Origin of the sequence: Halobacteriovorax sp. JY17 (assembly GCF_002753895.1) — a bacterium.
Taxonomy (GTDB): Bacteria; Bdellovibrionota; Bacteriovoracia; order Bacteriovoracales; family Bacteriovoracaceae; genus Halobacteriovorax.
In genome coordinates this window covers 519,043-576,713 of the sequence record NZ_NJER01000001.1, presented here as the reverse complement: position 1 = coordinate 576,713, position 57,671 = coordinate 519,043, and the positions used below count along the sequence as shown (strand labels likewise).

Here is a 57,671-nt window from a genome sequence, read left to right as displayed (position 1 = left end):
GAAAATGCTCTGGAGAAAGCTGTTGAGAGTAAGCTATTAGAAGAGATCAACTACCAAGGCCTAAGTGATTTAGAGAAGGCCCTTGCGGAGCTTTCAATCTTTTCAATTAAGTTTCAAATCAAGAAACACTCATTCGAAAGCACTATGCCTGTAAGAATTAGTTATAACAAGTACACAGATTTTAAGACTAACGACGCTCTAAGAAACCTACTTAAGTATAATTGGATGAAAGACCAGTTTAAGAGCTATGTAGAAAAAGAGATGATTTGGTCAACTGAATATATGACAATCAGAACAGGCGAGAACGAGTACCTCACTCCAGAAGATAAAAGAAGCCTTATCTTTGGAAGTGATTTTCAATAAAGTAGCGGACGAAAGAAGAGCAATTATTTGCTCTTTTTTGTTTTCTCTTTGAGAAAATTCACTATAATAATCTTATGATAGTAGATATTGATATTGATAAATTCTCCCAGTCTTACCTTTTAAAATTTCAGGTTGAAAACTTTAAAACGGCTGACGACTACAAAATGGCCGTGGCAACAGTAACCTGCTTCTCCAACGACTATGATCTAGACCCTGAGCTTGACCACGAAGATATGAAAGAAATCGTGGAAAAGACAATAGAGCTAGAGAAAGAATTCTTCACTTTTGAAATTAATGATGATGGGATCGAAGTCGATATCTAAGCAGCATCCTTCTTCATTTTATTAAGCCAATCAGGCGAGATAAAATTACTCTTTGGAAATGGAAGCTTATTCACTACGATATCTTCAAAGAAAGTTGGAACATAATTACAAGCAACCATCTCTCCAATATACTTTCCTGTCTCAGGATCTTTCCCCGTTTGAACCCAACGAAAGATATCTCTACTAATATAATTACCGTGATTATCGAGGCCGATAATTTCCGAAATATGTGAAGTTCGTCTACCACCATCGTGGTAACGACTACATTGAACAACGATTTGCATGGCCGAGCCCACCATTTTTCTTACAGCATCTGGTGGAATCTTCGTATCACCCATTAAGCATAGAGTTTCCAGTCTAGTACAGGCATCTTCAGGATTATTAGCATGGACAGTCCCCATTGAGCCATCATGACCTGTGTTCATCACTTGAATGAGATCGAGGGCCTCTTCCCCTCTAACTTCCCCTACAATAATTCTATCCGGCCTAAGTCTCATAGAACTAATCACTAGATCTCTAATGGTAACTTCATTAACACCTTTACTTGGGTCAGCTTTTCTTGTTTCAAAATTTACGACGTGTTCAGCATCGACTTGAAGTTCCGCTGCATCTTCAATAATAATCAAGCGCTGAGTTTTTGGAATTCTTGAGCCCAGAACATTTAGCATTGTCGTCTTACCAGAACCTGTCCCACCTGAGACAATTAAGTTCTTTCCAAGATAAATACAAATATCTAAGAATCTGGCCGCATCTTTTGATAAAGAACCAAATTTTATTAAATCATTAATAGTTAAACTTTCTTTAGAAAATTTTCTTATGGCAACAGTCGTTCCATTCTTGGACATTGGAGGAAGAACTGCGTGAATACGAGAGCCATCAGGAAGTCTCGCATCGAGCCTTGGGTTATCGTCGTCAAAGACTCTTCCCACTGATTGAGCAATTGCTCTCATGGCAGATATCAATGCGTCTTCGCTATGAAATGTATTTGGAACTTTAAAGACAAGACCTTTCTTTTCTACAAAGATTTCACTAGGTCCATTGATCATTACTTCAGAAACGCCTTCATCTTCAAGAAGATCTACAATCGGTGCAAGAAAAGATGATATAGCATCACTAAATACTGATGACATTCTAACCCTCTGTTAAAAGTCTATTCTACACCTACTATTCGTCTCTTGGACGCCAAATCTTTACTCTTTTTTCAGAGGCGATCTCTCTTCTAATACGCTCACGACGAACCAGAGGATGCTCTTGAACGACTATTTTTCCCTTAATTCCACCAACTGGGCAGTTGACTTCATAGACTCCTGGGCGGGGGAAAACGACTGTACTTTCAGTCACTTGACCTTTATTTGCCGAGAGAAAGATACTTTTTTGTGGAATAGTTAAACAACTAGGTTTATTGGTTGTTGAGGTGACAAAGAGCCTCAATGTCTCACCACTGAAGAGCTGAATAACTTTAGGATAAAAGCCCTCATGAGTTACAATCACCGACTGCAATCTCTCAGGATTATCAAACTTTTCGCCTTGTAAATAGGTATCCTCTAAAGAATAACTATTGAAGGCCATCATGAATGTGAGTAATAATGCTATTTTCTTAATAACCTACTCCTTTTCTAAGTTATCGGAGGAGTAGGTTAAATACTTTAGCTTTTTGGTTTACTATTAAAATTCTTAAGAATTCAAGAGTCTTAGGATATCTGCCTTAAGTCTCTCATCACCTGCAACTACATCAGGAAAGTATCTAGCCACAACTTTACCAGAAGAATCGACAAGAAATTTTTCAAAATTCCACTTAATATCATGGGCAGCACCTGAGATAAGACCTTTTTCAGTAAGAAGGTTTTCAAAATTACCCTCTTCGTTCTTTGTATAATCTACACCTGAATTTGTGAGCTCATGAAAAAGTTTATGTTGTCCCTCACCTTTTACAACGATCTTCTCGTTAACAGGAAAAGTGACATTGTAAGTGAGCGAGCAGAAGCTTTGAATCTCTTCATTTGTTCCCGGCTCTTGAGCTAGAAATTCATTAGCAGGAAAACCTAAGATTTCTAATCCCTTTTCTTTATAATCTGTATATAAATTCTGTAGGCCCTCATACTGAGGTGTAAGTCCGCACTTAGAAGCGACATTTACAATGAGATAGGCCTTCGCTTTAAAATCTTTTAAACTTACACTCTCACCATTTTTATTTTTAAAATTTACTTCTAATAAGTTTTCCATAAAAACCTCCATTTAGTTTGCATACAAAGTATATATTAATATCCTCATCCTTGCAAATACTTTGTACACAAAGTATAATATTCACAGGAGCATTTATGAATTACGATAACTTAAAGCTAGACAACCAACTCTGCCATCGTCTCTATACAGTCTCAAATGCCATGACCAGGGCCTATCGCCCTATGCTACAAGAATTAGATATTACCTATCCCCAGTACATTGTTCTAATGGCCCTATGGGAAGAAGATAAGATTTCCGTTCTCTCTCTTGTGGAGAAAACCTCTCTAGATGCTGGCTCATTGAGCCTTATGCTCACTAAAATGCTGGAAAAGAACTTAATCTCTATAGCAAAGAACAAGCTGGATAGGAGACAGAAAATAATTTCACTCTCAGCTAAAGGACTTAAATTAAAAGAGAAGGCCATCACAATTCCAGAGAGAATGTGGTGCTCACTAGAGTCCCTTAGCTATGAAGATGCACTTAAACTAGTGGAACTCTTGGATAAAATGAGCTGTGATTTCAAGAAAGAATAGGTCAATAGACTTTACAAAATCCCCAGTTCTTCGTGACAAAATCCTAATAAAATCTTAATCTCTTCCAAACAATAGCATTTATTAAGGTGGCATCTTTGGAAGCATTTAAAATCATCTATACCGTTCTAGGCGGACTTGGAATATTCTTCTACGGAATGAAGAATATGTCAGAAGGCCTTCAATCTGTAGCTGGCGACGTCGTAAAAAGTGCGATAAATACGATTACTAAAAATAGAATTTCGGCCATCTTAGTTGGAACAATTGTCACCATAGTCGTTCAAAGTTCATCGGTAACAACTGTTATGGTTGTTGGCTTTGTAAATGCTGGACTCATGAATTTAACTCAGGCCATAGGAGTTATATTCGGAGCTAATATTGGAACAACTATCACAGGCTGGATTATCTCCATTAAAATTGGAAAGTATGGCCTGCTCTTAATTGGTATGGGAATTTTTCCACTACTCTTTGGAAAATCAACAAAAGTAAGACAAATTGGAAGAATTCTTTTTAGTGTAGGGATGATCTTCTTTGGACTTGATATAATGTCAGATGCTTTCAAGCCACTCAGAGCTATGCCAGAATTTCTAGACATGATTAGCTACTTCTCGGCGCAAAATTACTTCTCTTACTTTGCTTGTATAGTTGTAGGTTGCATACTTACAATCGTTATTCAGTCCTCATCGGCCATGCTCGGAATAACTATGGCCATGGCCACCAGTGGCGTCATTGAGTTTCATACAGCGGCGGCCCTTGTTCTCGGTGAAAATATTGGAACAACCATTACTGCTCTGCTAGCAAGTGTCGGAGCAAACGTTACCGCAAAGAGAGCAGCTAGGGCCCACGCCATCTTTAACGCTCTCGGTGTCCTTGCGGTATTCTCTTTCTTTCCATACTACGTTGAATTCATAGACTGGGTCGTTCCTGGCAGTGCAAACTTTAGAAGTACTACTGGAGAATTTGACAATATTGCCGTACACATTGCCACTGGGCACACGATATTTAACGTAACAGCAACAATTCTCTTTATTCCTTTTCTTGGAACTCTAGCAAAACTTGTGACAAAGATCACTCCTGACTACGGTAGAAAAGAGCAACACCATCTCGTCATGCTCTCAGACCCAAGCACAATGGTTCCAGCAACAGCTCTCGCTCAGGCCGATCTAGAAATTAATAAAATGAAAGATATTCTAAGAAGACTCTATGCTCTCGCTGATGAGCTCTTCATAACTGGAAGTAAGAAGTCCCAAGCAGATATTATCATTAAAGCAAAAGACTACGAATCGATTACCGACAATATTCAAAAAGAAGTAACAGTCTATACTGTAAAATTAATGGAGAGCCCTCTTAGCGCAAAAGAGTCTATTCACGCTCGTGGAATTCTTAAAGAAGTCGATGAATTAGAGAGTATCGCAGATTATATTGAAAAGCTTATCTGCTATAGTGAAAGAACTTCGATTGATAAAATGCTAAAGGGCGATACTAGAGAAGACTTCACTAACTTCTATCAAGCTGTCAAAAGCTTCTATGAAACAACAATTAAAGAGATAGACACATCATCAATAGATCTAAGTGTCACGCTTAGAAAGTCCGAGCAACTAAGACTTTCTGCAGAGAATATGCGCTCGAAGCATTTGGAGAGAATTTCAAATGGTGAGTTTGACGCATTAACAGCACTCACCTATTCAGATATGATTGTGGCCCTTAGAAAAATTAGAAGTCACACTCAAAATGTTGCCCAGGCCTATAGCTAGGAATAGAATTCAATAAGAAAGACAAAGAAAGAAACTAGGGTTGTAACAATCGTTGCAGTCCTAATTCTCTTATTCTTTAACCCAAGCCAAATTCCACTCGCGACAGTAATCATCAGACAAAGACCAAAGAAGCTATTTATCCATCTGGAAAACTTTCTCCCATGTCCCTTGTGAAACTCGAAGAGACGCTTTCTAAGAGATGGCTCCATTTTGATAACCGTAATTCCACCCTCAGTATTATCTTCAAACTTATAATAATCTCTCGTCGTAGGTCTCGTTATAGAGTAGCCCTTATAAGACTTAATATATTCATAATGATAGGCCTTATCTTTCTCTTTTAGATAATTCGCAATATTTTCATCGACCACTTCTTTCTTAAGAAAATCATTTTCTACAAGTGTCTCTACGACGATAGAGGTCTCTAATTCTTTAAAATTTAAAAGATGCATTCCACCTGAAAAAGCAAAGACCACCAGAATAATCGCGCTAAAGCTTGCGCAGTAAAGGTGAATATTTAATAAGCTACTTCTCTTCATCATCACTTCCTTTCTCTTCTTCAATAACTTTATATACAGCAATTTTTGCAAGGTCTTCATTCAACTGCTCTCTGGCATGTTCGACGGCATTTCCCGCCATATCAATGGGCTTTACAGGAGTGTAGTCCTCAGCTGAGCCTACTCTTGTAAAATCATTGTGATACTCGCCTTCTTGCCATTCTCTCTCTTTAATATTTTTCATTTCCTTTCTTCTATTCTTTGCACCAAATGATGGTGCCACAATAATAGTGACCACAGCAATGATAATAAGAAAGGAAAGCAAGGCCTCTCTCTCTGAAGTCGAATAGAATTGATAAGACATCATGTAGAAGAGAAGAAGAAATGAATAGATAGAGACAATGACTTTAAACATTATAGAATAGGCCTTAGCTTCACTTCATCTAAAACATCACTTACTTTCTTTACAATAGCGTCTTGATTTAAAGAGCTACCATAAATGAGATACTCTTTTGGAGATAGTATTGTCTGAAAAGACTTTGCTTCATCTTTAGTCGATGTCACTCCACCTTCAAAGCAAACCTTCTTAATCTTAAAGTCATAATCAAGAAGAAGATCATCTACATTTTTCTTTAAATTTAATTTAAAACTAGAAATAGATGTGAACTCTTTTATTGTTGGAAGAGTTATGACCGCTTCCAGAGAATCCTTCTTAGGCTTTAAGCTCTTTACTTTAAAGCGCATGAAATTCTCTAATACTTCTAAAATATTTGAGACTAATTCACTTGGTCCAACTTGAAGTGCTAGGTGATGACCTTCTAATAAGTCCTCTTTCTTTCCAACGATGAGATAAGGGCCAGAAGACTTTTGAGTAATTTGACAATTTTCATCTAAAGAGAAATTAAACTCGACTTCACTCTTATGAAGAAGACACTCATCAAGAATAGTTATTCCTCTATTATCTTTTTTTTGAATTTTCTTTAAATCTCCAATACAGAGAAAAATTCCAAACTCAGAGAGATCACTATTTTCACCTGAGTGATCTGAAACACTAACCTTTCCAGAGATACTATCGCCTTGCTTCCAGCTCTCACCGTTAACTTCTATTGAAAACTCTAGGGGTTTTCTAAAGTAAGTGGATTTCATAAATGTCCTAAGAGAAAAAAGGCCCACAATGAAGTGGGCCCAAATTGAAATTAAAGATTTGAGTTAACAAAATTCCAGTTAACTAGCTTCCAGAAGGCAGTGATGTAATCTGGACGAGCATTTCTGTAGTCTACATAGTAAGCATGTTCCCAAACATCAATTGTCATAAGAGCTTTCTTACCGTGCTTCATTGGAGTGTCAGCGTTTGCTGTATTGAAAATCTCAATTTCTCCACCGTCTTCAACAAGCCAAGTCCAACCTGAACCAAAGTTTGTTGCAGCAGCATTTGTGAAGTCTTCTTGAAATTTTTCAAAAGATCCCCACTTTGCATTGATCTTATCAGCGATCGCACCAGTAGCAGCGCCACCAGCATTTGGAGCTAAACAATTCCAGTAAAAAGTGTGGTTCCAAACTTGAGCGGCATTATTAAAAAGTCCACCTTCAGACTTCATAATTGTATCTTCTAAAGACATTGACTCGTATTCAGTTCCAGGAATTGCTGCATTCAATTTAGTAACGTAAGCATTGTGGTGCTTACCATAGTGAAAGCTAAGTGTTTCAGCACTAATGTGTGGTTCTAGTGCGTTGTCTGCCCAAGGCAGTTTTGGTAGTTCGTGTGCCATAAAGACTCCTTTCTTATTATTTATCAGTTAAATAACTATAGCTTCAAGGTCTCTCATAATACAAATAAATAACATAAGAATGTCCATATATTGACATTATGCCCATTTAATAGCCATTATAACCTAGACAAAATGTCAAGATATAGACACAAAGGCCTGATATGTTATCAAATGAACTAGATTTAAATTCGTTTAATTCGAATATCTCACAGAACTTGAAGTTTCTAAGAGCAAAGAGAAACTATACCCAAAAGCAGCTCTCTGAAGTTTCGAAAATTCCAAGAACGACTCTAACCAATATAGAAAGTGGTGAAGGAAACCCTTCCCTTTCTAATATTATAAAACTCGCCCACGCCCTTGATGTGAGCATTGACCTCCTTGTCTCGGCCCCAAGACCTGAAACAATTCTTCTTAGAGAGTCAGAACTTCCTCTTGAAATAAAAGGCGGAGCCAATATAACCAAACTCTTGCCAGAAAAGACAAAGGGACTAGATATAGACCGTGTAAGACTTGATCAAAATCAAACTTTTAGAGGAACTCCTCATCTTGGAGGAACGAGAGAGTATATGACTGTTATTTCTGGGGAAGTTATTGTGCGCTTTAACGGAGAAGAGTTTCATCTAAGAAAGAATGACCTCTTGGCCTTCCCTGGAGACGTTCACCACTCTTACCAAAATCCTCTTGGTACTGAATCTGTCTATATGAGTATTGTGATTCCAAGCTAGATTGTTATATCAGAATTATTCTTCTTTATTGGAGAACGAATCTTTTTAGGCGGTGAGACTTTCTTGGTAATATTCTTTTTAGGAAAAATCACTTTAAATGAATTCTCTAAATTTTCGTATCTAACTTTAGATTGATCAATATCACCTGGAAGAGAAATTTTCACCGACTGAATAGATTTTGAGATTGATTTATTCCCATTGATATTGGTTTCTTTTTTAAATGTTCCCTTAATCTCAAAGAAGTCATTCTTTATTTCAATTTTAGGGTTTTCCTCTTCTATTAGACGTCCTTCAAAGGAGAGGATTCGCTCACTAGAGCTCTCTGTCCATTTATATGTTCTTCTTACTCCGCCAAATATTTGTAATTGCCTCATAATACTTTGATCAAAGAGTTTATTATATTCTTCAAATTGTGATTTATCTAAGGCCTCTAATTCAGTGGCCATATCCTCAAACATTTTCTCATACTGCTCAAAGGCCTTGCCATTTAGCATGTCTCGTAGATCATTCACAGTTTGACCAAAGATAGAAGATGAAACGAGAAAAAATAATATAAACTTCATTTTACAAAATTTACCTTTTCAATAATTTGATCGACTTTTGAAGCGAAAATAAAATCGCTTTCAACTAGATTATCTATTTTATGCGTCCAGATTTCTATGTCAAGATGTCCAAAACCTATGACAAGTTCTGGATGATGCCACTCTTCTTCTGCTAGAGCTCCTATAAGGTTTGCAAGCTCTAAAGCTTCGGAGAAATTACTTAATTTTAACTCCCTACGAAGTCTTGTTTCATTGTGGGTGAACTTCCATTCAAGATGGATCTCGTCCTTAAGCTTTCTCTTTAAAACGATATCTAGTGGCGGAACTTCGCCACTACAAGGGATACACTTCATTTCTCTTAGATTGCTCATACTCTAATTATACCATAAATATACTTTACAAGTTAATGCTCAAAGAAAGTGTCTAAACTTTATACGGTCTTAGTAATTACTTCTCTCGCCCTACTAAAGCATCTCAAAATGAATTAAATTTAGCCATGGATTTTCTATTGGAGAAAGTAAAGATGAAGAGTCTATTTACATTTTTAGTTCTATCGTTAAGTATCAATGCCTCAGCAGCTAGAATGAATTATAGTTCAGTTCAAAAAGAGGCAAAAATCATTATTCAAGATGAGTTTAGCTCACTTGCTGATTACAATATTAGCGATATAAAGAATGTGTGCCCTAGCTATGATTCCTTCAGTCAAGACGAGAGAGAAACTTTCTTCTCACACTTAGTGGCAAGTATTACAAATTTTGAATCTTCTTATAATCCAAACACTACCTTTGGTGAAAATAATGGAAATACAAGTACAGGTCTCTTACAGATTTCTCCAAAATCCATTTCAAAGCTTTACAAGAATAACGGTTGTAAAGGGGCAACATCAGTAGAGGCCCTTAAAGACTCAAAAACAAATATAAGATGCGGTCTTGCTATTATGAAAACTTGGATTGCAAAAGACCAAGTTCTCTCAAGTGGAAATAAGGGCGCGGCAAGATATTGGTCAACACTTAGAACTCCATATAAAGTCTATATCGCAAGTGTAAAAAAGACAGTAACAGTAGGTAAGCTCAAGCAAGTATCAAGTTTACTACAAAAGAACTTTCCAAGCTGTAAGTAATATAAGAAGGGAATTTAATGAAGAAAATATTTGCTCTAATATTTATTATTTTAAGTACATCAATCTTTGCTGAAGACATCACTCATATTGTTGTCTTCAAAAAGAAGAGAGAGATGCAGCTTTGGAGTGGCAAAGAACTTTATAAGACTTATAATATCAAACTCTCCATCTCTTATAATAACCCTCTCTTCATAGCGAGGGCCAAGCAAAGAGAAGGAGATAATCAAACTCCCGTAGGATTTTATAAAATTTCAAAGAAGAGAAAGAATACAAGATTTCCAAAGTCTCTTTTAATTGATTATCCAAATTGGAAAGATAAGCACAATGCGAGAGTTAGAGGAATCCCAGAAGACCAACTAGGAGGAATGATTCTCATTCACGGCAACCCATATAAGGTTAATAAATCAGTTAGAGACTTCGCCGCGAAACTTGGAATAGAGGCCGACACCGTTGAAAACTGGGCGAGAGATTACTTCTACCCGTTCTTTGATTGGACCAACGGATGTGTTGCTGTCACAGATAGTGAAATGGATGAGATCTTCGAACTCGTTAAGAAAGGAACACCGATTAATATGTATCCATAATTTATAAAGGAAGAAGACCCATTATCACGACATTTATTTACGATCCTTTTTAGTTCTAAGTATTCAAGATCAGGAAGTCCAAATTCTGATTTACGCTTGTCTCTAGATGCGCTATAACTACCTAAAAACATAAAAGGATTAGACATGTCTCTACCAATTAACGAGAAACCTCGTTGCACATTCGCCATTATCTCTCACCCGGATGCGGGGAAGACAACTATGACCGAGAAGCTTCTCTGGTTTGGTCGTGTTGTACGCGACATGGGAATGGTAAAGTCTAAGCAAGGAAATTACGCAAAGTCTGACTGGATGGAAATGGAAAAAGAGAGAGGGATCTCGATTACCTCATCTGTAATGTCCTTTCCTTATAATAAGAGAGCAATGCACTTATTAGATACTCCTGGGCACAAGGACTTCTCTGAAGATACTTATAGAACACTCACGGCCGTTGAATCAGTTCTTATGATGATCGACTCTGCTAAGGGTGTGGAAGAACAAACGAAGAAACTTATGGAAGTTTGTCGCCTAAGAGATACTCCTATTGTTACATTTATGAATAAATTTGACCGTGATGCCATGGACCCATTTGAGCTTATTGATAACGTAGAGGAGATTTGCTCTATTCAATGCGTGCCAATGACTTGGCCAGTAGGAAGTGGAGTTGACTTTAAAGGAGTCTATGACATTGCCTCTAAGACAATTAGAAGCTTTGATGAAGGAAATGATCCAGACAGTGCAACGATTTTAGATGCAAGCGATCTAAGAGCGGAAAAAGTTCTCAGTTATGTAGGCCTTCCACTTGTAGAAAAGTTAGAAGAAGATCTCGAAATGATAAAAGAGATGATGCCTGAATTTATTGAGGAAGAATTTCTGGCAGGGATTATGACTCCGGTCTTCTTTGGGACAGCACTTCACAATTTTGGAGTCAAAGAAACTCTCGATATGATTTCAGGAAGTGGCCCCGGACCTGCTCCTAGAGAAGTGAGATTAGCCCCTTTTGATGAGAAATCTGATGTGAGAGAAGTTCTTCCAACAGAGAAGAATTTTACTGGTTTTATTTTTAAAATTCAGGCCAATATGGATAAGAAGCATAGAGACAGAGTCGCCTTTATGAGAGTTTGTTCAGGTGTCTTTGAAAGAAATACTAAAATTCACCATGTGAGAACTGGCAAAGATATTAAGATTGCCACTCCTCTCATTTTTCAAGCACAAGATAGAGAGATAACTGAGAGAGCTTATCCTGGAGACATCATTGGCCTTCACGATACAGGAAAATTTCAAATTGGTGATACATTCACTAATGGAGAGAAAATAGAATTTACAGGTATCCCAAATTTTGCTCCTGAAATTTTTAGAAAAGTTCTTCTAAGAGATCCAATGAAAGCAAAGCAGTTAGACAAAGGGCTGCAGCAACTCTCAGAAGAAGGAACTGTTCAGCTCTTTAGAAGACATACAAGTCCAGAAAAAATTCTTGGAGCTGTTGGTGTTCTTCAATTTGAAGTCGTCAAACATAGACTTGAAGATGAATATAATGTACGCGGTGAATATGAAACTTACGGCTTCGTAGGTGTTCGCTGGCTTAAGTTTAAAAATGATATTCAAAGAGATAAGTTTATTCAAAAAAATGGATCAAATATTGTCTATGACAATAAGTCTCGTCCTTGCTTCGCCGTTAGAAGCGAGTGGGACCTAAAGCTTGTTATGGAGAAGAATGAGGAAGTTGAGTTCTATTCAACATCAGACTTCAAGAAATCCCACTAAGTAGCTTAAATTACAAATAACCTTAAGAAAAGTGCCATCTTTTTGGTGTACTATGAATCCTTGCGGCTTTTTCTACCTCTCATAACCTACTGAAAACAGATAAAACTTAAGATTTCTTTAGAATAATTGTAAAATTGACGAAAGGAACTCTATGACGTCAATTGTTAAGAAATCAATATTTACAATAACTTTTCTCTCCATCCTGGTTGTAGGGAAACTTACATTCAAAAATACATCAGAGAGCGAACAATTAAGAGACCAAACTAAACCTTCAAAGAAGTTTCAAAGAAAGTATAAGTTAATAAAGAGATCAACAAGTAAGTTGGAAGCTAAGAAGACTCAACTAGGAAGACTTCCTGCTTCTGCACTCCCTGTGGATGAAGAGTACACACAATTAAGTTCTCCAAAAAATATAAAGAAGAAGAAAAAACTAAATACTAAGAGACTGGCAACTGCTGATAAAATAAACTCAATTCTTGAAGCAGATAATACTTCTCTCTATATTCCAGATGATTCTTTCACATTAGTCAAAGATAAAGAAGTTACTCGCAAGGCTCCTGCGGATACGAGCTATGGGATAGCAACAAAAGACGTTCAAAAGGCTGATGAGCCGACTCCTACAAAAGAGAGTTCTAAGAAAGTAGAAAGCACTTCAAAGAATTCAACAAAAACAAAGCAGATTAAAGGTAGAATTCCTGCACTACTAGGATCAATAGTCAGAGCGAATTCCAATCCTTTTATGAACTCTGCTTATTCTGCAACTTGTTTAAATCCAAAGATTGAACTCTTTGATATTGAGTCTATGTCAGTTATTGCGGATAACCCAATCAATCAAGAAGACCTTAATGCAGATACCGAATTCTTCTTTGATCCAAATGAACTTAACTTAAATACAGAAACACCAACCAAATATATGTTAAGAACATCAGGCTGTACAAAGAATTATCAGAGGATTGTGACTGATTTCTTCGAAGAGCAAGACCTAGGTCCAGCAACAACTCTGATCTCAAAAGTGATTAGAACAAGTTTAGATATTGAGATAGACAAAATAGATAATAATATTCTTCATCAAGTCACTGAAGAATTAGAACTGAACACTGAAGCGACTAACTCAGAGGAAGAAGTCTATATAAAATTAAAAGATACGATAGGATTAAACTCTACTTTTCAAGAAACTTTTCAAGGAAATAGTCCAGAGCTTCTCTTAACTTCTGCCCCCGATATAAATTCGTTAGATGTTCAAGAGTCTTTAAACGAAAAGTCTCCATATACATTCACGGTCAATACAGCTCACTGGAGTAGCGACTACGAAATTGGATATGAGTGGTCACTAAATGGCGCTAAGGTTTCTAATGCAGCTTCATGGAGCTTCACTCCTAGTGCTAATTCAGTCTCTACTTACAACGTTGTTTTAAAGGTTGGAAAGAAGAATTCTGGAGACCTAGATATAGATACAAGTCTTCCATTCAATCAATTAGAATATACTATCCCAGTAGCAGATACTTATGTTGTCGTTGCACCAAACTTCTCTCTCAACGTGGCAAATACGAATCCAACTTCGACTAGAAATATAACTCTAGATATCATGACTGGAAACGAAACAACACCGGGAGTTTTTGATAATTGTGAAACGTTTTCAAATCTTGCAATCACAGAAGATGGCACTAACCCAAGCAATAGTGATTTCAACATTGCTTGCTCGAATGCATCAATTCAAAACCTCTCTTACCTAGTTCAAAAAAATGTGGATGGTAATGTTGATCTTAACTTATGGGCAATGGATGTAAATGGAAATATTAGTTCCGCAAAAATATTAACACTTGAAATTGATACTACTGAACCAAGCCTTGCCTTTAATTCTATGGCCTCAAATTACCGAGCAGATAGAACTATTGATATAAAGTGGGATGCAACAGAGAAGAATAACGATGGAACAAAGAGTTTCATCGTCGACTTCTTTGATGGATCAAGTTGGAGCAATATTGGAAATATTGCAACAGTAGCAGGTGAAATTAATAATCAAACCTATACTCTCTCCTACGCACTTCCAAATATACTAGTGAGTAATGCTCGCTTTAGAGTAAGCTTTGAAGACTCTCTTGGAAACTCACGTGTTTTAGAAACATCTGATACAGCAATCAGTAAGCCAATTCTTTCAATATCTCCAACGACATATAATTTTGCCAATACTGCTAATCAATCTAATGGAGCAAATCATACTTTTACGGTTTCAAACACTGGTCAAGCAAGTTCAGACTTCTGTACTCTTCCAACACTTAGTGGAACCAACAGTGCTGAATTTGAAATTACAACAGATAATTGTTCTACTAATGACCTAGCTGTCTCTTCTAGCTGTGATATTATGGTTAGACCTACACCTGCTTCTAAAGGCGCTAAATCGGCGACCTTAAATTGGTCATGTGGTAGTGATAATGTTTCTTCAACACTAAATTATAATTCTCTTAATAATGCTCCTACGTCAGGAGCAGATATGGCCTCTTCTACTAATGAAGATACGCCATTTTCTTTCAATGTTACGACAGGTTCTGATATTGATGGTGATACGATTACTTACTCAATTGTATCAACAACTAGTAATGGATCACTAACAGGGTGTATGGCCGCTGACGCTGATATAAACTGTACCTACACTCCTAATGCAAACTTCAACGGTAGCGACAGTTTTACTTACAGAGTTAATGATGGAGCTGAAAATTCGGCAAATATAACAACAGTAACTTTAACTATTAATCCAGTAAACGATGCTCCTGTAATAGGAATAGATCAAAGTATAAGTACAAATGAAGATATCTCTTCAAACTTTACCTTAAGTACAGGTACTGACATTGATGTTCCTGCGCAAACACTCTCTTATAAATTAATAAGCGCTCCTTCAAATGGAGTACTCTCCTCTTGCATCGATGCGTCTTCTTACTCAACAGATAGAGATTGTACTTACACACCAAATGCAAATTATAATGGTAGTGATACATTTACTTACCAAGTCTATGATGGTGTTACAAACTCAGTATCCAATGCCACGGTAACTCTTACTATAAATAGTGTTAACGATTCTCCTACACTCGCCTCTGGGCAGACAGAGACAATAGCAGAAGACAATGTCTTAAATTTCTCTCTAAATGCTGGCGTAGATATCGACCTTGATACTCTTAGCTATTTAATTGTCTCTTCAACGAGTAATGGAACTTTAAACTGTGCAGGAGCTGATGGGAGTACATGTACATACACACCAAATTCAAATTATAACGGAGTCGACAGCTTTACCTATAAGGCCAACGACGGGCAGGCCGACTCTAATACAGTAACAGTTAATTTAACAATTACTCCTGTTAATGATGCTCCTACTCTAGCTGCAACGCAGACAGTTTCAACCAATGAGGATACTGTTTTAAATTTCTCTCTAAATGCTGGTGCAGATATTGAAAATGATACTCTGACTTATACTATAATTTCTCAGCCAATTGCAGGGACTCTTAATTGCGCCGAAGGTACCTCCAGAGCATGTATTTACACGCCAGATGGAGACGACAATGGCTCTGAAACCTTTACTTATAGAGTAAATGATGGAAGCTTGAATTCATCTACTGCCACTGTCACAATTAATATTTCAGCGCAAAATGATCCACCAGTCATTGCCTCATCACAGAGTTTTTCAACAAATGAAGATACTGCTCTTAATTTTACTATAACAAATGCTACTGATATTGATCTTCCGAGCCAGACAATCACTTATAGAGTTATTTCTGCTCCCACCAATGGAGTTCTCTCTAATTGTATAACCACTTCACCAGGGACAGACTTAACTTGTACTTATACTCCAAATTCAAATTTTAATGGATCAGACTCTTTTACTTATAGAGCAAATGATGGATTAACAGATTCTTCAAGTGATGCCACAATCTCTTTTACAATTAATGCAATAAACGATGCTCCTACTTTAGCTGCGACTCAATCAATTTCAACAAATGAAGATACAACTCTAAACTTTAATTTAACTAGTGGTGCTGATATTGATTCGGCCTCATTGACATACTCAGTAGTTGCAAATCCATCTTCTGGGACTCTCTCTTGTACGGGAGGAACTTCTACTGCTTGTACATATACCCCTGCTCCAAATGAGAATGGAACAAGAACCTTTACATATAAAGTGAACGACGGTGCCCTTGATTCTACAACGGCTACAGTTACAATAACAATCAATGCTATTAATGATGCTCCAGTAATGTTGGCCGACCAATCTTTTACGACTAATGAAGACACTCTCTACGCTGTCACTCTAAGTGGAGCAACTGACCTAGAAACTGCGACAGGATCAATTCAATATAAAATCACATCAGCGCCAAGTAATGGAACGCTTTCAAATTGTATAAATACATCAACTTGGAATACAGATATTATTTGTGACTATACACCTGCAAGTAACTTCAATGGATCTGATTCATTTAGCTACAAGGCCTATGACGGAAGTTTAGAGTCAGGAACTTCATCAACAGTTTCTATCACAGTTAATGCTGTTAATGACGCTCCAACGTTAGCTGCGACACAGATAATTGCGACAACAGAGGATACCGCCCTAAACTTCAATTTAACAGCAGGTGCTGACGTTGACCTAGATACACTAAGTTATATTATTGTGGCGAATCCTTCTTCAGGAAATTTATCTTGTACAGGAGGAACTTCTAGAGCCTGTACTTACACTCCTGCGACAAATTTCAATGGTTCTACTACTTTTACCTATAAAGTGAACGATGGAAGTCTTGATTCAACAGTTAATACTGTGACTGTTAATATAAGCGCAGTAAATGATGCTCCTACTCTTGCCGCAACTCAATCGCTTTCAACAAATGAAGATACACTTTTAAATTTTAGCCTCACAGCAGGAAGTGATATAGAAAGTGATCCTCTTTCATACATAGTAGTTTCATCTACTGCTAGTGGAACTCTCTCTTGTACAGGAGGAGCTTCAAGAAGTTGTAGTTATACACCATCATTAAACTTTAACGGAACTGATACTTTCACTTATAAAGTCAATGATGGGAATCTTGATTCGACAATTAATACTGTGACTATCACTGTAACTCCTGTAAACGACGCTCCTGTAAAAGCAGCAAATCAATCGATCGCAACAAATGAAGATACTGCGATTAACTTCACTCTAAACTTTGGAAGTGATGTAGAGGGAGACACTCTAACTTATATTATAGTAGGAAATCCAAGTAATGGAGTTCTAAACTGTACAGCCCAGGCCTGTACTTATACTCCAAATGGAAATTACAACGGTAGTGGCTCATTTACTTATAAAGTGAATGATGGAGCACTTGACTCAATTGCAAATACAACTGTATCAATAACAGTTAATGCCGTTAATGATCGCCCAGTAATGGCCGCTGATCAAAATTATAATACAGATGACAATGTCACTTTATCTATTACTCTTTCAAATGCAACAGATATTGACGGAGACACCCTAAACTATAAAGTAATGACTGCTCCATCAAATGGAACGCTTTCAAATTGTATTACAACAGGAAGTTATGGTTCAGACCTCACTTGTAACTATGATGCCAACGCTAATTTCCATGGTACTGATTCATTCACTTTTATTGCAAATGATGGAACAATAGACGCGCTATCAGTTGCGACTGTAACCATAGCTGTTACTGACAAAACGGCCCCTGCACCACCAGCAGTTGCTCTTTCATCGTCAATTTTTACAAATTCAACAGCGACAACTTTTACAGCTTCTACTTGTGCAGACACACCTCAGATCTACATTAATGAAGGATCTAAACCTTCTGCGGGAGCAGCAGGGTGGCAAACTTGCTCAACGACAGCTTCAGCGCTCTCATTTACTTTGGCGACAACAAATCAAGGAATTCACTCTGTAAAATTATGGTCAAAAGATAGTCATGCAAATGTTTCTAATACCGCGACAAGTATTGATGTCACTTACGATACTGTTCTTCCATCATTATCGACAATAGACCCAGTTGCCCTAAAAGGTGGAGCCTCCAACACTCTCAATTGGACAACAACGGAGCTTAACTCAAGCACGTCTCTAAATTACACGGTCTCATTCTACAATGGTTCATCTTGGTCAACACTTGGAACGACGACTTCTTCCAACGGTCCTCTGTCAAACGCTCCTTTTAATTATTCTTGGACAACGCCAAGTTTAGATATAAGTAATGCAAAATTTAGAGTCGACTTTACTGACTTAGCAGGTAATTCAAGAAGCGTTTCTTCTATCGACTTTGATGTAGACTCTACGCCTCCGGGGCTTACGATTACTTCTCCGGCCAATGGAAGTTACCACACCTCTAGTGCAACAATAGCAGGGGTCTGCGAAACAGGAATTAATGTTAATTTCAGTGGAGATATTCAAACAAGCTTTGATATTACTTGTCCTGCTGGAACTTATAGTCAATTAATTAACTTCTCTAATGGAGATGGAACAAAGAATATCACAGTTAAACAAACTGATGTTGCAGGAAATATCACTTCTCTATCAAGAAGCTTGATAAGAGATGAAGTTGCTCCAATTCTAACAAAGACTGGTGGCGTTTCACCTGATTTCACAAAGAATAATACTCCTAATCAATGGAGTGGTACTTGTGAAGGAACTTACACTATTTCAGTTTCTGGTGATGAAACAACAACTTTTCCGTGTTCTTCAGGAAGTTGGTCGTGGACACCATCAGCAAAGACAGTAGATGGAAATTATTCTTATTCTCTCTTACAAACTGATGGCGCAGGAAATACATCTACTTCCCTATCTCTTTCATGGGATAGAGATGCGACACCTCCAAGCTTTACTGCAACTTCTCCGTATATAGCGAGCGCGGGAGGAACTATTACAGAGACAACCAACCACGACGCGCTTACATTTTCAGGATCTTGTGAAGGATCAAATAGTGTCGCTATAACAGGAGATACAACTGATACGATTGGTTGCTCATCTACAAACTGGAATTGGACAACGCCAACTTACTCAACTGATGGGGCGAGAAGCTTTATTCTCACTCAAAGCGATCCTGCAGGAAATACATCGACCATAACAATTAATTGGACAAGAGATACAACTGGTCCAGCATTAACAATTGCAAGTAATTCAGCTAAATCTAATGAAGACACGACGACCTTCGAAGGAAGTTGTGAGGCAGGACTCACTATTGATATTACAGGAAGTGAAAGTACAACGACTTCTTGTGCTGCTGGATCATGGACTTGGGTCACAAGTTCTGAAACAACTGATGCCACAAGAACTTATAATTTCTCTCAGACAAATGCCGTTTTAAATACAACGACAGTTTCTGGAACTTGGATTAGAGAAACAGATGCTCCAACGATTAGCGCATTCTCATCAAATTCACCTAATCCGACAAAGAATGCGAATATAACAATTAATATGACGGCAACAAGTCAGAACACCAACGTTGGAATCTCACATCTCTGTATAAAAACAGAGGATACAAATAAACCTATTGTTACTGATGCATGCTGGGTAGGAGTGAATGATCCTTCCGTTGGTCTGGCCATTGCTCAGACTCTAAATTTAAACGGAGAATACTTTCACCTTCTTGGCTGGACTCCAAATAGTACTCTCAACGTCTATGCTTGGGTAAAAGATGAAGCTTCAAATATCTCAGACCTAACCAATGCTGGTACAGGGACGGCGACAGTAGATACTTTTGACAGAGTCTATGATCCAGGAGAGCCTCCAAAAGCCTCTGACGTTATTGCGGCCAATACTCCGAACTCTCCTAACCCTCCAACAAGGGCGCAGTCAGCTGTGCCTGCGGGCTCAGACGTTTATATTAGATATACCATTACAGATAACGCTGCTCTGCCGGCCGGAGCAATTTCACTCTACTATAGTCCAAATGAAATAGACTTTACTCTCATCGCTGGAGCAGAAACTCTTGATGTAAATACAAATTATGGTTGCTCAGGTTATACTCTTGAGGCCAACGAAGGTTGTTTTAAGTGGACCGGTGGTTCACCTTACAATACTTCATATAAAATTAGAGCAAAAGTAACTGATGGAACTTCTATTAGTGCGCAGTCTATTTCTAATCCGTTGAACTCGGATACAATTAAAATTATCGCCGGTAATACAGAATCAGGTCTTGGTGGCTCTGCAGTCTCTGCAATGTTCTTTACTAGAAAAGAAGGATCTGAATCTGACCCTGGAACATTAGTTGTGACAGAGAATGGAACGGTCTACTTTAGTGACTATAAGAGAGGAATTCTTATTATTGACCCTGAAGATGGAAAGCAGAAAATTTTCATTAGAAGTACGGGAACAAGTACAGGTGACGGTGGTGCAGCGACAAATGCAACGCTTAGATATGCAACTAAGATAGCACTAGACTTTCAAAATAGACTGCTTATTCTCGATACGAATAGAATTAGAAGAGTAAATTTAAATGAGGCCACTCCAACAATAGAAACAATTATTGGAGGAGGAGCTGACACAACTGATACCATTGCTAATCCACTAGATCTAGCGATGACGACCCACTCTTCAAACTCATGGGCATCACGAAATATCCCATTCTTTGCGACACCAAATGGAGACATATACTTTATGTCTGACTATGGAATTAAGAATTGGAATTCTCCAAGTTATAGACTCCGTATTTTTAAAGCGGCCTCTGGAAGTATTACTTCCAAATATGTCACGGGAACTGGAGACGCTCTCAATCACTCTCAAAATATTTTAGAGTGTCGCCTCTCTCACTTAGGGATGGCCTACAACCCTACAACCTCAGCTCTTACTGGAGCATGGGTTCAAACTTATCACGAAGATAGTTATGGAACTTGTAATGACTTTAACGATAGATACACTAAGGCATTCTTAGACCCAGAAACTTTTGTTGCAAGAAATGACTTCTATAATGATAGTTATAGATACTATAGATATTTTCCAATTACAGGAATGAATGGAAAGCAATATCAAATCATAGATAGAAATTATATTATGAGAAATAATTGGGATGGCTCTTATACAAAGGTTCTAGGAAGTGGAACGAGAGGTCATTGCAGTGATGGAACTGCGGCCCTCTCATGTAATATGGATATTCAAGACTTCTTTGTAACAGCAACAGGTAAGTTCTACTTCACTGATGCTGGACAAATAAGGACTCTTGATTCAAATGGAAACGTTGTGACACTCTTTGGTCAACATCCAGCTTACGGGGATAATATCAACGCCTTAAATGCAAGATTCTCTTATATAGATACTGTCGCTCGTCTAGATAACGGAAAAATTATCACTTCAGATCCAAGGACCTATTACTTTAAAGAGTTTGCCATAGAGGGAAATATAAATACCCTTGCTGGTAATGGAAATAGTGGTTATCAAAATTTTTCAACAGACCCAAAGCAACAGGGATTTTACACTGGATCATACTGGGTAGCAGATAAGGCCACCGGAGATATAATGGTTCGAAGAGGAAGTAATGGTGATATTACTCGTCTTAACCGTTCAACAAACCTATGGGAGAGAATTATTGGAGGAAGTAGTACAAACTTCTGGAGTGGTGACGGACAACCAGGTTTAAGTCTCTATGGCTCAACTTCTGGTAACCAAGACCACGCATTGCCAATTGGTTATGGAGGAGGAAAGCTTCTAATGACTAGAATGCGCTATAAATCAGCAGATATTCACTGGCAAGACTTTGCTTTAAAAACTTATGATGCCACTAATAGCTTCACTCAAGCTCATCTTGCAGGAACAAATGATCCGGCGGAAACTTATGTCGGCGGTTATTCTGGAATCTGTGCCTCAGGTTCAACAGCGGCAACTTGTAAAGTCCCTTACTATGATACGTGGGGATCTAATGCTTGGTGGGACGCTACTAATAATCGCTGGATTCTTGCAGGTCGATACCGAATTGAAGGGCAAGTATGGTCAATGACTCCAGGGGGAAATGCTGTTAAGCTTGCTCGAACTGCTAGAAATATAGATGATAGTGCTATTTGGATAAACTCTGCAGGTAATGACTACCTCTACTACTGCTATGGTGGTAGAATTTATCAGCATAATATTACGACCGATTCTGATATGGGAGGATTAAGTTGGCCTATTACCAATCTCTATTGTCGAGGATTAAGTATGGATTATAATCCAACCAATAACTCTATTATTTTCCCATTTGAGCAAAATGGTCTCTACGGAATTGGGGAATACTTTCTTCCATAATGATTGATCTAATTGAAAAAGAAGTTGAATTTAGTTTTTCTAGGGCCTCCGGCAAAGGAGGTCAAAATGTGAACAAGGTCAATACTAAGGCCAATCTCACTTGGAATATCTATAAGACAGATCTTCTCAGCTACAGAGAAAAAGAAAACTTCAAATTAAAATTTCCCAATATGATTAAAGATGGTGGTAGCGTTTTAATTACTTCGTCTGAACATAGAACCCAAAAGCTCAATAGAGAAGGCGCTTTAAGAAAATTAGAGAAGCTCATCTTAAAAGCAAAGGAATTTAAGAAAGTAAGAGTTAAGACAAAGCCTACCAGGTCCTCTAAAGAAAAGCGCATCAAGAATAAGAAACTTCAAGGACTCACTAAGAAACTCAGACAAGAGAAATTCTAGTTTTTGGGTATGGTATAAAAAGATCCAAACTCGTGAAGATACTTCTGTGAAATCATTCCATAGCCAGGATAGCTAACTCCATCAAGAGAGAAGTCTCTGCCAGAACCTCTGACGCCCCATGAGTTCTTAAAGTAGTACACACCTTTATAAGAAAATTCTTTCCAAGTACCATCTTCCATTAGCATTTTAGAAGTTATAACTCTTTCATCATCGTAGCCAACGAGAATAAGTGAGTGTCCCCCACCTTCTTTTCCTGAAATTCTTCGGTCCACACTCCCCATCTCAGGATATGTCACAATCCCCTCATACCACTTACGCTTATCTCTTTTTTGAATTGAGAGCTTATCCGTCTTACTATGATTCCACGATCCGTAGTAGAGCTTCATTCCAACGATAACGGATCTTCCTTCCTTTAAGTCTCTTTTAACTTCAGAGAGTTTTCTAATCTTATAAGATTTCTTTAATGGTAGAATCCCTTCTACTATCTCATCTTTTAAAAGACGTGACTCATTTCTAATCTCAATAAAATTCAAATCTCCTGTTTCCAAAATTTCTTCATCACTCATTGAAAGTAAGTAAGGGTCTCTATGACCAAGGAGACAGCTCTCTAGTCTCATTCCACTGAACTCTCCACATCTTTTCACCGCTAGTGGTGAATCCACAAGAGCGCGCCATCTCTCACCAATATAAGGAAGAGTAGCTTCATAGACTACACCATAATTAAAAATGGCCTTCAGGTTTCTGGATGTGGACGACCCCTCACTGGTCTTACTTGTCATGATTAAGTACTCCAGCCATTCTTCAGATAGATCAAGCTCTTTATCATATCCTCTCTCTCTAATGAGTAGGTGCTCTAAGAGTCCAATGGAAGTAAACATTGTGCACGTCCCTCTCGATTTCTGAGACTTAACACTTGTTTGTAATTTAATGAGAGAGTGAGTGTTGGATGAAGATAAGAGACTCTTTACGCTATGAAGATCATCTAAAGCTTTTGAATCTTCTATATAAGGAGACTCGTAGGCCACTTCTCCAGCGTTTAAATTTGTTAAAGAAAGTAGAAGAATAAGTATTGAAATGAATTTCACTAAGAGTTCCCAATAAAAAAAAGGAAATTGTTCTATCTTAGAAAATCTTTGTCAAATTTAAGAAGAAAGAAGCCCCTCTTATTGAGGGGTCGATTCTATTATCAAACTGTTAGAGCAAAGGACCTATAGCATCAATACAACTATCGGTTCTCTTAAATTGCCCCGGAACATAGCGATCAGGAACAATCCCCGCTCGTCTCTGCTCAGCGGCTTCGGCGGCTTCGATTCTAAATTGATGAGTCATAGTATTTAGCTCATCGGCTGCACCAGGCTCCCACGCTCGCCCTGCTGAATTTAAAGGGGTTTCTCTAGGAGCAACCGCTTCTCCCCAACCAACTTGCTTAGGGTGCATTTTCATCTTCTGATCAAAAGGCTCAAAGAAAATAGACCTAGTGGCCAAATCTGTCTCAGAAAGTCCCTCTGCGACCGCTGGTTTAAAGTCATCAGCATTTAACCCAAGTTGAGCACATAACTTCTCAAGGTCTGCATAGGCCTTGTCAGGCGTCTTTAGATAATCAGTATGAGATACATTCTGAACTGTACCGCTTAGAGCGTCCTCTTCATTAAGGGCCTTAGAGAGCATTGCTCTTACAAGTCTAATCTGAAGAGCGGATTCAGCCGTGTCTCTAGGCGCATTAAACATTCTAAATTCTGCTTTTCTAATTCTAGGATCAACTCTAAATTGTCTTCTCCAAGGAACTGTAGGATTTGCAATATCAAAATCATCAGATAAGAACTGCTCAGGAATCACATCTTGAAAGTACGCTGACATATCAAGTTGTAGATACCTAGACTTTCTTCCAAATCTTGTATTGAAGTACTCTTCATTGTAGAGAAGCTTCTTAAGGTCCTCTTCACTACCTTGAAAGTTCTTAAGTTGATTTCTAAGATTATCAGAAATCGCTATTGGCTCAGATGTCTTCACACGATTTACGTGCTGAAACATAAGAGACATCACAGATCTATTCTCATGGAATATTGTTAGAAATCTTGCAAGCTCCTTTGGCTTTCCATCAAAGGCAGCGAGGTCAATATTAACGTGTCCACCACCAGAGAGAATATTAGGAAGAATATTATTCTTTTCAAAGGCCTCATAGACTGCCGATATATCCGCAATCTCAGGAGTAAACTTTGGTGTTACCAGCTCGATCGACCCTGCTCTCGCTGATCCTTCGATTACATCCCCATTAGGAGTATAAGTTCTTCCGATACCATCCCATTCTACAATCCACTTTCTATTCTTTGGATCTCGAATCTCATAAGAGAGCTCAAGACCGTGCCCATGGCCACCACCATCTTCTATCTTGGTTGCCACACCTTCTCCGCCTAGAGACTTATGAAGATCTTGCGCCACATTTCTAATGATGGCCTCTCTTTCATCTTCTGATAAATCACCGTATGTTTGAAGCCATGCCTTCTTATTATCCACCATTTTATCTGGAGTGAAATCAGCATTGACCATCATCGGCATCTTACCTGAGTATTCAATACCAAGGTCGATATTATTCACATCTGTCACTGCTCTAACAAAAGGTCTACCATCTTCTGGCAAATTAAATTGGAGAAGATCCTGCGCCATATTAAGGCCACGTCTTGGCTGTAAGTATCTTCTAAACTCATCAGAGAGTCTTGTCATTTTAGTCCAAGACCTTAGAAGGCTTCGCACTTCGGTTTCAATGGTATTACTTTCTGGATCAAGTGCTGCCACTTGCTCAAAGAAGTCTTTTGAAAGAGAATTTATTATCGCTCTCTTATTCTTTTTAATAATTGGATTATTAGCATCAGTCCAATCCCAAAGAGGAAGAGTAAACTCTTTCTTCAAGCTACCTGCACTAATATTGTGTAAAGCCTTTTGTGCGACCTCTTCACTTATTCCGTGCCTCTGGGCCAGTGTTGCAGCACTTGGAACATTTCCATCCCATAGACTCCAATCTCCAATATCGCTTAGCCCACTAAAGTCATTGGCCGACACTCTCGAGGCAAGAACTGTTTGATAGAATCTTGCAAGCTTTAAGTCCTTAGTTCCTGCACGGAATTCAACCCCGTGCGTTCCCTCTTTCCATCTAGCTCCCTCTAATCTAATCACACCTCTGGCCGTTCTTAGACTCGCAAGCATATTATCTGTCTGCACTCCCTTATAATTAGCCTTCTCAATTCCAGTGCCACCTTTAATTCCATCGATGACAATTAGCGCCTGAATACCACGGTACAATTCGGCGAGTTTTCCTTCTGGTAAATCTGCGTGAGCTTTAAACACCATTCTCTGGTGTCCTGGAGACTGAAATATTTGTCCCGCATTCTTTAAAGACTTTCTAAACCAGGCAACCATCTCTTCAAATTCAGCGTAACTATTTTGAGGAGTAAAACCTAATTCCCATCCTCCGCCTACACCACCATAGTGCCCGTGAGCATCTTCAATATATTTTTGAGGGAGACCGAAGTTTGTAATATAGTTACTATAACTCTTTGGAAAATTTGTTCCCTCTAGACCGGGCATATTTGCTTTAAAGAATTTCATTTTCACAGAAGGCTTAATGAAAGACATTGGCCTATCTTCTGTCATCTCGACAAATTTAGCGAATTTCGCATCTAAAACTTCTAAGTCAGCTGTAGCGTAATCAACACCTCTTAGTTGTTCAAGGTCAATCACCTTTGCGACTCCATCAACGTCTTTTACATCACTAGCAAGGTCAACTTTCACCCCTTCATCAGTCACATAAGTTCTGTAGCCGTTTGCATTCTTTATATAATTACCTAAGAAATCAGAAATAAAAACTTTCCTCTTTTCATCAGGTAGACTTGAAATATATCGCTGAAAATCTTCTCCATTAGGTCCCATAATTCTTGTGATAAGGCCTGATGAGGCTTCTTTTTCCGCGCCAAAAGTTACCCCAGCAAGGAAGCCGTCAATATTTTCGCCTCCCACTTGAACAGCATTGGCATTATACCTCGTAGCACCTTGCTGCAGTAATCCCCATACTTCATAAGCACTCTTTGGATCTCCACTATCATCGGCAATATAGCGAGGGCCTGTGCCAACGCCTGCACAATTATAGAGAAGAGACATCATTGCCAGATGAGCTGGCAACTGTTTCCAAACTAAATTCTTTTTCTTATTAGTAGTCATATATATTTCCTTTTACATCTTATTGAAAAAAACAATTCTTATTCTTTAAAATCTGAACTCTGTCTTGAAGCTCAGGACTATCCTTTGCACGCTTTTCAAGAACTTCAAAGAATATATCTTTCTTCTTAGCACTTCCTTTTGACTTGGCCGCAACTTCATCTAAGAGTTTTGTCCATCCCGCCATTTCGCTTTCAGAAATATCTTCACTAAAAATTTTCCAAAGCTTATGTGGATTGGCAGTGCTTACTATATTTACGTTTCCAGCAGAGTCTTTTGAAACTGACTCTATCGCACGAATTAAATTCTTCTGCTCCACTGATCCTATTTCTTTTAGCCCTAGAAAAAGTCCAAGAGCTTTTTCTTCTTCAGAGGCAACTAAGTTTCCAGAACGTGAGAGATCACCAATTTTAAATTTTGTTAATTTTGTGTTGATATAATTGGTGAGACTTCTTGGGTTAGACGGAAGAATCTTAGAAAGAACTTCTTTTGACTTAGAATTATTCATCGTTTCAAGAGTAAACTTAAAGCCCTTAGAACTCAATGTATCGCTCACACAAGCAGTACAGGCCAAAACAGCAGCACTATTTTTTCCATGCCTATTCGCCAAGTAGATAAGAGAGTTAATTGATTTTACTAAATCCTCTTCACTAATTTCACTCTCAGATCTTGAGAGCAATTTTACAAGATCCGCCTGATACCGCTTATCTTTACTACTAGTAGTATTTAGATTTGCAATGAACCTCTTTAGCTGACTAGCCGTTGGTTTCTTATTTCCGAAGAGATAAAGAGAGGTAATAGAATTATTCACATAACTTCTTACTTGTAATGCGCTTGAGCCTCTTATACCAAATTTAGAAAGTGACTCAGTCAAACCTGACTCATTGACTAGGACATCCACCAGTTTTATAGGTGAAGCAAAGGCCTGTACTTGAATTGCAAGAGACATTCCTACAATACAGAGAGCCTTTGGAAATTTCATTTTCCATTGTTTCATTAAAACCCCTTTCTTTGGTTTCTCACTACCAAATTCAATTTGAATAAATAAACTATTCCCAAGACTTTACGGATAGCCGATCAAAATACTTGAGTATTATTTTATAAATCAAGTAAGATATTGAATTTACGTAAACCATGCTCGCTGCGTCGGGACAAAGATATTTCAAGAATCTAAGATTCTCCTCCAACTACAAGGAGAAGAAAATTGGCCAAGCTATTACTATTATTATTATTTACACTACCTACATTCGCACTTACTGAAAGTAACTCACGTCTTATAACTGGTCTTAAATATCCAAACACTAAGAGCGAGGGAACGACTCCTGTGTACTCAAAAGCTATTATCCCAAGTAGTGAATCATTCAACGGGGGTTATAACTCTCTTCTCCAATACGTAACCGCTTCGCCAGACCAAGAAAATGCAGGAAGCTGCCTTTTTATGAGTAGTACTGGAACTGTAGAATGGTGGTACTCGAAACTTAATCCACAAATTACAAATCCAAAAGATAAAGACCTCTCAGAGAGGTATTTTATGAATCTTTCAAAAGAGGGTCTTGATAATGACTTAGATTATTGGCCTACTGATATGATCTACGCTCTTAATAAGCGTGGAAAAATTTATCGCAACGAAGACTATAGATACACGAAGGGCTGGTATAAGTCTGTAGGTGGAAAGAGGATTCCGGCCATTGCACACGAAGAGAAAGCGTACTATGGAATCTCTTATAGCTGGATAAGCTTATACGATGATCTAACGGCGCCAATGATAAAGCTCCCAAAGTTTGAGAGAGAAATAATTTTCAAAGACCCAGCGGCCAATAGATGGAATGTGACAACAGCTCCAAAAGATATAGTAAGTAAAATTAAAAATATGATTAAAAAGAGAAACGCTCCGGTTCTCGCTATTTATAATCACGTAGGTTTTTGGCATGCAACAATGATCGTTGGCTTTAATGATCATGCTAGTACAGAGGGTTGCCCTTTTGTTGGAACTTATGACCAGAGAATGAACGCAAGAGCAGATGAAATTGTCGAGGAAGCCAATGCCGCCAGCACCACTTCTGAAAAGAATAAATTACTACGAAAAGCAAAGAATTTTAGAAAGAGAGGAAAGCAAGTAGATGACTCTCTAACATCTCGTGGTGGTTGTAGAGATAAAGGAGTCTTCTATGTAAGAGACTCGATCTACTCTGATCCTTCAATGCCTCTCTATGATTACGATTTAGAAAATGAGGGAGAGGAAACTCACCTAAATGCAAAGGTTATCCTAAGAGAGTATGAATGGGCCGAGCACCTCATTAATCACGCTTACCAAATTTACCCAATTCAATAAATAAAAAGGGGGGAGTTCTTCCCCCTCTTTTTCAAAATCAATTATAAATTTATAATCTAAAGTATGAAAAATATTCGAATAATATCTTCACTAATTATAATTCTATTTGTTGGATGTGCTGTTTATCTAACTCTCTCAAGTCTTAATTCAACAATATCTTCTAGCGACAAGAAGAATATAATACTCATTCCCAACTACGCTCTAAAAATTGAAAAAAGCCTTACAGAGAAATCCTGTCGCTTAAACTGCTTTGAAAAATTAAATCATTCAAAAGAGTGGGAAAATATAGAAAAGAACTCCACTACGACATCATCAGAAAATATCTACAAAGTAACAATCCAACTCTCTTCAGAGCTAAATTTCTTAACTGGGCCTCTCGCTCTAATGCTTGCTTACTACGACTTTGAAGAAATCGACATTTGGACGAAGGGTGGAAGAAGAGGAAGTTACCAAGGTGGCGCCTCTGTAAAAGATTTTATTAAAATACCAATTGATTTAAAAGACTACTCAAATGAATTAAGTCTTATTCTTATTACAAAAAGTACTTCTAGAAATCTCTTATTTTTTAATTCTCTCGTCTTTCTCGGAGGAACAAGCTCTCTAACCAATGTCTTATTTCATACAGAGAGAGAGAAGGTTACAACACCTCTACTCTATATAATGTTAAGTATTACATTTATTGTCATCTTCCTTCTTTTTCAATTTCTCTCAAAGAAAGAAGATCTCTACTGGAAGCAAGTGGTACTAGCTCTTCTCTCAAGCGTAAGTATTTTTCTAACGAGTTATCTTCCTCTATCATTCATTGATCAAAATAATATATTTTATTACTTTATTATCTTAAGAACTGTATGGTCATTGACTTTCATCTATATTTTTCTAGATATTGCAAAACTCAAGAGCTCCATTTTTAAAATTTCAACTATCTTCTTTCACCTACTTCTTCTTTGTGTAGTTACTTACTTTCAGCTTAAAACGACCCCGGAGAATGAAACATTTAGACTCTCCTTCTCTACTCTTGTTATTCTACCAGTACTCGTCTCACTCATTTCAGTACTGGTCAAAATAAAAAATTCAAGAAAGCAAAAGAAGAAAGGAGTTTACCTAAGTTATCTTTCGGGAATACTTAGCTTGTTACTTTTATCAGGTATTACTCTCATTTCTACGTCTGATCTTTCAATGATCTACTACTTTGATTTCTTCGTTCTGCTTCTATTATCTTTTAATAGTATTTTAGAGTTTAGATTAAATGAGAAAACTATTGAGAAACAAAGAGAGCAGCTCATCTCACTTGCTCAAGACTCTGCTATTAGTTTTACCGCCAAGGCCATGGCCCATGACCTAAGAAAGCCTCTATCTCAAATATCGTCTATTTTAGAAAATATTCTTATTTATAAAGAAGACCCTAAACTACTCACTGATGTAAGTCATCAAATGAATCGCAATATTGCTCACTCCGAAAGGCTTCTCTCTAGTCTACTCGACTTTTCCAAGGAAGGTAGTATTGAAATGAGTTTGTGTTCTCCAAGAGAATTAATAAATGAATCAATTCTTATTTTAAGAGATGAATTAGACAGTAGAAATATAACTTTAAATCTCAATTTTCTACATAGAAGCAAAGTTCTCTGTAACTCTTCAAAGATAGAGAGAGTTATCACTAATATTATACAAAATGCAGTTGAAATTAGTACCACGGATAAAGTAATAATTGAAACCACTCAACTTGAAGAAGATATTCTCTTTAAGATTACAAATACGGGCTCATTTATAGAAGAAGATGATCGCAAGAAAGTCTTTGAGAATTTCTATTCAAAAGGAAAGTCAAATGGTACAGGTCTAGGCCTTGCGAGCTGTAAGAAGAACTTAGAGCTTCACAACAAGAATATTTGGGTAGAATCGGATCGAGCAAAAAATGAAACGACATTCTTCTTTCAATTAGAGGCAGGAAAAGACCTCGATACTGAGAAAGAAAGAAAAGATTTCCCTACAGATAATACAACGAAGGAAATCATAGTTCTCTCGTGTAATGATGATCTTCTTACGAATATCAATTTAGAAACAACTTTTACAAGAGTCATAGAACAGTCCTTTCAAGGAATTAGTCTAACCTTTCAAAGCTTTGCAACTGGAGAAGAACTACTTGAAAGAGTCAACTCTTATCCCTCTGCACTACTTCTTTGCGACTACGATCTTCATGAACGAGGAGGAATACTAAATGGGCTTGAGGTTATAGAAGTAATAGAAAGAGAATATAAAGGTATTGAAGCTTACCTTATGACAGGGTGGGATTTTTCCGAGAAACTAGATGTGAAATATCTCTCGTCAAGATTTCTAAGAGAAGATTGTGTTGATCTTATAAGATCTCACCTTTCTTTTTTAGATCAAAGAACTCGTTAATGACACGAATCTTATCCGAGTTCATATCAACACGGTATAAGCTCTCTGTCGAAATTAATTCTCTTTGATACTCACCACTACTGTAGACTATACGATAAGTTTGAAGGTAATAAACTGGAATATTATAGACCTCTCTCGAAATAAAGACAAAAATAAAATCACTACTCGTCTTGTAGCGGCTTAACTCAGTATCATTAATACTTTTAAATTCATTTTCTAATAGGAAACTTCTCGCAATATTCTTAGCTTTTGAGACTCCTTCCTTGGAAGAGGAAATCCCTATCTCTTTAGTTTCTGAATTAGCGGCTTTCTGATCTCTAGAGGTCGCCATCATTCCAGCAGGCATAGGGATCACACTTGAAGCACTTGATGCAGAACTAGAAGAAGGCCGTTTCGTATCTATATTCTCACTCACTGCTGTGAATGATTCCAATTTCTGACTAGGACCTTGCACGCCTTTAATTGCAGAAATCTTTGCGCCTCTTTCTATGGACTTTCTTTGAGAAATAGTATTATCAGGTAGTATCACCGGTCGGTAATAATCGAAGAGTTCACTCTTCTTGACTCTAGCTTCATTTACACTTTCTGAATTTTCAACTTGATTATAATCATTATACTTTCTTACAGAATCTGGAATTCTCTTATTGCGCGCTTTAATTTTATCAATAATTTTCTTACGATTAGAGCTAGTGCTATCTACAATAGAAAGCGATTGAGCTCCCTTAATTGAATAAGGATCTACATAATCAAACTTATAAAAAGCAGTCAAAGAAGATGTTCTAGGACTCGTAAAGTAATTATGTAAGTTTAATTTTCGTTGTATTTTATCTTCTCTTTTACTCTCGCTAGATTCCTCACCATTATCCTGCTCTAGTTTCTCTGAAATCTTCACAACATCAGAGGCCTCTCTTCTATTTACTATCCCTGCAACATGGTTAATAATTTTTCTTTGAGTCTCTTTAATCGGGTTAACAGTAGGCTTAAAAGACCTAGATGATGCGCCCCTTGGCCTCTGGATACTCTCTTGTCGCCCTTCAACATCTTCAAGACTTACTTCTCTGACAAGTCTACTTTCAACACTTGAAACTGCAGACATTTCTACAATAGTCGGACGCTTATAGTATTTAAAATCCATAGAGAAGAAACTCTCATCTAAAATAATTTCACTCCTAGCTGTAGCAACAATACCTCGCCCTTCATGAGGGCTAATTGGATTTTCAATATTCAATTTCAATTGATCATTCACAAAATCAAGTCTCATTTTATTAGCAAAACTAAAGAGAGCCCTCGTCGCAGACATATAATCGTCATACACTTCAGGAATGTGCTCTTTTACCGACTGACAATAGAGAAAACTCACCTCAGGGCGATTTAAATAACCACTTTGATCATCTTCTTTTTTGAGTGAGTTCATGAAACTAGTAAAAGGAATTCCTTCAATTGAATAAATAGGAGCGCTTTTTAAAGCGAGTATTTTATTAACCTCTTTTTGAAGATTGAGACAATCCGCCTCGTAATCATTATATGCCGAAACAAGGTATGCACTCATCGTTCCCACAACGTAACCTTTAAATTCTTCATAATTTGAAGAATTCTCCTCAGTTAAAACACTCGCCCCATTTACAGTATTCGCTACTAAGTTAAGTAGATCAAAAGTATCCGCTCGAAGCTTCTTTGATTTTACTTCGCTCTTCTTTATATTTAAATAAGAAGCTACGTATTCATCAATGAGCTTATGATAATTCTTCTCCAATAACTCTTGGTCTATTTTACCATTCCTCTCCGAGAGAAGAAGAACTCTAGCAGTAAATGCATTAAAGCTATCGACATTTAAATAGCTCTTATACAAATGCTTATCTTCGCCAAGTCCTTTTAAATTTCTATAAATATTTAATTGCTTACTAAAAGGGTTTCCGTAGTGCTTAAAGTAATGACTATCCCCAGTCCAGAAATTTAGTTCATCTAAGCGTTCTTTTTGTTCATCTTTCAACTTACACTTAGGTAGCTCCAGCTTATTGATAGAGAAGAGTTTCTTATAGTAATACCATTTCTCATTTAACTTATTTAACTTTCGTTGGAGTTTAAATTCTAAATACTGATCACGAAGAGACTGTGCAAGATTAGAGTGCTCTTCCTTTGACATCGTATAACTTATGTCAGAAAAGCACTGACACCTTTTATTAAGATCCTTTTCCTCCATACAGAGATAAGGAATTTTTTCATCAACCTCACTTGCTAACTCGTCAACTTCTTCAGAAGTTGACCCAGAGAGAGGATGCTCACATTTAACTTTTCTATCAGCTATTCTCTCAGAAACCAGTTCATTGGCAAAAGGAGAAAGAGAGAGTAATATAAAAATAGTAAGAATTATTTTAATCATCTTCTAATTATCGGAAATTTAAGAGAAATCTAAATAAAAAGTCATCTATGAGCGAAATAAAGAATAAATTACTCAAGAATTTAAAACACAAGAGAAAGTGGGCCAAGAGAAATAATTTTGACTGCTTCAGACTCTATGACAAGGAAATTCCACAATATCCCTATCTCATTGATCTCTACAGAGATAAAGTTCTCGTCTATGATAGAAGAATAGATAAAATAGATTCTGACAAGACCGAGAATTATGATCAGATGATCTGCGCGCTTTGTGAAATTTTTGAAATTAAATCAGATGATATTATTTTAAAAAAGAGAATTATTCAAACCAAAGAGCAGCGCTATGAGAAATTAGACTCTACTAGAAATAGATTTCTAGTCAATGAAGGAAGTGCTAAATCACTGGTGAATCTCCATGACTACCTTGATACAGGTCTGTTCCTAGACCATAGGCCAATGCGCTTAAAAATGTCTTCTCTAGCTGTGGAGAAGAAGCTCTTAAATCTATTCTCTTACACAAGTATGGTTTCCGTGCATGCAGCATTAGTTGGAGCAAAGACAGTAAATGTAGATATGTCCAACACCTATCTTGCTTGGAGTAAGGAAAATTTCTTGGCCAATGAAATACAATTGAGTGACCACGAGTTTATTCGCGCCGACGTCTTTAGTTACTTGAAAGAATACCAAGGAGAGAGATTTGATCTCATCTTCTTAGATCCTCCTACTTTTAGTAATTCAAAGAAAATGGAAAACACACTAGATATTCAACGTGATCAAGTAGAACTCGTAAAAGGTTGTATGAATATTTTAAGTGAAAATGGCCTTCTTATTTTTTCAAATAATAAGAGAGGCTTTAAAATCGATCCAGAGCTTGAAGAGAATTTTCAAATTAAAGATATCTCCCCTCAAAGTATCCCCGAAGATTTTAAAGATAGTAAAATACACGTTTGCTTTGAAATTCGAAAAAAGATTACCCCATAAACTTATCTAGAAATGCTAAGGCATTTCTAGAATTATTCACACCAAACCACACGCCTCCCTGTGCAGCTAAGTCTAAGACTTTCAAACTGCTTGTCGGGCCATTTCGATCTCCATCCGTCAACAACGGAATGTAGAGAGCATTACTAGTAACACTATGCTTGTATTCATTGTGAACAAAGACAATATTCACTCTTTCTTCATCTATCACATGTGACTTATTCAGAATATAACCTAAATCATTTGCGTAGAGAGAAAGTCTGTTAAATTCAACATTGAAGAATTCATGATTTTCCACATCAGCGCCATAGACAATCGTAATTTCTCTGACCTTATTCTTCTCGACAAAAGAAAGCAATTTCGCAACTGAGTCAACACCATTAGGCACTAATGCCCCAACAGGATTGCCAAAAGGCATCTGGAGTATAGAAAGAAAAGCATCTAGTCCTCCAAAGTTAGTACTAACGGGGACTCCAAACACAGGTTTTAAAGTCAGTGAAGCACAAAGACCAGGAAGATAAGCAGCAAGACCTCCTCCGGCTAAGACAAAATCGAAGTCTTCTCTTTCAATGCGTTCCTCAAGTCTTTTAAACTCTCTGCTCCACGATATGACTTCAAAAGTGACGCTAAAACTTTTTTCAAGTTGAAGAATGATATCGGCATAAATATAGCTATCACTTTCACTAGTAAATAGAACTAATACATTCTTCATAAAACCTCTTAATTACTAATTGCTGTAAAGTAAATATAGTCAGAATAAGGCCCTGATAGCTTCTGCTCAGTATTTAAAAGAGATACATCTATCTCAATAACTCTACCATTTTGACTAGGAGTGTTTGAGGAATATATTTGCTTAGGAGAACTCTTAGATCCTACTAAACTCATGCCAGAACCGTTCACACCAAAAGTATATCCTACTTTGTAATTTGATTTTTCATTATGAGCAAGGCTTCCATCATACTCACTAGAAACACTTATTCTATAGCCCGTATTTGCTTTCACAATTAAATCAAAGCTCCTCATCTTTCCAGTAGTCATTGTTCCAAAGTTTAAAGTGTGTGATGTTTGATTCTCATCATACTGCCCCCCTCTTCCAACAAGAGAGAGGTTAATGTCAGATTGAATATTTAAATTTGTAGTAAGTTGGCTAAAGCCTCCTCCTGTACTTCCACTACTTCTAGGAAGTATCTGGATTTGAGTTGAATCCGTATAGAGACCTGTCTGCAACGTTGAAGTAGGGGCCGGTAACTTTACATAGACAGTCACTCTCTTATACCAAGAGTCCATGTCAACTTTAACTTTTCTACTGCTACTATTTTCGTAAGCACTCCAAAGTTCTTTACTTGTATTTTCTTTTTCGTAAATATTGTAATTAACTGAGTATCCACCATTATAAAGTTTTCTATCATAGGAGCCAGCACTTCCCTTTGAAAAGCCCAAGTAATAACTCCTACATCTATTTGAATTTGAAAATTTAACGAGATCTAGATCAAGTGCAACACTTTGATCCGATGTTGACTGCGTAAAATTAACGACAGGAGACGTTACATAGACATAGCAATTTTCAGCAAAGGAGTTAAAAGAGAATAAAATTAAAAGAAGTAAAACTATTTTCATTTCTTAGCCTTTATTAAATTAATGGCCTCTAGATTAATAAAGCCTATTTTATCACTTGGTAATTCAAAAGAAGCTGTATAAATTTCATCTTTGAAGTTTAATCTCAGTGTATATTTTCCAAACTCTAGTCCCTCAATCAGTAGCTTCCCTTTTCTATTAGTAAAGCTTCCAAAAACAATATCCCCTTTCTCATTTAAAATATCAAAGACTGAAAGAGTTGCAGGTTGGTTACTAGGAAGTAAGACTCTTCCGAAAATAGACATGGCGCCTTTAGCAGAGAGAGGAATATGAGAACCAGACTTATAAGTCGGTAGAAGAGCGAAGTCAGACTCCTCTAAGGAAAGTCCATCACTTAAAAGCGCTCCATCAGCACTCAATCTAAAATATCTATATGGTTGCATCTTAGAAATAAGAATATTGTCTAAGAGTCCTGCTCTAGCAATTTGGTCGCCATTATTATTAATAAGAACTTTCTCACCTTCTAAATTCTTATCTCGTGTTAAAATTGCAAACGAATTTGTAATAGGCTTACCAAAAGTGAAAGCACTTCCAGCAAAAGCGAGAGATGTAGCAACTTTTACATTTCCACTATAACTACTCCACTTATTGAATGTTGCTTCAGATTTCTCCTGAGAATGTCTAAGCCCAACCTCAAAGCGCTCTGCCTCATAGCGACTATCAAATTCTATTGATTTTTCAAATTCAGAATTTCTTCCCGTAAATTGATAAGAGAGATTATCATCACTAGCTGTTTTAATTTTCTGTAATGAAGCCTGTGAGGTTTTACTAAGAGAATTATAACTTCCATAGAAGTTATGCCCTTTTTCCGGAAGAAACCAACTAAAGTAGAGGGAAACTTCAAAGCTGTCATCTCCTCTTACAAGAGTTCTGTAACTAGTGACAGTATTGATATTAAATCTTCTATTAAAAGTCTTTCCAACACTTCCCGTCAGGGCCCAAGTATTATCTTGATTTTGGTTATAATCATACTGCCCACCAATGCGGTAACTATAGCCATAAATATTTTTGTTAAAAGAGTAGCTTAGAATATCTTTGTTAAAACCTAAGGATTGTCCCTGATCGACTAACTTAAAATTTCTATCTCTATGCTCAAGCCCAAATAAGTGACCCGAAGCAGATTCTCCAACAACTCTCTGGTCTAAAAAGAAATACTCTCCCTTTATTGAATACCCTGTAGACGAACCATTTCGAACTCCTGCAAGCTGAGTTTTGATTTGTCCATACTTCGTTGAGAGAACTTGATCTGAGCCCAAAAGCTGTGCCTCACGATCTGCTTGAAAGAATGCTCCGAGAGTAAATGTGTCGCTTAGACCTTTTCTAAAATAGGCAGTGTAAACATATTCGTCTTCTTCGTATCTACGTTCATTATCAATAATATCGCTCTTCCTCCCCACTCCGTAGTAGAAGTCATTAAGTCCAACTTTTAAAAGATCCTGACTGAAGGCCGCAGGAATAACGATCTCATCAACTCGTCCAAGATCTGACTCTATCACAAGTTTAATTTCATTTAGGCCTTGGATAAGAGGGAGGTCCTCTAGTTTATGTGTACCTGCTTCAAGCTTTAAAATATTAATTAAAGTTCCATTTACAAAAACTCTTACGGTTGAGGATTCTCTTAGGTCAAATTCTGCCTTCCCTCTTGGAACTGTTGTATCGTAGGGTCTAAGAGAAAAGTCCTTTCCATAACTTGCACCTAGAAGACTGATACCTGATAAGTAATCAGTAGAAGGAGTTGTGCTATCTCCAACTGATAATCTCGTGGAATATTTGTGAAAGTCATAGAGCGCGCGTGTACTATTTCTATGAAGAACATCATTTTGATATGTGTGAGAAGACTCAATCACTACACCCTTAAAGTTTAAGTTCGGCTGAATATCTAATTCATCAGAGTTATCTTTTCTAACATTATGCCTATAAGGTCTATAATAGTAGAGATTAGTATAAAATGAGAAATCACTTGGAGGAGTTGTCTCTTTTACCCAGAGAGGTTTATACTCATATCCAAAACTTGTCGTTTTCTCTTTTACCACTTCGGCCTTGAGATCGACTTCGATATAAAACTTCTCTTCATTTAGAGAGAGATGAATCCCTAGCGCCTCTAATTCTTTAAAAGTCATTTGAGATTCTTTAAGCTCAATCTCACTTCGAATATACTTAGATAATAAAGTCGCTCCATTCAAGATAGCAACGGGATCATTACCTACGAACTTAACAGGAATCTCTCCTATATCTTTTCGTTGAAAAATAAAGCTCGTAGGAACCCATCTAGATTTTGTTTTAAATACTTTAGAGAATATTTCCGACTCGCTCTGTGCGACAGAGTAATAAGAAATAGAGAACATGAGCAGCGCAAGGAGAGACTTAGTCATCATTAACTAATTCAACGCTATAAGGCTTTTGAATATTAACTCCCTTCGGTGGAATAAATGAAAAGTACCTCTTAGTCATGGCGAGAATATTCTCACCGCGAATTCCTTCTAAGTTTGTCACTTGAAAACTCTTACCTTCCTGAGTAATTGTCAGAGTTGGCTTCAAAAGAGCTTGATGAATATTTCCACTATTTTCAACATAGAAAACAACTCTATTTAAATCTTTGGTCGTCTTACTGCTGATAACTTTTAATTTGGAACTCCCCTTCTCAGGCTCTACATAGAGAGCTGCAATATAGCGCAGAAGTATTTTAATATCTGTTTGCTTGGCCTTCTTCTTTGTCACATCAATTGGAAGTTGCTCGGCAATAAGTCTATAAGACTTTTCAATGTCTTTAACCTCACCTTTAAGCCACTTCACTTTAATGACACGCCTTTTCTTGGCCCCAAGAACGAGTTGATCAGGAAAGATGAGAAAATCATCAGACTCAGGGTGCTCTTCACTACCATCGACTTTCATTTTTCGAACACGTATATCGAGCTGAATAGCAATGGGAGAATCTGAATCATTTAAAACAGTGAAGAGAGCCGTCTTCGATTTATCAGAGCTTTTAATGGTGTAGCTCATAGGCATGAGCTTAAAAGCATGGGAGTAATAGGAAATAAGAAATAAGAATATTATAGTTAGTTTTTTCACTTTAAAATTATAGCTCGCAAGTAGAGAAGACTCAATGATAAAGACAAAAAAAAGGGCCCTTAAGGCCCTGTCTTAATTAACTTGAATAGTAAAAGTCACAGTATCTGAGTAAGTACCTTGGGTAAGACTTGCAGCAGGTTGACCAGTATACGAAATTTCTACATCGCTAGCGTGATTGTAAACTCCACCAGTGGATTCATTCTTTACTTCAGTGTCAGACTGAGAAAGAGAAACCGCCGTTCCGTCATACTTAAGAGTGTAATCCACTTGATCAAGGGAGCCATTCTTTAATTGTCCAGCATTAGCAGATCTAATGAGAATTTTATAACCTGTATTTGAGTTTGTCTGCTCGGTGACAGTACCTACTTTTAAATCGGATTCAGAACTAGTTAGGTCTAAACTATTATTTACACCAGCTTCTGCCTCAACAGTTAGAGATAGAACTTGGCCAATTGAACCTTGTAGTAAGAGCGTTCCTTGAGGAGCAGCGAAAGAGCTCAACGTTAGAATTGAAAGTGTAGAAGCAATTAGTAATTTTCTCATATTTCCTCCATATGAATAAGTTACTAATAGTATATACAAGGTGCATGCCAAAAGCAGGGAGGCATTATCCTCCTTTTTAGAGTCAAAAAGTCATTTTAGTGTCATTTAGAACTAGAGCTAGGGTCAAAAAGAAATTAAAAAAGATAATTAATTTGCTTCGATTTCTAAGACTTGATAGCGACTTTTATCATTCTTACTTAAGCTAAGATTTCTAGATTTAAAAACGTAGGATCTTAAGTTTTTCTTAAAGGGAGCATTAGAGACAATTCGAATATTATTATTCTCATCAATACGGTAATCGATATTAACACCAATTCTTGAAGATAAGAGAAGTGAGCCAGAATTAGCAGCATTAATACATAGAGACGAAGTAAGGGCAAATAGAATGAAGCTGACTTTTATCACAATAAACTCCTCAGAGTATTATCGGACAAAAAACAGCATACCTGAGAACTATTCTCAAGTATGCCCTATATTCAATTAGTTAACTTGGATTGTAAAAGTCACGGTATCAGAATAAGTACCTTGAGTTAGTGCCGCAGCAGAACCACTTCCAGTAAGACTTACTTCAAAATCACTCTCGTGATCATAAACACCACCTGTTGAGACATTTTTTACTGCTACATCAGATGTAGTTAACGATCTAGCAGTTGCTTCACCATCATATTTTACAGTATAGGCTACACTATCAAGAGCACCATTTTTTAAGAGTCCACCATTGGCAGATCTAACAAGAATTTTATAACCTGTATTTGAGTTTGTCTCTTCTGTCACAACTGCAACTTTCAAGTCCTCTTCTCCATTTACTAAATCAAGATTAGTATTTACACCAGATTCTGCAGTAACAGTTAGCGATAGAACCTGATCAACTTGACCTTGAAGTAAGAGAGTTCCCTGCGTAGCAGCGAATATTGGATTTGCCATAATTACCATAGCAGCGGTAGCAATTAATGTTTTCTTCATGATGTTTTCTCCTCTAAGAAAATTGAAAGTTACCTATCTATATCCAAGAAACGTACCAACTCCTCAAGTCTTATTATTAAGAAGATAAGCCCTAAAGCTCAAGAAGCCTGTTAATTTTTTAAACAGAACGAAGTAAAACTGTCTATTAATTAGACAATAGATTAGCGAATAAAGCTCGTTAGACTATAGTCCCCAAGAACTGGGATACTTAGAAGAGTTAGATCACTCTTAATCCATCCCACCCCTTCTACACTTGGGTGGTACCAGAGAAATCCCTTCCACTTTCCATTATCAGGAATAATTTCGATTTTAAAGGCGTCATAGTACTCGCCTATGCTCTCCCTCTTGATAAACTTTACTGTGGCCCTATCAACTTTAATTGAACCGACTTGCTCAAGATGAGTATAACCCTCTTTAGTGGAGAATATTTTTGGCAGGCCCTGCTCAACATCACCTTGGAGTTTACTATCTCCCACGGGTACATAGAATTTCTTCTTTATTTTATAAGCAATCTTTGCGGTAAATGATGTAGCAGTATTACTTGAGACCTCTATTCTTATTTCACCGCCCTTATGATGTTGTCCTTTTGCAATATCATGCAAAATAGGAGAGGCCATTAAGTTTGTAGAAAGAAATAAAAATAAGAGTAGTGCTTTCAAAGAGACTCCAAAAAAAAGCCACGCTTAGTACGTGGCCCAGGTATTAATTAACTTACTGACAATCGTTCATTTCTCTAAAGTATTGAGCGCAAACATTTGAAGCGTTAGTACAATCACTTAAACGACTAGATGTATAAGATCTGTAACCACATGTACGAATCGCCTGAGTTTCTACTAGAACATCAAATGAACCTGTTTCAACTGTATCTCCAGAATTTGTAAGTTTATACTCAATAGTATTTTCACCGCTCTTTAAAAGAGGTCTTTGTGTGAGTGTCCAAATCCAAAGATTAAAATTCTCTCTACTCTCATTACCTTTAATTTTAGATGACTTCGTCTTAGTCTTGCCACTAGAATTAACATATTTAAGCTCAACCTTATCCGCTTCAACTCCTGAATCAAAAGTAAAAGTAGATCTAATGGAAGGAGTCAGATAACTATCAGTGCAGTTCACATAGGCGTAATCGCTCTGTCCTCGTTCATAACAACTAACTCTAATCTGTCCCTGGATTCTATGATTTTCAAATTTCTCCCCTGCTTTTAAACCCGTATGGGCAACAGACGAAAGTGAAAGAAGTAAGAGAGCTGCCGTGCTCAAAAGTGACTTCATGTAATTCTCCTTAATAAAGTTATCAATATGTTAGTTTTCTTTTTTTCAAAGTACAAATGATGATAGAAATGGTAAGATTTTGAAATGAAAAAATTTATCTTCATACTACTACTTCTTATTTCAACTAAAAGCCTTGCTCTAAATTGCAATAACGCCACACAGAAAATAACTTTCGAGGGAGACGTTAAAGGCATCGTCCTCATTGCTCACGGTTTAAATCTTAATTCAGAGAAAATGGAGACTTTAGGCAATTACTATAAGTCACAAAGTATCTCCCCACTCTACATAAAGCTTACAGGTCATACAAAAGAAACAAATTGGAAGAGCGTCTCTAAAGAGAGATGGATAAAGGATTTCTACATTCCACTTTGTCAGGCCTATTTAAGCTCAAAGGAATTAAAAGTTCCTCTCTATGGACTAGGCTTCTCTCTTGGAGCTGAACTCATTCAACACTCTATTGAAAAATTTAAGGCCCCCTTTAAAAGTGTTACTTATATCGCTCCAGCTTTCAAAACGAGATGGTACACTAGCTTTATTACACTACTCTTTAAAATGGGTCTCACCTTTAATCTTCCAAGCGGAAACTTTGTTGAATATAGAGCGAAATCAAGTACAGGACTTCTCGCCTATAAAGCCATGTGGGAAATTAATAAGGATCTAGCTTTTCAAGATCAAATTCCAAAAACTATTCTTATGGATATGAGAGATGAGCTCATTGACTTCTATTCAACGAGAGATTTATGCAAGAAATGGAAGAATTGTACCTTTATAGAACTCAAATCAAAACCTACTAGAAATGAGAAGAGCATCTATCACTTGGCCATAGACCCTTCTACTCTAGGGCAAGCAATGTGGAAGAAACTGACCAGCAAGATCACTTTAGGCCTTTAATAGATAGCCTTTACAAGTACTTAGGATGACAGAAGATATTATATTTCCTAATTTGTTGTTTATTTCAGAGTTATGATAAAATTTAAGAGTATTGAATCTCCAAGGAGTTTTAACCATGCGAACCCTGCTCTTAGATAGTACCTTCTTCCCGGTGCGAATCATCAACTGGCAAAAGGCCATGATTCTGCTTCTCACCGGTCGGGCCGAAGTCGTCACCGAATATGACGACACTCTTATTCGGTCCACCTCACAAAGCTTTAGTTTGCCCAAAATTCTTCGCCTCTACAATCGCCATAATACTCAAAGACAAGTTAAATTCACCCGCCTAAATGTTTACCTACGTGATGACTATACCTGCCAATACTGCACTAAAGGTTTTGCTTTTAAAGACCTCACTTTCGATCATGTTATCCCTGTCAGTAAAGGGGGAAAAACTAATTGGAAGAATATTGTCACGTGCTGTAAGAAGTGCAACTCCAAGAAGGGCGCAAAGACTTTGAAGGAGACGGGCTTTAAGTTGATGAAGCCTCCAAAAAAGCCAGGATGGTCTGCTACAATGTGTCTTAGAATTAAAGAGAATGATCCTAGTGAATGGTTTCAGTGGCTTCCCGCTTAGACAGCATTAGACTAAATATCCCATCTTAGTTATATTTACCTTCTACTTTTGGAGGTAATTTGAAACTAAATTTCATACTCATAATTCTCTTGGTGTCTTGCACGGCCGCTCCTTCCAAACAGATGAAAGAAAGTAAGAACTTCAATGGAAAAGTATTTCAATATAAGAATCAAAGAATTGATAAATCTCTTTTTGAAGTTTTAAAATGGAAGCTCACAGATGATGATACTCCTTGGCCTGAAGAAATTCCTGTAGAGCAGGTAAAAATTAAAAAGGAGAGAGTTGAGAAAGAAACCCATCTCACTTTTATAAATCACTCCACATTTCTTATCCAAAATAAGAATATCAATATTCTTACTGACCCTATATGGGGAGAGAGAACGTCACCCTTTAGTTTTATTGGTCCCAAGAGAGTAAGAAAACCTGGGGTGAAGTTTAGTGATCTTCCTCCAATTCATGTCGTTCTAGTAGGCCACAATCACTACGATCATCTCGATATCGACACTCTCAAAAAACTCAATCAAGAGCATTCACCAACTTTCATAGTGGGCCTTGGAGTTGAGAGGCTCCTAATGGAAAATGGTATTGAAAAAATTATCTCCCTCGACTGGGACCAGTCCGTGACAATAAGTGAAATAAAGTACACCTTCGTTGCCTGCAAGCATTGGTCGGCAAGAGGAATCTTTGATCGAAATGAAACTCTCTGGGGTTCATTTATTATAAATGGTGATAAGCAAATTTACTTCGCCAGCGATACTGGTTATTCAGATCATTTCAAAGAGCAATTCAAAAAATATGGACCAATGGAAATTTCTCTTATCCCAATTGGAGCCTATGAGCCTAGATGGTTTATGAAAGACCAACATATGAATCCTAGAGATAGCATACTTGCACATAAAGACTTACAGTCAAATCTGACAATCGGTATGCACTTTGGAACTTTCAAACTTACCAATGAGGGTATTAATACGCCAATAGAGGATTTACATAAGGCCCAAGAAGAATTTAAAATTACAGAAAATGAATTTATCGTGCCATTTTTTGGACAAAGTTTTAGGATTAAATAATGAAGAAAGATTTTCTAATGTGGACGAGAGAGAATGAAGAATATAAAGGCAACCTTTACACTTGGAAAGATGTCCAGGGCGGAAGTTTAAAAGTTTTAAGCACTGGTATCTTAGAGTTTATTCCTCATCAGCCGAGCACAACTCAAATTGTCTACAGCAGTGGTATTCATGGAAATGAGACAGCGCCAATAGAGATCATCAACGATATTATAACAAGTATTGAAAATAGCTCTCTCAAATGCATACATCACACCCTCTTTATTTTTGGAAATCCAAAGGCGATGAATATTGAAAAGAGATTTTGCACAGAGAATCTCAATCGACTCTTTGCCAGGAAGCTCGATACCAAAGAAGATAACTACGAAGTGAGAAGGGCCAAAGAAATTATAAGCATCCTAGATGACTTCTATCAGAGTGATACAAAGAAAATTCACTATGATCTTCATACCGCAATCAAGCCCTCAGAACTTAAGAAATTTGCGATTTACCCTTATTCTGAAGGAAACCCAATTGACCCAGAACAACTAGGCTTTCTAGAGAAGTCTGGGATCGACGCCGTCATATTGAGTGATGATATTGCTACAACATTCTCCTACTACTCTAGCAGTCTTTACAATGCAGCTTCTTTTACTTTAGAACTTGGAAAAGTTGAAAGGTTTGGGGAGAATGACAGGGAAAACTTCAAAGAAATTGAAGCAACTCTAAGAGGAATTCTCACAGGAGAATACCAAGAGAGTAGAGAAATATCTAAGCTCAAAGTTTTTGAGATGGAAGTCGAAATTATCAAGCACGATGAATCCTTTACCTTTAGTTTTGACGATAACCTTCCAAATTTTTCAAAGTTTCAAGACGGTGAACTAGTCTCAAAAGATCAGAGCGAAGAAATTAGAGCAAAGGGAAACGAGCAGAGAATTATCTTTCCAAATGCAGGTGTCGAAATAGGAGAAAGAGCGGGACTTATTATCGGACCAAAACATTTGCCATTGTAAATTTAAGTGGCTAATATTACTAACACACACTAATCTTTGTTAACAGGGACGTTATGAAAGACAATATTGAAGACATGGTTAAAGAAACCATTGAAGAGAAACCACTTGGTGGAAAATCTCTTTCCTCCATTCTAAAAAAGAATACACTAGATAAAACTTCTACAGGACTTACTAGCTTATTATCAAATAATCTAGGCTCTCCTATTTCAGAAACAAAGACTCAAATACAGCAGATAACAACAGAGTTCTATCCAACGGATATGATGATCAATAATGAGTTTCTAAGAATTGAAAGAGAGAAGAACGAGCAACTAACAAAGTCTTTAGATAAACTGTCAGTACTTCCAGAACAATTAGATATCATTCAAAAGAAATTAGATGAGCTGACACAATTTGAAGAGATGAATAAACTCGACCAAGATATTAACAATGAAATCTCAAAGAATCTCTTCGATTCGCTCAAAGAAAAGAGAAACTACCTCTACGTTGTCATGGGAGTTTGTATAGTTTTTGGCCTCACTCTTGGAATTATCTCTTCAAGTCCTAAAGAAGTTGTCCAAGTGGCACAAGCACCTATCATTAAAAAAGAATTAAAGAAAATTAATAAGCTCAACCAATTTGTAACACTTAAATTTGTTAATCTCAGAGAGGAGAATTCTCCAAAATCAAAAGTGGTTAAAACTCTCTCACCCAACCAAGTACTTACTCAGCTTGATAAAAAAGGTGGATGGATTCAGGTTGAATATAAAGACTTAGTAAATAATAAAGTCACTAAAGGCTGGGGCTGGTACGAAAATCTAAAAGCACTTAATTAGAGAACGTATTTGCATCAGCTCTATTATTAACTTAGAATATACTTGATGAAGTTAATTTCTATACTATTTTTACTTTTCTCTATTAGTTACTCTGCTAGCGCCCAATCAATTCTCATTGATCCTGGCCATGGCGGAGAAGACTGCGGAGCAAAAGGAAAACTATGGGTAGGAAAAACTCTTAAAGTAATTTGTGAAAAAGATATCGCTCTTTCAATTGCAAAAATTATTCACAAGAGGCTTTCTAAGAACTTTTCAGCTTATTTAACCAGAAGTCTCGATAGAACGGTAACACTCGAAGAGAGGGCCGATCTAGCAGATAAAATCAAGGCAGATATTTTTATCTCTATTCATATAAATGCCTCAACCTCTAAATACTCCCATGGTCTTGAAACTTTCTACCTTGATAATCACGACAATGCGGCCGTAAAGAAAGTCGAAGAAGTAGAGAATAAGAATACGAAGGGAGAGCAAGTCATTATCAATAAAATCCTCGCCGACTTAGTAATAGATAGAACAGCTCCAAGCTCAAGAAGAATGGCAAAGTTAGTACATGAAGAAATAAGCTCTAAAATTTCCAAGAAATATAAAATCACTGACCGCGGAGTAAAGCCGGCCATATTCTATGTGATGGCCCTCAGTAAGAGGCCTTCAATACTCCTAGAAGTCGGATTTATTTCCAACACTAAAGAACTTAAGAAGTTAATCTCAAAGAAATTTCAAAATGATTATGCTAATGCAGTTGCGCAAGGGGTAGAGAAGTTCTTCGCCAAGGTAAAGACTCCTCCACTTTTATAAGCTTTCTACTATTAAATTTGCACAGCCACTACCACTAGAAGGATCATCTTGTTCGCGGCAATTTGCGTAAGACTTATGACATTTCAGTCTTAAATGAAAATGTGTAAGATGATTCGCGGCGGGTCTAAGTCGTCTTAGAGTTTCTTTCTCTCTAGGACTTGGTGAACTTCCGTAGAGTTCACAGAACTTCTTTTTAACTGCTGTATCAACAAAGATTCTCCCCACTCCACCTTTAGAAATAATAAATTGAAAAAGTTGCCAGTTCTTTGAGATATCAAAATTTCTTGTGAGCTTACCATTTTTAACAAAGTACTCTCCCCACTCGGGATAATCTACATCTTGGCCTTTCTTATTTACCCGAAGATAGACAACGTCTACGTCGAGACCATTTTGATGTGAGCTATGACGGCTTACAAAGCCTCCTCTCTCGGCAGAGATATCTCCGATTTGAAACTTTTCAATACCAGGATGAGATGAAGTAAATTCACTTGTAAAATCTGAAATAAAAGACAGTAAGTGATCTGTCGCAAATAATCTCTTTCTAGAGCGAAACAGCTTTTCAAAGTCGCCACTATATTCATCGATTGAACTTGAGTTTATAATAGAGCCCTTCGAATAGAAGCCTATGGCCTCAGACGAATAAGAGTTTGAAATACAAAGTAATGAGACTGCGAAGGTAATTAACTTAAACATATAAATCCTATTTTTCTCTAATTATAATAGGACTTAATACAGCTTTTCAAATTTAATCTTCGATTTCCACGATCATGTCCACCCAATCATCTTCTGGAACATTATCCACAGGTACGCACCAATCCATGACGGATTTTCCAAGAGAATGCACCAGACTTGAATCACCACTTACTAGGTGATGCCATTTCGGAAGTTCTTTACCTTTAGCAACCAGCTTATAGGCGCATGTACTTGGTAAATACTCAAGAGAGTCTATATTTTCAGGTGTGATCTTAAGACATTCAGGAACAACTAGAAAGCGAGAAGAGTACTGCTTACACTTAACCTTCTCAATATCAAGAAGAGAGCAGGCACAGGCCGTATAAGCGATTTCAAAAGTGTCAGGGTCCTCTAATTTCACAAGGCAGCACTTGCCACAACCGTCGCACAGAGATTCCCACTCATCTGAGGTAAACTCAGCTATTTTCTTATTTTTCCAAAACATTAAAGATTACTTACCTTCCAGAGGTTAACTATTGAATATACTTGTAAATAATATAGTATAATTTCTACAAGTTACTTCATAATCTTAACTAAAATTGGTATAAATGTCCCAATGGAAGTATCCAACGCTACCCTAGTAGCTTATATTGACACACTAAAAGAACATCACCTAGATCCAAGAGATTTAATCCTTGGTACATCGCTAGACTTCAATCACATCACAAATACAAAAGAAAAAATAAGCTGGAAAGAATTCGAGACTATCACTAATAATACATTCTCTCTAGTGGGTGAAAAGAAAGCTCTTCATAGCCTTAGAAATACAGGAGTGAATAACGACGGCCTATCTATTGTAAAAAAAATAGGGGCTGCGACTTTTAGAGTTGAAGATATCTACTGGTTCTTTTGCTCATTTGTCGGAAAATACTTCTATAAGAATTTAAAATTTGAGTATAAGAAAGTCACTAAAGGGCACGTTCAAATTACGATAAAAATGAACCCAGGTCATACCTGCTTTAGTAACTTTACCAAGGCCTACGCTTCCGCCTTTGAGGGATTCCCTGCGGCCCTAGGACTAAAACCAGCACGAGCAGTTATTGATCAAACTGAGAAGAACCCTATTATAAATCTCTACTTTACTAATAGCTTTAAATTATGGAATCCATTCATCCTCGCGAGCAGATTCTTTCAAAGTATGCAAAACACAACAACACTTCTAAGTGAGATTGAAGAAAAGAGACATGAACAATCACTTTTAAACCAAGAACTCGAGTTATTAAATAATAAACTTGATAGCTCAAATAGACTAAATGAAACATTAATAAAAGCGATTATGCACGACCTCAACAATCCTCTTGCCATTATTCGCTTAAAGAATGAAAAGCTCTTAAATGAAATGGAAGACTTCGGTCAAAGAGATAAAGAAATATTAAATAGAGCAACAGAAAATATGCACAATGTTATTCAAGAACTTAGGGAGTTCCACCTTGCTAAGAGAATTATGTGTGATGATAAATTCAATATATTAGATATTTTAGAAGAAGTTAAAGAACTCTTTCAAGAAGCTCTAGAAGAAAAGAGATTAAAATTAATCATAGAAGCCAAGCTGCATTCAAGTTCAACACTAAAGGGAAGTAGAATTACATTTCTAAATTCTATTCTTGCAAACATCATTTCTAATTCGATTAAATTTAGTTTTGAAGGTGGAGAAATTCTCATTAAGGCCTGCGAAGAATATGGCCGTATAAAGATAAGTATTATTGACAGAGGAACAGGAATGAAGACTTCCGCTATCAATAATTTCTTTAACAATGAATTATGTGAGAGCGAGGAAGGAACTTCTGGCGAGCTCGGACTCGGAGTAGGACTTACACAAGCGACATACTTCACTAAAGAGATGGGTGGTGAAATTCAAGTGAATTCAAGACCGTTTAATAAGTTTCCAAAAAATCACGGAACAGAATTCAACTTACTCTTTGGTAATGAAAATCAGTCAGTTACTCTACAGTAGCCAAGTTTTTGAGACTTCATTCTAAAGAATATATGAACTTTAAACCATACTATAATAACTACAACTCTTCTAAATTACACTCTTACTAAATAATTTCTCAATACAGTTAAATCTCAAATAATCTTGGCCGTATGATGAATCCTCTAAAAGGAGTTCATATGTTTTCACGAAATTTAGGTTTAATAAGTGAACAAGATCAAGAGGCTTTAAGAGACTCGAAAGTACTCATTGCGGGAACAGGAGGAATGGGAGGAGTTTGCGCTGAAGTCTTAGTGCGTATGGGAGTTGAAAATTTAACTTTAGTTGATCATGACATCTACGAAGAGAGTAACTTCAATCGACAGCTACATGCCAATAAAGATTCAATTGGAAGATATAAAGTAGAAGTACTAGCTGAGGAGTTCTTAAAAATAAATCCAAAAATAAATATTAAATTCTTTCCTGAAAAAGTCTCCCTAGAGAATATTGAGTCTCTACTTGATCAAGTAGACTATGTCGTCAATGGCATGGATGAAATGTATAACTCTTTAATACTAGAAAGAACTGCTAGAAAGAAAGGAATTACAATTGTTGATGCTTGGCTAACACCTTACGCAAGTGTCTTTGTTATGACTCCGGACTCTCCTCACTGGGAGGACTTTCTAGATCTTCCAACAAAAGGGGTTCCCTTTGATCAGCTCACCCCAGAGCTCTGTAACGAAGCAGTTGATATCGAAGTGAAGTATACTTTCTCTCATTTCTCACCTTTTAAAATTATCTCTAAAGAGTTAGTGCAAGATATTGTTTACAAGAAGCGCCCAAGGCCTTCACTTGCCCCAGTGGTCTGGCTAAGTGGAGTTCTTATGGCAAATGAAGTTTTTAAATTAGCAACAAAGCAGCCTCATACAGACTACAGAGGAATATTCTTTGATCAATATGAGATGTCTCTGCAAGCGGGAACAGCAAAGACTTTTAAGAAAGTAGCCTAGGAGTATTATATGTTTAAGCAATATTCTTTTAACAATATTAAATCAAAGCACTACTTAAACCCAGGTGAGAACCTCAATGATCTCGACCTGATGAGACTTCATAACTCACTTGTTTCTATAAATCAAAATGCAAAAGCTCAAGTAGACAATCTCTACTTAAGAAAGAATTTAAAGCTAAGTGATTTAAAAGAAGTCTACGCGACTTGCGCTATTACTCTTATTGAAGATGAACTTTCACCTTTTGGCTTTCTTATTAGTCCTATCATTAAGTCTGAAGTTGGCCATATTTTCCATGGAGGATTAATTATTTTTAACCGAAATCCTGGAGGAGACTTTATGAGCCTCACCGCTCTTTGCAACGCCTCTATGGCCTATGAGAAATACGGAACTCTCTTTGCGACTAATATCTCTTCGACTCCTTCAATAATTGAAGTGTTTACCAATACAATCAGTCAGGTATGGCCATCTCCGAAGATTAATTTAAAAGTAATCCCAAAAGACTATAAGGTAGTTGTTCAGGCTTTAAAAAATCAATATATGGATAAGTACTTTCCTGAAAATTCAAATGTCATTGTTGATGATAAGAGATTTACCATGTCTTCAAACTCTACTGAAATGGGTTTTTCTACCGACTACTATAAATTGAGCAGGGCAAATAAATATATCTTTCAAGCATTTTGTAAAATTTGGGTGAACTACGAAGAAAGCGAGGATATTATTCAAGTAGGAAAAGTAACATTTCTCACCTATCTTCAACAGAAAATAAAATTAGAGATTCTCAAGATGAAGCTAAAGAGAGTTAGACCTAAATCAAAAATAGATTTAGGAGTAAAAGAGAAAAAAGAGCAGCGAGTTGCTTAAACTAGAGTTTGAACTTTTAAAAAACTCTTTGAGTTTATAATTCCCCCTCTTCCACTCACTTCTTGACTCATTTCATTCATTTGTCTCACCCTCTCAATGCTTGGAGGGTGAGTACTTAGAGCATCTGCAAATTTTTTGGAGATTCCATTTGAATTTCTCTGATACTGCTTTTCCATTACAAGTAATTTCTCATAGAATTTACCAATGTGATTAGCATCATAGCCTGCCGCCAGAGAAGTACTAAAACCGATTCTATCTGCTTCCATCTCATCTTCTCTAGAGTTGGCCATAAAACCAAACTTTTGAATAAGAAGAGCTCCACCTACTCCGGCCGCTCCTCCGTAGAGAGCAATTCTTTGGATACATTCGCGGTCACCTTTCTTACAAAGGGCCTTACCGAGTCCATATCCTGCCGCTCCACCAAGAATAGCTCCACCAATTCCAAAGAGTAAATTCTTCGTCTTTGATTTCTTCTCTGCTTCAATACGTTCAGCTGTGTGACGGGCCTTAATATGCCCAATTTCATGACCTAGAACTCCTGCAAGTTCTGCTTCGCTACTGGCCATTTTAATAAGAGGAGCCGTAACAAAGACCTCTCCAGCAGGCAGAGCAAAGGCATTTACCATTTTAGAGTTCACAACTCTAAAGTGATAATTATAAGGATGTCCCTCTAGTCCATTAGCAGAAGTAATCTTAGCTCCAAGATTACGTATATAAGATTGAGCGTAAGAGTTAGAAACACTTGGGTATTCTTTTTCCATTTGAGGTAGGTACTCTTTAGTCATTTGTCTCTCATCAGAAAAACTAAGACTTGTTTCTTGTCCTGTATTATCTCCCTCACGCATTCTATGTTTTGATCCTGTAGCGCATGAAGCGAGAATCATAGGAAGAGCAACGAGAAATGCCCTTCTTCCCTGGTCTGTTGAATTAACTTTTACAAGATCTCTCTCTAATTGTTTTAAAACTTTCTCGCTCATAAGAACACTCCACTACTTTAAAAAAGAAAACTCCCTCACAAAGGACAAAGACTTAGTATTTTCCACGCAAAGGTCGCGCATTTTCTTAGTTTGAAATAGAAAGCCAGTCGGGATTGGTTCAAGAAAATCATAAGTAGAGACTAACTCCTTACTAGATATAACTTTCTCTTCAATAAGTTGATCCCTGTAGAACTTAAATATTTGTTCATCCATCATGAGAAACTGAACTCTCCCAAGATAGAGCAGACGAATCTGCTTTTTTAATTTGAAATCTTCAGTGTATTTCTTATTATTTTGGCTCATTAAGAGATAGTCGCCGGAAAGAAATGTAGAAGATCCTTTCCAAGCAGCAATTGAATAATCTTTTAAATCACTTATTTTTTCTATTTTAAAGTTATTCTTTTTTAGAGAGAAGAATTTGTTCTTATAAGAATAAATTCTTCCCGTATAAAAACCTTGCATACGCTTTTCGTGATATAACTTTTCATTAATATCAGTAACGACGTCTAATTTTTCTTTTGTAAATTCCTTTATTCTTCTAAAGTATGGATAGTTTTTAAACTCAATTTCACGCCCGCTAGTTTTTAAGCATGCTACGACCATCCTCTCGATAAATCCAGTATGATCACTTGGACGAATCCAAGGTTCCATCTCACTTCCAATCGAAACCTTTATTGAGCCTGCGCCAAGAGAAACTCGAGATAATAACAATAGAAGAATTAAGTAGAGAGTTTTAATAAGTAACCAAATCAGTAGTTAATAATTATTTATTATAACAATTGAAAAAAGATATGCGAGAATTATTTAGACTTTTATTACATAGAGAGAGTTAGACTTTTCATTATAATAAAAAAGCCAGCAATAAAGCTGGCTTTTTTAAAAATGGAGGTCAGAATCGGATTCGAACCGATGATGCAACAGTTTTGCAAACTGCGCCATTTGACCACTCTGGCATCTGACCACATTTGACTGTGAAAATGTATAATGATTTATACGAATAGAAATGTCAACACAGAACTCGCGTTATTTCAGCTAGTTCTGCGTTGTCTAAGAAAAACGACTATGCTTCTCTAATAACGTATTTATCTTTACCAGAGTCAACCATTTCTCTAAGTTCTTTACCAACTTTGAAGAAAGGTACTTTCTTAGGTGGAACTTTTACGACTTTTCCAGTCTTAGGATTCCTACCCTCGTACGCTTTATAATTTCTATTTGCAAATGATCCGAAACCTCTAATTTCAATTCTCTCGTCGTTATAAAGAGATTTGATCATTGAATCGAAACAAATGTTGATGATTGATTCAGCTTGCTTATGTGTTAAATTAGCTTGCTTTTCAATCGCAGCAATAAGATCTGCCTTAGTCATACGTCTCTCCTTTAGAAACATTCAACTTACATTATTGTATGATTAAGTAGCCTATCGGCACTTTTTCAAATTCCTAAATAGCTTAAATCATTTTTTTATAAAAACCTAATTCACTGTTATTTGGTAATTTATCTTCTCAAAAGATGCCCATTTTATGAGTAGTTTATCTTCATTTAAAATCACCACACAACCAGTTAACTATATGAAATCACATATAGTTAAGATTAGCTAAGGAAAAAGTGCATTAAGGGCCTAAAATAATAGGAAAGAATTCAAGTATAAGGACAAGATGTCGATGAGTTAATAACTACTAAAGGATAGAGCTTGAAGAAAATAATTGGTTACCTACTTTTATTCATCACACTCGCAGGACTAACGTCATGTGTATCCGGTGATGGTCGTAAGGGAAAGCCAGTTATCAAATCGAGTAATCAAGGCTCAGGAGCTCTTGGTTGTGAAGACGACTTCTTTCTTCTCTCTACTGGTGACACCTGTGTTACTGAGTGCCCAGAAGGGACTTCTATTGCTTCAGCAGAAGATCTTGCAGAACTTCTTGAAGGCGAAGAAAATGAAAGTAATAAGACAATCGCTGAAAATTCAATCGGTGTTTGTATTGATGATAAGATTACTCGTCCTACTGATGAGATTTTTATTAAGAAAGATTTCTGCGCCTGTAAGGCCGGAGTCCCAGACATTATTAACAACTGTGAATCCTTCTGTGCTTCACAGACTGTTGATACACCTACTCTCTTTGTTAATACAACACTAGGTCCTAACGTCGAATTAAATGAAGAACTTGGGTCTCTAGACAAATGGTGTAATAGTGAAATTAGTGATGGGCTAACAGGTCCGGCATGCTTTCTAGAGCTCTATGACGGAAACGGAACGAGTGATCTATCTGTAGAGATTGCATCAGGCTCAAATAGTTTCAAAGCAAATATTTCTTCTCTTGCTCTTAATAAAACATATGTTGCAACACTTAAGGAGAAAGGTTCTGGATCAAATGCAAAGAGTAAGTCATTTCAAATTAGAAGAATTGAATATAGTACAGGTAATGATAATGATGAAGCTCCTTTAAAAATTATGCCTATCTCCCAGTACACTTGCTTAACTAGAGCTGGTACTCAAGTTGATGCGGGAAATATTTATGAAAATGCCGCAAGACTACACTACTACTTTGCAAGTAATAATAATCCACCATCTCTTCCTCCAGGTGACCCGTTCTTATTCTGTCACGATGTAACGAGATTTGGTGATGACGACTCTCCTCTCTATGACAGGCTAGAGCTCATTCCACAACATATGGCCCTTTGGGACTTATCTGATATCCGTTTTGCTGATCAAAACACTGACTCCAGAGCAGATATCAACGATACTATTCAGCAAAGACTCTTAGATGACTACGGCATTACAAAGACAATTAATATTTTTGGACTTCTCACTTGGCCTAATATGCCTAATATTGATGGGAACACACCAAATCTTGGTTACTATATGGTTCCTTGGATTGATCCTGTTAGTGGTAGGGCGTTCTGCCCTAATCAGACTCACTACAATAGTAGTGACAAGCTCTTTAATATTTTAAAAGAAGTTATAGGAGTTAGTACTGAAGGAATGTATATGGCGGTTAAAGAAGCTGAACTCTTATCTAATAATGATAACGAGCCAGTTCTTGCACCAACAGATATTATGATAATTAGAGAGAACCTTCTAAAGAAGATTTGGTTCTACTATGAAAATAATCAACACTATGTTCCAGATGAGATAACTGCCACTCAGAAAACTATTCACTTCTACTGGCCAGCTGATGTCAATAATCCGTATATCAGAAAATCGACTCAAAAGATTTATACTATCAGACGCCCTAATGAATTAAATGTTGGCTCTGATCAAGTGGGAATCCCTACTACTGTTTCACCTGCAGATAAGAGATTTGGGTGTATGCCTGCTCTTGATTAATTAGAGAAAAACTTCCTTAAAAATATTAAATGTCGGGGCAAGCTCTGTCCCGAAAAAGAAAATTAGAATAAAAATTCTAAGTCCATAAATAAATAACTTTCTAAAGAAAAATCGAATAAACCTCTTCCCCATAGAAGATTCTTTTGAAGACATTCTAGCTAAGATAAATCCTAGAATGAAGGTAAAAAGGTTCGCCAAAAAGAAGAAGAGAAGCTTCTTCTTATCTTTAAACATATCTAGCAAGTACAGAAGCGCCCTATTATCTCTTAGTAAATGAGTTATAAAGTCTACACTCTTAGGGAAGACTTTAGTCATTCCTTTAGCAGGAGATTTGGAGATATTCTCAGCGATTTGCGCTCTAGAAGATTCGTAACTCATTCGCGAATACTGCGAATTAATTTGAGTAATTAAAGGCCTAAGTTTATCTGGGGACATGTCTATTTTTGGCATTCCGCCCTTAGCGCCATTTCCATGAGTTCTCTGAATACTTTCAACCAACTTCTGGTTTTCTTTTCTATAATCGGTAAGAGATTCCTCAATATGATCATCACTATCTTCAGTATAATCGTCCTGAGCAAGAATGGAAGACAAAGGGCCTAGAATAGAAAATCCAAGGCCCAATAGTAAAATTAAAAAGTGTAGAGAGTTCTTATGCTTTGGCAGCGTTCTTCTCCTCAGCACCTTTTATTCTATCAAAGAATAGAGTTACAGGAGCTGCAACGAAGATTGAAGAATAAGTACCAATTAGAACACCAAGAGAAATTGCTAAGAAGAAATCTTTAATAGCAAGTCCGCCAAAGAAGTACATCACAACAGATACAAATAGAGTTGTAAGTGAAGTCATAATTGTTCTTGAAAGTGTTTCATTAACAGCCTTATTAATATGATTTGATAGTGGTAGAGATGGATTCTTATCTTCATGCTCTCTCACTCTATCGTAAACGATAACTGTATCATTCACAGAGTAACCAATAACAGCAAGAAGAGCCGCGACAGTTTGCAGAGTAAATTCAACGTGGAAGAAAGAAAATACACCAAGAATAATTGTTACGTCGTGAAAGAGAGCAACGATTGCACCTGGAGAATATTTAAAATCAAATCT

The 57,671-nt window shown here is 37.0% G+C and carries 52 protein-coding genes and 1 tRNA gene (2 of these 53 only partly in view); 23 read left to right on the top strand and 30 right to left on the bottom strand.

The window, feature by feature from the left end; genetic code table 11:
• Positions 1-363, top strand: partial view of a hypothetical protein gene (locus tag CES88_RS02640; RefSeq protein WP_290730557.1) — the 3' portion only. It extends 1,140 nt beyond the left edge of the window; the window shows 363 of its 1,503 coding nt (coding positions 1,141-1,503); its start codon lies beyond the left edge, outside the window; the stop codon is at positions 361-363.
• 74 nt (positions 364-437) lie between these two features.
• A complete protein-coding gene (locus CES88_RS02635) occupies positions 438-686 on the top strand; it encodes a hypothetical protein (RefSeq protein WP_290730554.1) in 249 nt (82 codons plus the stop codon).
• Here CES88_RS02635 and CES88_RS02630 read toward each other — a convergent pair.
• The 3 genes from CES88_RS02630 to CES88_RS02620 all read right to left on the bottom strand — a co-directional run bounded on the left by CES88_RS02630 (position 683) and on the right by CES88_RS02620 (position 2,909).
• A complete protein-coding gene (locus CES88_RS02630) occupies positions 683-1,816 on the bottom strand; it encodes a CpaF family protein (protein ID WP_290730551.1) in 1,134 nt (377 codons plus the stop codon). The two genes, CES88_RS02635 and CES88_RS02630, sit on opposite strands and share 4 nt — an antisense overlap.
• 34 nt (positions 1,817-1,850) lie before the next feature.
• Entirely contained in the window at positions 1,851-2,258 is a 408-nt protein-coding gene (locus CES88_RS02625) for a cupredoxin domain-containing protein (RefSeq protein WP_290730548.1), read from the bottom strand.
• Positions 2,259-2,360: 102 nt separating this feature from the next.
• Positions 2,361-2,909, bottom strand: a complete 549-nt coding sequence (locus CES88_RS02620; protein WP_290730545.1) for a redoxin domain-containing protein — start codon at positions 2,907-2,909, stop codon at positions 2,361-2,363.
• A gap of 95 nt (positions 2,910-3,004) precedes the next feature.
• Here CES88_RS02620 and CES88_RS02615 point away from each other — a divergent pair, with 95 nt between their 5' ends.
• Both CES88_RS02615 and CES88_RS02610 read left to right on the top strand, forming a co-directional pair.
• The gene (locus CES88_RS02615; RefSeq protein ID WP_290730542.1) at positions 3,005-3,442 is read left to right on the top strand and encodes a MarR family transcriptional regulator; all 438 of its coding nucleotides are present in this window, start codon (positions 3,005-3,007) and stop codon (positions 3,440-3,442) included.
• A gap of 95 nt (positions 3,443-3,537) precedes the next feature.
• A complete protein-coding gene (locus CES88_RS02610) occupies positions 3,538-5,193 on the top strand; it encodes a Na/Pi cotransporter family protein (RefSeq protein ID WP_290730539.1) in 1,656 nt (551 codons plus the stop codon).
• Here CES88_RS02610 and CES88_RS02605 read toward each other — a convergent pair.
• From CES88_RS02605 to CES88_RS02590, 4 genes are read right to left on the bottom strand one after another with little or no spacing between them, the layout of a single operon-like run.
• Positions 5,190-5,753: a hypothetical protein gene (locus CES88_RS02605; protein ID WP_290730536.1), complete on the bottom strand. Its 564-nt coding sequence runs from the start codon at positions 5,751-5,753 to the stop codon at positions 5,190-5,192. The genes CES88_RS02610 and CES88_RS02605 overlap by 4 nt on opposite strands.
• Positions 5,716-6,102 (bottom strand): hypothetical protein, encoded by a 387-nt coding sequence (locus CES88_RS02600; protein ID WP_290730533.1) that lies wholly within the window; start codon positions 6,100-6,102, stop codon positions 5,716-5,718. Before CES88_RS02600 ends, CES88_RS02605 begins: the two co-directional genes overlap by 38 nt.
• Positions 6,102-6,833, bottom strand: coding sequence for a hypothetical protein (locus CES88_RS02595; protein WP_290730530.1), 732 nt, complete (start codon positions 6,831-6,833; stop codon positions 6,102-6,104). The genes CES88_RS02600 and CES88_RS02595 overlap by 1 nt, the downstream gene beginning before the upstream one ends.
• 50 nt (positions 6,834-6,883) lie before the next feature.
• Entirely contained in the window at positions 6,884-7,456 is a 573-nt protein-coding gene (locus CES88_RS02590) for a superoxide dismutase (protein WP_290730527.1), read from the bottom strand.
• Positions 7,457-7,617: 161 nt separating this feature from the next.
• Here CES88_RS02590 and CES88_RS02585 point away from each other — a divergent pair, with 161 nt between their 5' ends.
• Positions 7,618-8,181: an XRE family transcriptional regulator gene (locus CES88_RS02585; RefSeq protein WP_290730524.1), complete on the top strand. Its 564-nt coding sequence runs from the start codon at positions 7,618-7,620 to the stop codon at positions 8,179-8,181.
• On the opposite strand, the gene CES88_RS02580 is transcribed toward CES88_RS02585, so the two are convergent.
• Both CES88_RS02580 and CES88_RS02575 read right to left on the bottom strand, forming a co-directional pair.
• Complete coding sequence (locus CES88_RS02580; RefSeq protein WP_290730521.1) at positions 8,178-8,744, bottom strand: hypothetical protein; 567 nt, start codon at positions 8,742-8,744, stop codon at positions 8,178-8,180. The genes CES88_RS02585 and CES88_RS02580 overlap by 4 nt on opposite strands.
• A complete protein-coding gene (locus CES88_RS02575) occupies positions 8,741-9,094 on the bottom strand; it encodes a 4a-hydroxytetrahydrobiopterin dehydratase (RefSeq protein WP_290730518.1) in 354 nt (117 codons plus the stop codon). The genes CES88_RS02580 and CES88_RS02575 overlap by 4 nt, the downstream gene beginning before the upstream one ends.
• 152 nt (positions 9,095-9,246) lie before the next feature.
• Between CES88_RS02575 and CES88_RS02570 the strand changes: the two genes are divergently transcribed.
• From CES88_RS02570 to arfB, 5 genes are all read left to right on the top strand, one after another.
• Positions 9,247-9,843, top strand: a complete 597-nt coding sequence (locus CES88_RS02570) for a transglycosylase SLT domain-containing protein (protein WP_290730515.1) — start codon at positions 9,247-9,249, stop codon at positions 9,841-9,843.
• A gap of 17 nt (positions 9,844-9,860) precedes the next feature.
• Positions 9,861-10,427 carry a L,D-transpeptidase family protein gene (locus tag CES88_RS02565; RefSeq protein WP_290730512.1) on the top strand — a complete coding sequence of 189 codons (567 nt, stop codon included), beginning with the start codon at positions 9,861-9,863 and terminating at the stop codon, positions 10,425-10,427.
• Positions 10,428-10,571: 144 nt separating this feature from the next.
• Complete coding sequence (locus CES88_RS02560; RefSeq protein WP_290730509.1) at positions 10,572-12,188, top strand: peptide chain release factor 3; 1,617 nt, start codon at positions 10,572-10,574, stop codon at positions 12,186-12,188.
• Positions 12,189-12,339: 151 nt separating this feature from the next.
• Positions 12,340-22,416, top strand: coding sequence for an Ig-like domain-containing protein (locus tag CES88_RS02555; protein WP_290730506.1), 10,077 nt, complete (start codon positions 12,340-12,342; stop codon positions 22,414-22,416).
• On the top strand, positions 22,416-22,811 hold the full coding sequence (gene arfB, locus CES88_RS02550) for an alternative ribosome rescue aminoacyl-tRNA hydrolase ArfB (protein WP_290730503.1): 396 nt from the start codon (positions 22,416-22,418) through the stop codon (positions 22,809-22,811). The genes CES88_RS02555 and arfB overlap by 1 nt, the downstream gene beginning before the upstream one ends.
• Here the strand turns inward: arfB and CES88_RS02545 are convergent.
• From CES88_RS02545 to CES88_RS02535, 3 genes are all read right to left on the bottom strand, one after another.
• Entirely contained in the window at positions 22,808-23,896 is a 1,089-nt protein-coding gene (locus tag CES88_RS02545) for a C1 family peptidase (RefSeq protein ID WP_290730501.1), read from the bottom strand. The genes arfB and CES88_RS02545 overlap by 4 nt on opposite strands.
• Before the next feature lie 109 nt (positions 23,897-24,005).
• Positions 24,006-27,023 carry a hypothetical protein gene (locus CES88_RS02540; RefSeq protein WP_290730498.1) on the bottom strand — a complete coding sequence of 1,006 codons (3,018 nt, stop codon included), beginning with the start codon at positions 27,021-27,023 and terminating at the stop codon, positions 24,006-24,008.
• Between the two features lie 19 nt (positions 27,024-27,042).
• Positions 27,043-28,017, bottom strand: coding sequence for a hypothetical protein (locus tag CES88_RS02535; protein WP_290730495.1), 975 nt, complete (start codon positions 28,015-28,017; stop codon positions 27,043-27,045).
• 207 nt (positions 28,018-28,224) lie between these two features.
• Between CES88_RS02535 and CES88_RS02530 the strand changes: the two genes are divergently transcribed.
• Complete coding sequence (locus CES88_RS02530) at positions 28,225-29,352, top strand: hypothetical protein (protein ID WP_290730492.1); 1,128 nt, start codon at positions 28,225-28,227, stop codon at positions 29,350-29,352.
• Between the two features lie 63 nt (positions 29,353-29,415).
• Positions 29,416-31,746, top strand: a complete 2,331-nt coding sequence (locus tag CES88_RS02525; protein WP_290730489.1) for a hybrid sensor histidine kinase/response regulator — start codon at positions 29,416-29,418, stop codon at positions 31,744-31,746.
• Here CES88_RS02525 and CES88_RS02520 read toward each other — a convergent pair.
• Positions 31,703-34,126, bottom strand: a complete 2,424-nt coding sequence (locus CES88_RS02520; protein ID WP_290730486.1) for a hypothetical protein — start codon at positions 34,124-34,126, stop codon at positions 31,703-31,705. The two genes, CES88_RS02525 and CES88_RS02520, sit on opposite strands and share 44 nt — an antisense overlap.
• A 47-nt stretch (positions 34,127-34,173) precedes the next feature.
• Between CES88_RS02520 and CES88_RS02515 the strand changes: the two genes are divergently transcribed.
• Complete coding sequence (locus tag CES88_RS02515) at positions 34,174-35,103, top strand: class I SAM-dependent methyltransferase (RefSeq protein ID WP_290730483.1); 930 nt, start codon at positions 34,174-34,176, stop codon at positions 35,101-35,103.
• Here CES88_RS02515 and CES88_RS02510 read toward each other — a convergent pair.
• The 9 genes from CES88_RS02510 to CES88_RS02470 form a co-directional block, all read right to left on the bottom strand.
• Complete coding sequence (locus CES88_RS02510) at positions 35,093-35,812, bottom strand: AIR carboxylase family protein (RefSeq protein WP_290730479.1); 720 nt, start codon at positions 35,810-35,812, stop codon at positions 35,093-35,095. The genes CES88_RS02515 and CES88_RS02510 overlap by 11 nt on opposite strands.
• An 8-nt stretch (positions 35,813-35,820) precedes the next feature.
• The gene (locus CES88_RS02505; protein WP_290730477.1) at positions 35,821-36,717 is read right to left on the bottom strand and encodes a spore coat protein U domain-containing protein; all 897 of its coding nucleotides are present in this window, start codon (positions 36,715-36,717) and stop codon (positions 35,821-35,823) included.
• Complete coding sequence (locus CES88_RS02500; RefSeq protein ID WP_290730475.1) at positions 36,714-39,110, bottom strand: hypothetical protein; 2,397 nt, start codon at positions 39,108-39,110, stop codon at positions 36,714-36,716. The genes CES88_RS02505 and CES88_RS02500 overlap by 4 nt, the downstream gene beginning before the upstream one ends.
• A complete protein-coding gene (locus tag CES88_RS02495) occupies positions 39,100-39,804 on the bottom strand; it encodes a fimbria/pilus periplasmic chaperone (RefSeq protein WP_290730472.1) in 705 nt (234 codons plus the stop codon). The genes CES88_RS02500 and CES88_RS02495 overlap by 11 nt, the downstream gene beginning before the upstream one ends.
• 72 nt (positions 39,805-39,876) lie before the next feature.
• The gene (locus CES88_RS02490) at positions 39,877-40,347 is read right to left on the bottom strand and encodes a fimbrial protein (RefSeq protein ID WP_290730469.1); all 471 of its coding nucleotides are present in this window, start codon (positions 40,345-40,347) and stop codon (positions 39,877-39,879) included.
• Positions 40,348-40,494: 147 nt separating this feature from the next.
• Positions 40,495-40,752 carry a hypothetical protein gene (locus CES88_RS02485; RefSeq protein ID WP_290730466.1) on the bottom strand — a complete coding sequence of 86 codons (258 nt, stop codon included), beginning with the start codon at positions 40,750-40,752 and terminating at the stop codon, positions 40,495-40,497.
• 75 nt (positions 40,753-40,827) lie between these two features.
• Positions 40,828-41,310 carry a fimbrial protein gene (locus CES88_RS02480; protein ID WP_290730464.1) on the bottom strand — a complete coding sequence of 161 codons (483 nt, stop codon included), beginning with the start codon at positions 41,308-41,310 and terminating at the stop codon, positions 40,828-40,830.
• A gap of 161 nt (positions 41,311-41,471) precedes the next feature.
• On the bottom strand, positions 41,472-41,969 hold the full coding sequence (locus tag CES88_RS02475) for a hypothetical protein (protein WP_290730461.1): 498 nt from the start codon (positions 41,967-41,969) through the stop codon (positions 41,472-41,474).
• 52 nt (positions 41,970-42,021) lie between these two features.
• Entirely contained in the window at positions 42,022-42,579 is a 558-nt protein-coding gene (locus CES88_RS02470; protein ID WP_290730459.1) for a hypothetical protein, read from the bottom strand.
• An 84-nt stretch (positions 42,580-42,663) separates the two neighbouring features.
• Here CES88_RS02470 and CES88_RS02465 point away from each other — a divergent pair, with 84 nt between their 5' ends.
• The 6 genes from CES88_RS02465 to CES88_RS02440 all read left to right on the top strand — a co-directional run bounded on the left by CES88_RS02465 (position 42,664) and on the right by CES88_RS02440 (position 47,752).
• Positions 42,664-43,470: an alpha/beta hydrolase gene (locus CES88_RS02465; RefSeq protein WP_290730456.1), complete on the top strand. Its 807-nt coding sequence runs from the start codon at positions 42,664-42,666 to the stop codon at positions 43,468-43,470.
• Between the two features lie 115 nt (positions 43,471-43,585).
• A complete protein-coding gene (locus CES88_RS02460) occupies positions 43,586-44,086 on the top strand; it encodes an HNH endonuclease (RefSeq protein ID WP_290730453.1) in 501 nt (166 codons plus the stop codon).
• 59 nt (positions 44,087-44,145) lie between these two features.
• Complete coding sequence (locus tag CES88_RS02455) at positions 44,146-45,153, top strand: MBL fold metallo-hydrolase (RefSeq protein WP_290730450.1); 1,008 nt, start codon at positions 44,146-44,148, stop codon at positions 45,151-45,153.
• Positions 45,153-46,142 (top strand): succinylglutamate desuccinylase, encoded by a 990-nt coding sequence (gene astE / locus CES88_RS02450; protein ID WP_290730447.1) that lies wholly within the window; start codon positions 45,153-45,155, stop codon positions 46,140-46,142. The genes CES88_RS02455 and astE overlap by 1 nt, the downstream gene beginning before the upstream one ends.
• A gap of 53 nt (positions 46,143-46,195) precedes the next feature.
• Complete coding sequence (locus tag CES88_RS02445) at positions 46,196-46,957, top strand: SH3 domain-containing protein (protein WP_290730444.1); 762 nt, start codon at positions 46,196-46,198, stop codon at positions 46,955-46,957.
• A gap of 45 nt (positions 46,958-47,002) precedes the next feature.
• Complete coding sequence (locus tag CES88_RS02440; RefSeq protein WP_290730441.1) at positions 47,003-47,752, top strand: N-acetylmuramoyl-L-alanine amidase; 750 nt, start codon at positions 47,003-47,005, stop codon at positions 47,750-47,752.
• Here CES88_RS02440 and CES88_RS02435 read toward each other — a convergent pair.
• Together CES88_RS02435 and CES88_RS02430 are read right to left on the bottom strand one after the other, a co-directional pair.
• On the bottom strand, positions 47,747-48,445 hold the full coding sequence (locus CES88_RS02435) for a penicillin-insensitive murein endopeptidase (RefSeq protein WP_290730439.1): 699 nt from the start codon (positions 48,443-48,445) through the stop codon (positions 47,747-47,749). The genes CES88_RS02440 and CES88_RS02435 overlap by 6 nt on opposite strands.
• Before the next feature lie 52 nt (positions 48,446-48,497).
• Positions 48,498-48,929, bottom strand: coding sequence for a YcgN family cysteine cluster protein (locus tag CES88_RS02430; protein ID WP_290730437.1), 432 nt, complete (start codon positions 48,927-48,929; stop codon positions 48,498-48,500).
• A gap of 111 nt (positions 48,930-49,040) precedes the next feature.
• On the opposite strand from CES88_RS02430, the gene CES88_RS02425 reads away from it, so the two are divergent.
• From CES88_RS02425 to CES88_RS02415, 3 genes are all read left to right on the top strand, one after another.
• Positions 49,041-50,438 carry a HAMP domain-containing sensor histidine kinase gene (locus CES88_RS02425; protein ID WP_290730434.1) on the top strand — a complete coding sequence of 466 codons (1,398 nt, stop codon included), beginning with the start codon at positions 49,041-49,043 and terminating at the stop codon, positions 50,436-50,438.
• 158 nt (positions 50,439-50,596) lie between these two features.
• Complete coding sequence (locus CES88_RS02420) at positions 50,597-51,406, top strand: ThiF family adenylyltransferase (RefSeq protein ID WP_290730431.1); 810 nt, start codon at positions 50,597-50,599, stop codon at positions 51,404-51,406.
• A gap of 9 nt (positions 51,407-51,415) precedes the next feature.
• Positions 51,416-52,267: a hypothetical protein gene (locus CES88_RS02415; RefSeq protein ID WP_290730428.1), complete on the top strand. Its 852-nt coding sequence runs from the start codon at positions 51,416-51,418 to the stop codon at positions 52,265-52,267.
• Here the strand turns inward: CES88_RS02415 and CES88_RS02410 are convergent.
• The 4 genes from CES88_RS02410 to CES88_RS02395 all read right to left on the bottom strand — a co-directional run bounded on the left by CES88_RS02410 (position 52,264) and on the right by CES88_RS02395 (position 54,610).
• Positions 52,264-53,244: a M48 family metalloprotease gene (locus CES88_RS02410; protein WP_290730425.1), complete on the bottom strand. Its 981-nt coding sequence runs from the start codon at positions 53,242-53,244 to the stop codon at positions 52,264-52,266. The genes CES88_RS02415 and CES88_RS02410 overlap by 4 nt on opposite strands.
• A 12-nt stretch (positions 53,245-53,256) precedes the next feature.
• Positions 53,257-53,895, bottom strand: a complete 639-nt coding sequence (locus CES88_RS02405; RefSeq protein WP_290730422.1) for a transporter substrate-binding domain-containing protein — start codon at positions 53,893-53,895, stop codon at positions 53,257-53,259.
• A gap of 232 nt (positions 53,896-54,127) precedes the next feature.
• Positions 54,128-54,205 (bottom strand) — tRNA-Cys (locus CES88_RS02400).
• Positions 54,206-54,304: 99 nt separating this feature from the next.
• Positions 54,305-54,610, bottom strand: a complete 306-nt coding sequence (locus CES88_RS02395; RefSeq protein WP_290730419.1) for an HU family DNA-binding protein — start codon at positions 54,608-54,610, stop codon at positions 54,305-54,307.
• A gap of 324 nt (positions 54,611-54,934) precedes the next feature.
• Between CES88_RS02395 and CES88_RS02390 the strand changes: the two genes are divergently transcribed.
• Positions 54,935-56,569, top strand: a complete 1,635-nt coding sequence (locus tag CES88_RS02390; RefSeq protein WP_290730416.1) for a hypothetical protein — start codon at positions 54,935-54,937, stop codon at positions 56,567-56,569.
• Here the strand turns inward: CES88_RS02390 and CES88_RS02385 are convergent, their stop codons facing one another.
• Both CES88_RS02385 and secF read right to left on the bottom strand, forming a co-directional pair.
• Positions 56,570-57,250, bottom strand: coding sequence for a hypothetical protein (locus CES88_RS02385; protein ID WP_290730413.1), 681 nt, complete (start codon positions 57,248-57,250; stop codon positions 56,570-56,572).
• A protein-coding gene (gene secF / locus CES88_RS02380; RefSeq protein WP_290730410.1) for a protein translocase subunit SecF crosses the window boundary here: on the bottom strand, positions 57,219-57,671 show its 3' end. 471 nt of this gene lie beyond the right edge of the window; the window shows 453 of its 924 coding nt (coding positions 472-924); the start codon falls outside the window, past its right edge — the gene reads right to left on this strand; its stop codon occupies positions 57,219-57,221. The genes CES88_RS02385 and secF overlap by 32 nt, the downstream gene beginning before the upstream one ends.

Bases quoted from the DNA above. Each gene is read 5' to 3' on its own strand.
- CES88_RS02510 (WP_290730479.1), bottom strand. From the start codon at position 35,812: ATGAAGAATGTATTAGTTCTATTTACTAGTGAAAGTGATAGCTATATT.
- CES88_RS02440 (WP_290730441.1), top strand. From the start codon at position 47,003: ATGAAGTTAATTTCTATACTATTTTTACTTTTCTCTATTAGTTACTCT.
- CES88_RS02460 (WP_290730453.1), top strand. From the start codon at position 43,586: ATGCGAACCCTGCTCTTAGATAGTACCTTCTTCCCGGTGCGAATCATC.
- CES88_RS02620 (WP_290730545.1), bottom strand. From the start codon at position 2,909: ATGGAAAACTTATTAGAAGTAAATTTTAAAAATAAAAATGGTGAGAGT.
- CES88_RS02595 (WP_290730530.1), bottom strand. From the start codon at position 6,833: ATGAAATCCACTTACTTTAGAAAACCCCTAGAGTTTTCAATAGAAGTT.
- CES88_RS02590 (WP_290730527.1), bottom strand. From the start codon at position 7,456: ATGGCACACGAACTACCAAAACTGCCTTGGGCAGACAACGCACTAGAA.
- CES88_RS02600 (WP_290730533.1), bottom strand. From the start codon at position 6,102: ATGTTTAAAGTCATTGTCTCTATCTATTCATTTCTTCTTCTCTTCTAC.
- arfB (WP_290730503.1), top strand. From the start codon at position 22,416: ATGATTGATCTAATTGAAAAAGAAGTTGAATTTAGTTTTTCTAGGGCC.
- astE (WP_290730447.1), top strand. From the start codon at position 45,153: ATGAAGAAAGATTTTCTAATGTGGACGAGAGAGAATGAAGAATATAAA.
- CES88_RS02420 (WP_290730431.1), top strand. From the start codon at position 50,597: ATGTTTTCACGAAATTTAGGTTTAATAAGTGAACAAGATCAAGAGGCT.
- CES88_RS02415 (WP_290730428.1), top strand. From the start codon at position 51,416: ATGTTTAAGCAATATTCTTTTAACAATATTAAATCAAAGCACTACTTA.
- CES88_RS02580 (WP_290730521.1), bottom strand. From the start codon at position 8,744: ATGAAGTTTATATTATTTTTTCTCGTTTCATCTTCTATCTTTGGTCAA.
- CES88_RS02480 (WP_290730464.1), bottom strand. From the start codon at position 41,310: ATGAAGAAAACATTAATTGCTACCGCTGCTATGGTAATTATGGCAAAT.
- CES88_RS02570 (WP_290730515.1), top strand. From the start codon at position 9,247: ATGAAGAGTCTATTTACATTTTTAGTTCTATCGTTAAGTATCAATGCC.
- CES88_RS02445 (WP_290730444.1), top strand. From the start codon at position 46,196: ATGAAAGACAATATTGAAGACATGGTTAAAGAAACCATTGAAGAGAAA.
- CES88_RS02425 (WP_290730434.1), top strand. From the start codon at position 49,041: ATGGAAGTATCCAACGCTACCCTAGTAGCTTATATTGACACACTAAAA.
- CES88_RS02635 (WP_290730554.1), top strand. From the start codon at position 438: ATGATAGTAGATATTGATATTGATAAATTCTCCCAGTCTTACCTTTTA.
- CES88_RS02535 (WP_290730495.1), bottom strand. From the start codon at position 28,017: ATGAAACAATGGAAAATGAAATTTCCAAAGGCTCTCTGTATTGTAGGA.
- CES88_RS02430 (WP_290730437.1), bottom strand. From the start codon at position 48,929: ATGTTTTGGAAAAATAAGAAAATAGCTGAGTTTACCTCAGATGAGTGG.
- CES88_RS02405 (WP_290730422.1), bottom strand. From the start codon at position 53,895: ATGGAACCTTGGATTCGTCCAAGTGATCATACTGGATTTATCGAGAGG.
- CES88_RS02575 (WP_290730518.1), bottom strand. From the start codon at position 9,094: ATGAGCAATCTAAGAGAAATGAAGTGTATCCCTTGTAGTGGCGAAGTT.
- CES88_RS02555 (WP_290730506.1), top strand. From the start codon at position 12,340: ATGACGTCAATTGTTAAGAAATCAATATTTACAATAACTTTTCTCTCC.
- CES88_RS02615 (WP_290730542.1), top strand. From the start codon at position 3,005: ATGAATTACGATAACTTAAAGCTAGACAACCAACTCTGCCATCGTCTC.
- CES88_RS02435 (WP_290730439.1), bottom strand. From the start codon at position 48,445: ATGTTTAAGTTAATTACCTTCGCAGTCTCATTACTTTGTATTTCAAAC.
- CES88_RS02515 (WP_290730483.1), top strand. From the start codon at position 34,174: ATGAGCGAAATAAAGAATAAATTACTCAAGAATTTAAAACACAAGAGA.
- CES88_RS02540 (WP_290730498.1), bottom strand. From the start codon at position 27,023: ATGACTACTAATAAGAAAAAGAATTTAGTTTGGAAACAGTTGCCAGCT.
- CES88_RS02505 (WP_290730477.1), bottom strand. From the start codon at position 36,717: ATGAAAATAGTTTTACTTCTTTTAATTTTATTCTCTTTTAACTCCTTT.
- CES88_RS02490 (WP_290730469.1), bottom strand. From the start codon at position 40,347: ATGAGAAAATTACTAATTGCTTCTACACTTTCAATTCTAACGTTGAGC.
- CES88_RS02585 (WP_290730524.1), top strand. From the start codon at position 7,618: ATGTTATCAAATGAACTAGATTTAAATTCGTTTAATTCGAATATCTCA.
- CES88_RS02560 (WP_290730509.1), top strand. From the start codon at position 10,572: ATGTCTCTACCAATTAACGAGAAACCTCGTTGCACATTCGCCATTATC.
- CES88_RS02465 (WP_290730456.1), top strand. From the start codon at position 42,664: ATGAAAAAATTTATCTTCATACTACTACTTCTTATTTCAACTAAAAGC.
- CES88_RS02395 (WP_290730419.1), bottom strand. From the start codon at position 54,610: ATGACTAAGGCAGATCTTATTGCTGCGATTGAAAAGCAAGCTAATTTA.
- CES88_RS02630 (WP_290730551.1), bottom strand. From the start codon at position 1,816: ATGTCATCAGTATTTAGTGATGCTATATCATCTTTTCTTGCACCGATT.
- CES88_RS02520 (WP_290730486.1), bottom strand. From the start codon at position 34,126: ATGATTAAAATAATTCTTACTATTTTTATATTACTCTCTCTTTCTCCT.
- CES88_RS02565 (WP_290730512.1), top strand. From the start codon at position 9,861: ATGAAGAAAATATTTGCTCTAATATTTATTATTTTAAGTACATCAATC.
- CES88_RS02625 (WP_290730548.1), bottom strand. From the start codon at position 2,258: ATGATGGCCTTCAATAGTTATTCTTTAGAGGATACCTATTTACAAGGC.
- CES88_RS02470 (WP_290730459.1), bottom strand. From the start codon at position 42,579: ATGAAGTCACTTTTGAGCACGGCAGCTCTCTTACTTCTTTCACTTTCG.
- CES88_RS02525 (WP_290730489.1), top strand. From the start codon at position 29,416: ATGAAAAATATTCGAATAATATCTTCACTAATTATAATTCTATTTGTT.
- CES88_RS02500 (WP_290730475.1), bottom strand. From the start codon at position 39,110: ATGATGACTAAGTCTCTCCTTGCGCTGCTCATGTTCTCTATTTCTTAT.
- CES88_RS02410 (WP_290730425.1), bottom strand. From the start codon at position 53,244: ATGAGCGAGAAAGTTTTAAAACAATTAGAGAGAGATCTTGTAAAAGTT.